General features: G+C 47.9%; 55 protein-coding genes, 1 pseudogene and 1 riboswitch (2 of these 57 only partly in view). Of the genes and pseudogenes, 40 read left to right on the top strand and 16 right to left on the bottom strand.

The features are described 5' to 3' along the window. Positions 1-1,960 carry the 3' portion of an ATP-dependent RNA helicase HrpA gene (hrpA, locus tag DEU29_RS01750; RefSeq protein WP_133538507.1) on the top strand. The gene continues 1,931 nt to the left of window position 1, outside the view, so only the last 1,960 of its 3,891 coding nucleotides appear in the window; the start codon falls outside the window, past its left edge; it ends in the stop codon at positions 1,958-1,960. 21 nt (positions 1,961-1,981) lie between these two features. On the opposite strand, the gene DEU29_RS01745 is transcribed toward hrpA, so the two are convergent. The 6 genes from DEU29_RS01745 to ubiG all read right to left on the bottom strand — a co-directional run bounded on the left by DEU29_RS01745 (position 1,982) and on the right by ubiG (position 7,896). Next, positions 1,982-2,248 carry a GrxA family glutaredoxin gene (locus tag DEU29_RS01745; RefSeq protein WP_133538506.1) on the bottom strand — a complete coding sequence of 89 codons (267 nt, stop codon included), beginning with the start codon at positions 2,246-2,248 and terminating at the stop codon, positions 1,982-1,984. 144 nt (positions 2,249-2,392) lie between these two features. Next, positions 2,393-2,656 (bottom strand): class I ribonucleotide reductase maintenance protein YfaE, encoded by a 264-nt coding sequence (yfaE, locus tag DEU29_RS01740; RefSeq protein ID WP_133538505.1) that lies wholly within the window; start codon positions 2,654-2,656, stop codon positions 2,393-2,395. Between the two features lie 12 nt (positions 2,657-2,668). Continuing rightward, entirely contained in the window at positions 2,669-3,802 is a 1,134-nt protein-coding gene (gene nrdB, locus DEU29_RS01735; RefSeq protein WP_133538504.1) for a class Ia ribonucleoside-diphosphate reductase subunit beta, read from the bottom strand. A 17-nt stretch (positions 3,803-3,819) separates the two neighbouring features. After that, a complete protein-coding gene (gene nrdA / locus DEU29_RS01730) occupies positions 3,820-6,156 on the bottom strand; it encodes a class 1a ribonucleoside-diphosphate reductase subunit alpha (protein WP_133538503.1) in 2,337 nt (778 codons plus the stop codon). 298 nt (positions 6,157-6,454) lie between these two features. Further along, on the bottom strand, positions 6,455-7,138 hold the full coding sequence (gene gph / locus DEU29_RS01725; RefSeq protein ID WP_133538502.1) for a phosphoglycolate phosphatase: 684 nt from the start codon (positions 7,136-7,138) through the stop codon (positions 6,455-6,457). Positions 7,139-7,164: 26 nt separating this feature from the next. Continuing rightward, the gene (ubiG, locus tag DEU29_RS01720) at positions 7,165-7,896 is read right to left on the bottom strand and encodes a bifunctional 2-polyprenyl-6-hydroxyphenol methylase/3-demethylubiquinol 3-O-methyltransferase UbiG (RefSeq protein WP_133538501.1); all 732 of its coding nucleotides are present in this window, start codon (positions 7,894-7,896) and stop codon (positions 7,165-7,167) included. Between the two features lie 169 nt (positions 7,897-8,065). Between ubiG and gyrA the strand changes: the two genes are divergently transcribed. The 11 genes from gyrA (at position 8,066) to DEU29_RS01665 (ending at position 19,844) form a co-directional block, all read left to right on the top strand. Next, a complete protein-coding gene (gene gyrA / locus DEU29_RS01715) occupies positions 8,066-10,714 on the top strand; it encodes a DNA topoisomerase (ATP-hydrolyzing) subunit A (protein WP_133538500.1) in 2,649 nt (882 codons plus the stop codon). Next, positions 10,707-11,792, top strand: a complete 1,086-nt coding sequence (gene serC, locus DEU29_RS01710) for a 3-phosphoserine/phosphohydroxythreonine transaminase (protein WP_133538499.1) — start codon at positions 10,707-10,709, stop codon at positions 11,790-11,792. Before gyrA ends, serC begins: the two co-directional genes overlap by 8 nt. Positions 11,793-11,817: 25 nt before the next feature. After that, a complete protein-coding gene (gene hisC / locus DEU29_RS01705; RefSeq protein WP_133538498.1) occupies positions 11,818-12,921 on the top strand; it encodes a histidinol-phosphate transaminase in 1,104 nt (367 codons plus the stop codon). Beyond that, the gene (gene aroA / locus DEU29_RS01700; RefSeq protein ID WP_133538497.1) at positions 12,921-14,231 is read left to right on the top strand and encodes a 3-phosphoshikimate 1-carboxyvinyltransferase; all 1,311 of its coding nucleotides are present in this window, start codon (positions 12,921-12,923) and stop codon (positions 14,229-14,231) included. Before hisC ends, aroA begins: the two co-directional genes overlap by 1 nt. Positions 14,232-14,319: 88 nt before the next feature. Further along, a complete protein-coding gene (cmk, locus tag DEU29_RS01695) occupies positions 14,320-15,009 on the top strand; it encodes a (d)CMP kinase (RefSeq protein WP_133538496.1) in 690 nt (229 codons plus the stop codon). A 130-nt stretch (positions 15,010-15,139) separates the two neighbouring features. Beyond that, positions 15,140-16,816, top strand: coding sequence for a 30S ribosomal protein S1 (gene rpsA, locus DEU29_RS01690; RefSeq protein ID WP_133538495.1), 1,677 nt, complete (start codon positions 15,140-15,142; stop codon positions 16,814-16,816). A 54-nt stretch (positions 16,817-16,870) separates the two neighbouring features. Continuing rightward, positions 16,871-17,155, top strand: a complete 285-nt coding sequence (locus tag DEU29_RS01685) for an integration host factor subunit beta (protein ID WP_133538494.1) — start codon at positions 16,871-16,873, stop codon at positions 17,153-17,155. A 76-nt stretch (positions 17,156-17,231) separates the two neighbouring features. After that, entirely contained in the window at positions 17,232-17,522 is a 291-nt protein-coding gene (locus DEU29_RS01680) for a lipopolysaccharide assembly protein LapA domain-containing protein (RefSeq protein ID WP_166635857.1), read from the top strand. Between the two features lie 6 nt (positions 17,523-17,528). Next, the gene (gene lapB, locus DEU29_RS01675) at positions 17,529-18,683 is read left to right on the top strand and encodes a lipopolysaccharide assembly protein LapB (protein WP_133538492.1); all 1,155 of its coding nucleotides are present in this window, start codon (positions 17,529-17,531) and stop codon (positions 18,681-18,683) included. Between the two features lie 11 nt (positions 18,684-18,694). Then, a complete protein-coding gene (gene pyrF, locus DEU29_RS01670; protein ID WP_133538491.1) occupies positions 18,695-19,393 on the top strand; it encodes an orotidine-5'-phosphate decarboxylase in 699 nt (232 codons plus the stop codon). Between the two features lie 103 nt (positions 19,394-19,496). Beyond that, complete coding sequence (locus DEU29_RS01665) at positions 19,497-19,844, top strand: ComEA family DNA-binding protein (protein ID WP_243734414.1); 348 nt, start codon at positions 19,497-19,499, stop codon at positions 19,842-19,844. 74 nt (positions 19,845-19,918) lie between these two features. Here DEU29_RS01665 and rne read toward each other — a convergent pair whose 3' ends face one another. Further along, the gene (gene rne, locus DEU29_RS01660) at positions 19,919-22,939 is read right to left on the bottom strand and encodes a ribonuclease E (protein WP_133538490.1); all 3,021 of its coding nucleotides are present in this window, start codon (positions 22,937-22,939) and stop codon (positions 19,919-19,921) included. Between the two features lie 521 nt (positions 22,940-23,460). On the opposite strand from rne, the gene rluC reads away from it, so the two are divergent. From rluC to DEU29_RS01575, 17 genes are all read left to right on the top strand, one after another. Continuing rightward, entirely contained in the window at positions 23,461-24,408 is a 948-nt protein-coding gene (gene rluC, locus DEU29_RS01655) for a 23S rRNA pseudouridine(955/2504/2580) synthase RluC (protein ID WP_133538572.1), read from the top strand. Then, positions 24,409-25,050 carry an HAD family hydrolase gene (locus DEU29_RS01650; protein WP_133538489.1) on the top strand — a complete coding sequence of 214 codons (642 nt, stop codon included), beginning with the start codon at positions 24,409-24,411 and terminating at the stop codon, positions 25,048-25,050. It abuts the gene before it with no gap. Between the two features lie 20 nt (positions 25,051-25,070). Then, a complete protein-coding gene (locus DEU29_RS01645) occupies positions 25,071-25,688 on the top strand; it encodes a Maf family protein (protein ID WP_133538488.1) in 618 nt (205 codons plus the stop codon). Between the two features lie 30 nt (positions 25,689-25,718). Next, positions 25,719-26,249 (top strand): 23S rRNA accumulation protein YceD, encoded by a 531-nt coding sequence (yceD, locus tag DEU29_RS01640; protein WP_133538487.1) that lies wholly within the window; start codon positions 25,719-25,721, stop codon positions 26,247-26,249. Positions 26,250-26,265: 16 nt separating this feature from the next. Further along, entirely contained in the window at positions 26,266-26,436 is a 171-nt protein-coding gene (gene rpmF, locus DEU29_RS01635; RefSeq protein ID WP_133538486.1) for a 50S ribosomal protein L32, read from the top strand. Positions 26,437-26,446: 10 nt separating this feature from the next. Further along, positions 26,447-27,472, top strand: coding sequence for a phosphate acyltransferase PlsX (gene plsX, locus DEU29_RS01630; protein WP_133538485.1), 1,026 nt, complete (start codon positions 26,447-26,449; stop codon positions 27,470-27,472). Positions 27,473-27,480: 8 nt separating this feature from the next. Then, positions 27,481-28,458, top strand: a complete 978-nt coding sequence (locus DEU29_RS01625) for a beta-ketoacyl-ACP synthase III (protein ID WP_133538484.1) — start codon at positions 27,481-27,483, stop codon at positions 28,456-28,458. Between the two features lie 9 nt (positions 28,459-28,467). Continuing rightward, positions 28,468-29,388: an ACP S-malonyltransferase gene (gene fabD, locus DEU29_RS01620; protein WP_133538483.1), complete on the top strand. Its 921-nt coding sequence runs from the start codon at positions 28,468-28,470 to the stop codon at positions 29,386-29,388. Between the two features lie 14 nt (positions 29,389-29,402). Beyond that, positions 29,403-30,140, top strand: coding sequence for a 3-oxoacyl-ACP reductase FabG (gene fabG, locus DEU29_RS01615; protein ID WP_133538482.1), 738 nt, complete (start codon positions 29,403-29,405; stop codon positions 30,138-30,140). A gap of 118 nt (positions 30,141-30,258) precedes the next feature. Continuing rightward, the gene (gene acpP / locus DEU29_RS01610; protein WP_133538481.1) at positions 30,259-30,498 is read left to right on the top strand and encodes an acyl carrier protein; all 240 of its coding nucleotides are present in this window, start codon (positions 30,259-30,261) and stop codon (positions 30,496-30,498) included. Between the two features lie 85 nt (positions 30,499-30,583). Further along, positions 30,584-31,360, top strand: coding sequence for an aminodeoxychorismate lyase (gene pabC, locus DEU29_RS01605; protein ID WP_133538480.1), 777 nt, complete (start codon positions 30,584-30,586; stop codon positions 31,358-31,360). After that, on the top strand, positions 31,354-32,376 hold the full coding sequence (gene mltG, locus DEU29_RS01600; protein WP_133538479.1) for an endolytic transglycosylase MltG: 1,023 nt from the start codon (positions 31,354-31,356) through the stop codon (positions 32,374-32,376). Before pabC ends, mltG begins: the two co-directional genes overlap by 7 nt. A 1-nt stretch (position 32,377) precedes the next feature. Next, complete coding sequence (tmk, locus tag DEU29_RS01595; protein WP_133538478.1) at positions 32,378-32,998, top strand: dTMP kinase; 621 nt, start codon at positions 32,378-32,380, stop codon at positions 32,996-32,998. Continuing rightward, positions 32,995-33,861 (top strand): DNA polymerase III subunit delta', encoded by an 867-nt coding sequence (locus DEU29_RS01590; RefSeq protein WP_133538477.1) that lies wholly within the window; start codon positions 32,995-32,997, stop codon positions 33,859-33,861. Before tmk ends, DEU29_RS01590 begins: the two co-directional genes overlap by 4 nt. Continuing rightward, the gene (locus DEU29_RS01585) at positions 33,839-34,189 is read left to right on the top strand and encodes a hypothetical protein (protein WP_133538476.1); all 351 of its coding nucleotides are present in this window, start codon (positions 33,839-33,841) and stop codon (positions 34,187-34,189) included. Before DEU29_RS01590 ends, DEU29_RS01585 begins: the two co-directional genes overlap by 23 nt. Before the next feature lie 11 nt (positions 34,190-34,200). After that, positions 34,201-34,992 (top strand): TatD family hydrolase, encoded by a 792-nt coding sequence (locus DEU29_RS01580; RefSeq protein WP_133538475.1) that lies wholly within the window; start codon positions 34,201-34,203, stop codon positions 34,990-34,992. 270 nt (positions 34,993-35,262) lie between these two features. Continuing rightward, positions 35,263-36,744: a bifunctional 2-methylcitrate dehydratase/aconitate hydratase gene (locus DEU29_RS01575; protein ID WP_133538474.1), complete on the top strand. Its 1,482-nt coding sequence runs from the start codon at positions 35,263-35,265 to the stop codon at positions 36,742-36,744. Positions 36,745-36,796: 52 nt separating this feature from the next. Here DEU29_RS01575 and DEU29_RS01570 read toward each other — a convergent pair whose 3' ends face one another. The 3 genes from DEU29_RS01570 to sppA are packed head-to-tail and all read right to left on the bottom strand — an operon-like array spanning position 36,797 to position 41,108. Further along, the gene (locus DEU29_RS01570) at positions 36,797-38,140 is read right to left on the bottom strand and encodes a sodium-dependent transporter (RefSeq protein WP_133538473.1); all 1,344 of its coding nucleotides are present in this window, start codon (positions 38,138-38,140) and stop codon (positions 36,797-36,799) included. Positions 38,141-38,189: 49 nt separating this feature from the next. After that, entirely contained in the window at positions 38,190-39,209 is a 1,020-nt protein-coding gene (gene ansA, locus DEU29_RS01565; RefSeq protein WP_133538472.1) for an asparaginase, read from the bottom strand. A 36-nt stretch (positions 39,210-39,245) separates the two neighbouring features. After that, the gene (gene sppA, locus DEU29_RS01560; RefSeq protein ID WP_133538471.1) at positions 39,246-41,108 is read right to left on the bottom strand and encodes a signal peptide peptidase SppA; all 1,863 of its coding nucleotides are present in this window, start codon (positions 41,106-41,108) and stop codon (positions 39,246-39,248) included. 113 nt (positions 41,109-41,221) lie between these two features. On the opposite strand from sppA, the gene DEU29_RS01555 reads away from it, so the two are divergent. Next, positions 41,222-41,413 (top strand): hypothetical protein, encoded by a 192-nt coding sequence (locus DEU29_RS01555; protein ID WP_208107591.1) that lies wholly within the window; start codon positions 41,222-41,224, stop codon positions 41,411-41,413. Between the two features lie 88 nt (positions 41,414-41,501). On the opposite strand, the gene DEU29_RS01550 is transcribed toward DEU29_RS01555, so the two are convergent. Continuing rightward, positions 41,502-41,804, bottom strand: coding sequence for a PadR family transcriptional regulator (locus tag DEU29_RS01550; protein WP_133538470.1), 303 nt, complete (start codon positions 41,802-41,804; stop codon positions 41,502-41,504). Positions 41,805-41,900: 96 nt separating this feature from the next. On the opposite strand from DEU29_RS01550, the gene DEU29_RS01545 reads away from it, so the two are divergent. The 7 genes from DEU29_RS01545 to arsJ all read left to right on the top strand — a co-directional run bounded on the left by DEU29_RS01545 (position 41,901) and on the right by arsJ (position 48,955). Further along, positions 41,901-42,377, top strand: coding sequence for a hypothetical protein (locus DEU29_RS01545; RefSeq protein ID WP_133538469.1), 477 nt, complete (start codon positions 41,901-41,903; stop codon positions 42,375-42,377). A gap of 17 nt (positions 42,378-42,394) precedes the next feature. Further along, positions 42,395-43,561: an APC family permease gene (locus DEU29_RS01540; protein ID WP_133538468.1), complete on the top strand. Its 1,167-nt coding sequence runs from the start codon at positions 42,395-42,397 to the stop codon at positions 43,559-43,561. A 654-nt stretch (positions 43,562-44,215) separates the two neighbouring features. Beyond that, positions 44,216-44,289, top strand: a riboswitch (Fluoride riboswitch). A gap of 84 nt (positions 44,290-44,373) precedes the next feature. After that, positions 44,374-44,754 (top strand): fluoride efflux transporter CrcB, encoded by a 381-nt coding sequence (gene crcB / locus DEU29_RS01530; protein ID WP_133538466.1) that lies wholly within the window; start codon positions 44,374-44,376, stop codon positions 44,752-44,754. 183 nt (positions 44,755-44,937) lie between these two features. Then, positions 44,938-45,708: a metalloregulator ArsR/SmtB family transcription factor gene (locus DEU29_RS01525; RefSeq protein ID WP_347813146.1), complete on the top strand. Its 771-nt coding sequence runs from the start codon at positions 44,938-44,940 to the stop codon at positions 45,706-45,708. Next, positions 45,695-46,735, top strand: coding sequence for an ACR3 family arsenite efflux transporter (gene arsB / locus DEU29_RS01520; RefSeq protein WP_133538464.1), 1,041 nt, complete (start codon positions 45,695-45,697; stop codon positions 46,733-46,735). The genes DEU29_RS01525 and arsB overlap by 14 nt, the downstream gene beginning before the upstream one ends. Positions 46,736-46,745: 10 nt before the next feature. After that, entirely contained in the window at positions 46,746-47,741 is a 996-nt protein-coding gene (locus DEU29_RS01515; protein WP_133538463.1) for an ArsJ-associated glyceraldehyde-3-phosphate dehydrogenase, read from the top strand. Continuing rightward, the gene (gene arsJ / locus DEU29_RS01510) at positions 47,741-48,955 is read left to right on the top strand and encodes an organoarsenical effux MFS transporter ArsJ (RefSeq protein ID WP_133538462.1); all 1,215 of its coding nucleotides are present in this window, start codon (positions 47,741-47,743) and stop codon (positions 48,953-48,955) included. Before DEU29_RS01515 ends, arsJ begins: the two co-directional genes overlap by 1 nt. A gap of 223 nt (positions 48,956-49,178) precedes the next feature. On the opposite strand, the gene DEU29_RS01505 is transcribed toward arsJ, so the two are convergent. The 3 genes and pseudogenes from DEU29_RS01505 to DEU29_RS14095 all read right to left on the bottom strand — a co-directional run. Then, a complete protein-coding gene (locus DEU29_RS01505) occupies positions 49,179-50,645 on the bottom strand; it encodes a c-type cytochrome (protein ID WP_133538461.1) in 1,467 nt (488 codons plus the stop codon). A 186-nt stretch (positions 50,646-50,831) separates the two neighbouring features. Beyond that, a complete protein-coding gene (locus DEU29_RS01500; RefSeq protein ID WP_243734435.1) occupies positions 50,832-51,479 on the bottom strand; it encodes a LysR substrate-binding domain-containing protein in 648 nt (215 codons plus the stop codon). 18 nt (positions 51,480-51,497) lie between these two features. Beyond that, positions 51,498-51,689 (bottom strand): annotated as a pseudogene (locus tag DEU29_RS14095) (LysR family transcriptional regulator); the annotation flags it as partial. A gap of 95 nt (positions 51,690-51,784) precedes the next feature. On the opposite strand from DEU29_RS14095, the gene DEU29_RS01495 reads away from it, so the two are divergent. The 3 genes from DEU29_RS01495 (at position 51,785) to DEU29_RS01485 (ending at position 53,494) form a co-directional block, all read left to right on the top strand. Then, positions 51,785-52,780, top strand: coding sequence for a YeiH family protein (locus tag DEU29_RS01495; protein ID WP_133538459.1), 996 nt, complete (start codon positions 51,785-51,787; stop codon positions 52,778-52,780). 160 nt (positions 52,781-52,940) lie between these two features. Continuing rightward, positions 52,941-53,213 carry a CopG family ribbon-helix-helix protein gene (locus DEU29_RS01490; RefSeq protein WP_133538458.1) on the top strand — a complete coding sequence of 91 codons (273 nt, stop codon included), beginning with the start codon at positions 52,941-52,943 and terminating at the stop codon, positions 53,211-53,213. Then, the gene (locus DEU29_RS01485) at positions 53,201-53,494 is read left to right on the top strand and encodes a type II toxin-antitoxin system RelE/ParE family toxin (RefSeq protein ID WP_133538457.1); all 294 of its coding nucleotides are present in this window, start codon (positions 53,201-53,203) and stop codon (positions 53,492-53,494) included. Before DEU29_RS01490 ends, DEU29_RS01485 begins: the two co-directional genes overlap by 13 nt. Here DEU29_RS01485 and DEU29_RS01480 read toward each other — a convergent pair. Together DEU29_RS01480 and DEU29_RS01475 are read right to left on the bottom strand one after the other, a co-directional pair. Continuing rightward, complete coding sequence (locus tag DEU29_RS01480) at positions 53,485-56,496, bottom strand: Tn3 family transposase (protein WP_133538456.1); 3,012 nt, start codon at positions 56,494-56,496, stop codon at positions 53,485-53,487. The two genes, DEU29_RS01485 and DEU29_RS01480, sit on opposite strands and share 10 nt — an antisense overlap. 24 nt (positions 56,497-56,520) lie before the next feature. After that, a protein-coding gene (locus DEU29_RS01475) for a site-specific integrase (protein WP_133538455.1) crosses the window boundary here: on the bottom strand, positions 56,521-57,671 show its 3' portion. It continues 94 nt past the right edge of the window; the window shows 1,151 of its 1,245 coding nt (coding positions 95-1,245); the start codon falls outside the window, past its right edge — the gene reads right to left on this strand; the stop codon is at positions 56,521-56,523.

Below are 57,671 nucleotides of genomic sequence, written 5' to 3'. Positions count from 1 at the left end.
ACAAACGCGTTTTCATATATTCCCGGGGTCGCATCTTTTTGGTAAGCCGCCTAAGTGGGTGGTGAGTGCAGAGCTGGTAGAGACATCACGTTTGTTTGCCCGGGTTAACGCGGCTATCGAGCCGGAATGGATAGAGCAGGCGGCATCACATTTAGTTAAACGTCAGTACCTGGAACCACATTTTGAAGCAAAACAAGGTTCGGTCGTTGCCGATGAGCAGGTCACCTTACTGGGGCTGATTTTAGTAGGCCGCCGCCGCGTTCAATACGGGCCGGTTGCGCCGCTTAAGGCGCGCGAGTTGTTTATTCGCGAAGCCTTAGTGCAGGGTCAAATAAAGCGCCAACTCCCTTTTATTAAGCACAATATTACACTGATTGAGAGTGTGCAGGAGCTTGAGGCCAAGTCTCGCCGGCGCGATATTCTGGTGGATGAGCAAGAGCTGTATGATGCTTACGACCGTCATGTGCCGGCAGGTATTTATACGGAAAAATTGCTGGCCGGTTGGTGGCACAAAGCCGCGAAGAAAAATCCGCAGTTACTGTTTTTTGAACGCGAAGATTTAATTGGCACCGATACCTCGCATATTACTGAACACGAATACCCTGAGTTCTGGCGTCAGGATAACCTGCGGTTGCCGCTGAGTTATCACTTTGAGCCGAATGCAGAAGATGATGGCGTCAGTGTTAATATTCAGTTGGCTATCCTCAACCAGGTTAGCGAGCAGGGTTTCGACTGGCACATTCCGGCTTTGCGCGAAGATCGTATTGCTGCGTTAATCAAGTCTTTACCTAAGCCTATTCGCCGTAACTTTGTACCGGCTCCCAATTACGCGTCGGCGGTAATGGCGGATATTGAGCCAATGCAGGGCGCGCTGCTCGATGCAATGGCAACTAAGCTACGGCGCATGAGCGGGGTAACGGTTGAACCTGAATCCTGGAACGAAGATGCGGTGCCGCCACACCTGCGCATGAACTTTAAAGTCTTTGATGGCAAAAAGCTGGTTAAGCAGGGGCGCAATTTAACCGCTTTAAAAGAACAGCTTTCCGGCCGTGTACAACAGCGTCTTGATAAATCAGCAGGCGACTCGGTAAAACGTACCGACGTTGAAGCCTGGGATTTTAATACCTTGCCCCGCGTTGTTACCGAGAAACAACAGGGCTTTGAGATTAAAGCCTACCCGGCGCTGACCCATGCCGACGGAAAATTATCGGTACAAATGTATGACACCGCAGCGGAGGCAGAGCAGAAGCACCTGCGTGGTGTACGTGAACTGGTGCTAAAGCAAGTACCGTCACCGATAAAACATCTGCAGAAATGCCTGTCGAATAAAGCCAAGTTGGCAATGTATTTTAATCCCTGGGGTAAAGTGGATGTGCTGATCCAGGATTGTATTGCCGCTGCGGTCGATGAAATTATCGCCGAGCATAAGCAGCAGGGTGAACTTATTCGTGACGAGAAAGCCTTTAATGCGGTTAAAGAGCAGGTTAGGGCGGAATTAAACGAGCGCGTGGAAGCCATCGCCGGTTCCGTTGAGCGCTGTTTGCTGCAAAGCCAGGCTATTCGTAAACAGCTAAAAGGCAAAATCCCGCTGGATCAAATCCAATCACGTGGCGACGTGCAAAAGCAATTAGATGAACTGGTATTTAAGGGCTTTGTCAGCCGCCTGGGTGCTCAGCGATTAAAAGACGTAGAGCGATACTTAAACGCGTTGCAAAAACGCTTAGAAAAACTGCCTGTGGATCCCAACAAAGACCGTTTGTTAACGTTGACGCTGGATAGCCTGGAGCAAGACTATAAGAAATTATTGAAGAAATATTCCAGCGTAGTGCCGGATGAGGTCAGTGAAATATACTGGATGCTACAGGAACTGCGTGTTTCGTTTTTTGCGCAGACACTGGGAACAAAGTATCCGGTATCTGAAAAGCGGGTAAAAAATGCAATGGAAGAAGCTCGCGCTTGATGCGCGAGCTTGTATTCTTAACTAAGCCGCGTACAGGCCCAGGTGTTCTTTAGCGTAGGCTTCAAATTCGGTAAAGCCGCCGACATGATTCTCATCGACAAAAATCTGCGGTACGGTGTGCACCGGTTTACCCACGGTTTTTTCCAGGTCAGCTTTAGTAATGCCTTCGGCTTGAATATCAACGTAGCGATAATCAAAGTCATCACGGTCTGATTTTAACTGGTCGGCAACATCTTTTGCACGAACACAAAACGGACAGCCTGGACGGCCAAAAATAACGGTAAACATAATAATCCCTCTCTCCACAACGTCGGGTATTTTAAAACTAGCGTTTAAACTTTGTGCACATTATCCATTTTTAATGCCACTTTCACAATGCATGATTGCGATTAGTCTTATCGAAAAAACAGATAGATTCGAGATAACACTACGTTAATGATCTAAATCAAGATCGCTGGTAGGCACACAGCAGCACGGTAAAATGTCGCCTTTACGAACGTACGCCAGTGGTTCATTGATATAACGGACACTGCCACTTTTTAAGGTAGAACGGCAGGCACCACAAAAGCCACTTTTACAATGGTAATGAACCTCTAGCTGATGCGCTTCAAGGGCCTCAAGTAAGGTGCCTTCAGATGCATCAACGGAGAGCTCGTGCTCTCCGTTAACTTTTACCTTAAAGATAGTTTGACTCATGGTGTGGTTAACTTATAAGTCAAAATCACCTAAGTCTGAGGCATCAACGCTACTATCAATCTGACCCACCAGGTAAGAGCTGATTTCCGCCTCTTGTGGTGCAACCTGCACGTTATCGGATACCAGGTATTTATTCATCCACGGTAGTGGGTTGGAACGCTGTTCAGGGAATGGCGCATCAAAGCCAATCGCCTGCATGCGCAAGTTAGCAATGTACTCGACGTACTGACACAACATGCTTTCGTTAAGACCAATCATAGAGCCATCTTTAAACAGATAATGCGCCCATTGTTTTTCTTGTTTAACGGCGGTCATGAAAATGTTGTACGCATCGTCGCGCAATTCTTCGGCAATTTCCTGCATTTCAGGATCGTCTTCACCGTATTGCCACAGGTTGATCATATGCTGAGTCGAGGTCAGATGAACGTTTTCGTCGCGTGCAATCAGTCGAATGATTTTGGCATTGCCTTCCATCAATTCACGCTCAGCAAAAGCAAAGGTACAAGCAAAACTAACGTAAAAACGAACCGCTTCTAGCGCGTTAACGGAGTTAATACACAGGAACAGTTTTTTCTTAAGCTCGCGCTTAGTCACGTTATGCACGGTACCGTCGATCTCAACTTCACCCTCGCCATGAGTCTGCCAAAGCTGCGTGTAAAAAATCAGGTCATCGTAGTATTGCGAAATATCGTTAGCGCGCATTTTTATCTGCTCGTTAATAACGATATCCTCAAATACTTCGCTCGGGTCACTGAATAAGTTACGCAGTATGTGCGTATACGAGCGTGAGTGAATGGTCTCGAAAAATGACCAGGTTTCTATCCAGGTCTCCAATTCAGGAATCGAAACAATAGGCAGCAGCGCGATGTTAGGGCTACGGCCTTGAATCGAGTCCAGCAGCGTCTGGTACTTTAAGTTGGAGATAAATACATGCCGTTCACTGGCGGTTAACTTGTTAAAATCAACACGGTCACGGCTCACATCGACTTCTTCCGGGCGCCAGAAAAAGCTAATTTGTTTTTCGATAAGCTTTTCGAAAATACTGTGTTTTTGCTGGTCATAGCGGGCAACGTTAACCGAATGCCCGAAAAACATTGGTTCGGTTAACGGGTTGCTTTGTTCTTGACTAAAGGTTGAATACGACACGAAACAAACTCCTTTGCTTAAATCTTACAAGCGCCACCGGCACAGTCATCGTCTTCTTCGATAATGACTTCGGCAGGGCTCTGCGCTTGTGGTTTATTGGCTTGCTTGCGACCTTCAGCAATATCTGCCTGATTATCTGCGGCGCCATCACGGGTATTGTGGTAATACAATGTTTTAACGCCCATCTTGTATGCTGTTAACAAGTCCTGTAGCAATTGCTTCATAGGTACTTTGCCGGCATCAAACTTACTCGGGTCATAGTTAGTGTTCGCCGAGATAGTCTGATCAACGAACTTTTGCATAATTCCGACTAATTGCAGGTAACCCTTGTTATCCGGGATCTGCCACAGCAGTTCGTACTTGTCTTTTAGATTTTCGTAATCCGGCACCACTTGTTTGGTTACGCCATCTTTAGAGGCTTTAACGCTGACGAAGCCGCGTGGAGGCTCAATACCATTGGTGGCATTGGAAATTTGCGATGAGGTTTCTGATGGCATCAATGCTGACAAGGTCGAGTTACGCATACCATATTGCTGAATATCTTTACGCAACTGATCCCAGTCCAGGTGCAGGGGTTCGTTACAGAATGCATCCAGATCCTTTTTATAGGTATCGGTTGGCATAATCCCCTTGGAATATGTCGTCTCGTTAAATTTAGGACATTGGCCTTTTTCTTTGGCTAAATTCATCGATGCTTTCATCAGATAAAACTGGATTGCTTCAAAGGTTTGGTGCACCAGAGAATTAGCCGAACCATCAGAGTACTTAACGCCGTGCTTAGCCAGGTAGTAGGCAAAGTTAATAACGCCGATACCCAGAGTGCGGCGATTCATGGTGGCGTTGTATGCTGCCGGTACCGGATACTCTTGATAATCGAGTAAGCTATCAAGCGCACGTACCGCCAAATCAGATAGCTCTTCAAAGTCTTCTAGCTTTTCGATCTTGCCCAGGTTAAATGCTGACAAGGTACATAGTGCTATTTCGCCTTCTTCGTCATTAACGTGGCTCAATGGCTTAGTTGGCAACGCGATTTCTAAGCACAGGTTGCTTTGGCGAATAGGTGCCACTTTAGAGTCAAACGGACTGTGCGTATTGCAGTGATCAACGTTTTGCACATAAATGCGGCCGGTGCTGGCACGTTCCTGCATGAATAAGCTGAACAACTCAATCGCTTTAATGCGTTTTTTACGAATGCTGTCGTCTTGTTCGTACTTAACATACAGACGCTCGAACTCGTCCTGATCTTCAAAGAATGCATCGTAAAGCCCCGGTACGTCGGATGGGCTGAATAAGGTGATGAAATCGTCCTTGATCAGGCGCTGGTACATAACGCGGTTAAATTGCACACCATAATCCAGGTGGCGAACTCGGTTTTCTTCGACCCCGCGGTTATTTTTTAATACCAGTAGGTTCTCGACCTCCAGATGCCACAAGGGGTAGAAGAGGGTAGCAGCGCCGCCCCGAACACCACCTTGCGAGCAGCTCTTAACCGCCGTCTGAAAGTATTTATAGAAGGGAATACAACCGGTATGGAATGCTTCGCCGTTGCGAATAGGGCTGCCTAAAGCGCGGATTCGACCCGCATTGATACCGATACCTGCGCGTTGCGATACATATTTAACGATCGCGCTGGCAGTGGCGTTAATAGAATCCAGGCTGTCGCCGGTTTCGATTAATACGCACGACGAAAACTGACGAGTTGGTGTACGAACACCCGACATAATAGGCGTCGGCAACGAAATTTTGAATGTCGAGGTGGCATCATAGAAGCGCTTAATGTAGTCCATGCGAGTTGCTTTTGGATAATTAGCAAACAAGCATGCTGCAACCAGAATATATAAGAACTGCGCACTTTCATAGATATCGCCGGTGACGCGGTTTTGCACCAGATATTTGTTTTCGAGCTGTTTTACTGCCGCGTAAGAGAAGTTCATATCACGCCAATGGTCGATAATCTCGTCCATTTGGTCGAACTCTTGTTCACTGAAGTCAGTTAACAGATGTTCGTCATAGCGATGCTCGGCCACCATTTTTTTTACGTGGTCATACAAGCGTGGCGGTTCAAACTTGCCATAGGCACGTTTACGCAAATGGAAGATAGCCAGACGCGCGGCCATGTATTGATAGTCAGGTGCTTCTTCCGAAATTAAATCAGCAGCCGCCTTGATAATCGTCTCATGAATATCTTCGGTTTTTATCCCATCATAAAACTGGATATGAGACTTAATTTCTACCTGAGAGGCTGACACATTGTGAAGGCCTTCGGCAGCCCACATGATGACACGGTGAATCTTATCGAGGTTTAATGGTTCGCGTTCACCATTACGTTTAGTGACGAATAGTTGATCGTTCATTTTAGCGCCGACTCTTATCTATTTGTTATGTTGTTGTAACCACAAGATATTGTGTAAATTCCTCACTGATTAACGAATGAACACAATATCTAGGGGTGTTGGGATATTCAGTATGCTAGAAGTAACGCACCCAACGATCAAGTCAAATTAGATGAAATTATGTGTAAATATTGGTTGCAAATTACGATAGGTTGTCGAAACGCTTAAGCCACTTGCGTTTGCGTATTTATAATTTTTTTATCTTTTAAAATTCTTTCTTAGAAAGCGATATTCTAAGCAAAACGCTTTACCTTACTAATTAAGTCGCTAAGGCGGTGATAGATAAGATATCTAATAGTTCTGCCGGTGTTTGAATAACGTAATCCGCACCCCAGCGTTGTGGCTGGTCGTCATCACTAATATAACCGTAAGCGGCCAGAACCGTCGCCATGCCGGCGTTAATACCGGCTTGAATATCACGTTCGGCATCGCCTACGTATAGACACCGGCTGGCATCTACCTGCAAGGCATTAGCCGCGTGTAGCAAGGGCTCAGGGTGCGGTTTTGCTACGTCCAGGGTATCGCCGCCCACAACGACTTCGATATGATCAAATGCGTCAAAGTAAGGGAGCAGACGTTGGGTTAGTGCTTCTGGTTTATTGGTGACGATAGCCGTTTTTATGCCTGCGCTATCGAGCGCGTTTAACAGGTTCTCGATACCATCGAACGGGCGCGTATGAACCGCGATATTATCGTTGTAATAGCTCAGGAACTGCTCCCTTAATTGAGGCAGCTTAGTTTCGTCGCCGGCAATATCCTGGTCAAAGACTAAATTCAGCAGGCCACGGGAACCATGCGAGGCAAACGGGGTAAAATGCTCTGCACTGACTTGCGGCCGTTGATGTAATCTGCACACGTGATTAAGTGCCGCACCCAGGTCAGGAGCGGTATCTAATAGTGTGCCATCGAGGTCGAACAGCACCGCGTTAACTGCGTTAGTCATGTTTGCCCTTTTAGTTTCGCTATCGTTTAAGCGCCTGGCTTAGTCAGCGCAACGATATAATTAACGTCAACGTCTTGCTGGCTTAGCTTAAAGCCCTGTAACGGATGGTAAACGATGCCATTGATTGCGTTTGCCTGCAATCCATAACGGTCGGTCATAGCCAGTAGCTCAGATGGTTTGATAAAACGCTGATGGTCGTGGGTCCCTGTGGGCACCCATTTAAGCACGTGTTCGGCAGCGAAAATACCTAACAGCCAGCTTTTAACGTTACGGTTCAGGGTAGAGAAAAACACCTTACCGCCGGGTTTAACCAAACGACTTACCGCACCAACAATCGATGCGGGATCGGGCACATGCTCGAGCATTTCCAGACACGTGACGACGTCAAATTGAGCCCTGTGTTGTTCAGCAAAGTCTTCCGCGGCAATACAGTCGTAGGGTATGTCTAACTCGCTTTCGAGCGCATGTAAGCGCGCAACTTGCAGTGATTGCTCAGCTAAGTCGATACCGCGTACCTTCGCGCCGCGTTGAGCCATTCCCTCAGTCAGTAAACCACCGCCACAGCCTATATCAACAACCTGCTTGCCAAATAGACCACCAACATGCTGTTCGATAAAGTCTAAACGCAAGGGATTGATTTTATGCAGGGGCTTAAATTCGCCTTCAGTATCCCACCAGCGTGAAGCTATCGCTGAAAACTTTTCGATTTCTGCCGGATCGACGTTTTGATTGACGTTTTTTTGGTCATTTTGAATCATTTCTATACCGGCTTAACGCCGCCTTCGGTCGGTCATTGTGCCGCATAGCATACCGCAGCAAAGGAATGTTAAAAAGAGGGTGCGATCATGCATGCGGATGGGTACAATGGCTAGATCAATATAAAAACAGAATAGTTAGCCATTTTGTTAGGGATTTAGGGACAACAGTATGAGCGATCTTGCCAGAGAAGTGTCACCCATTAATATCGAGGACGAACTCAAGAGTTCTTATCTTGATTATGCGATGAGTGTCATTGTCGGCCGTGCGTTACCGGATGTGCGCGATGGTCTAAAACCGGTTCACCGACGCGTTTTGTTCGCGATGAACGAATTGCGTAATGACTTTAACAAGCCCTATAAAAAATCAGCGCGTGTGGTCGGTGATGTTATCGGTAAATATCACCCGCACGGCGATTCGGCGGTCTACGATACGATTGTTCGTATGGCACAGCCATTTTCATTGCGTTACACCTTGGTCGATGGTCAGGGTAACTTCGGTTCAGTCGACGGCGACTCTGCTGCGGCGATGCGTTATACCGAAATTCGAATGGAAAAAATTGCGCATCAGCTGTTAGCGGACCTTGATAAAGAAACCGTTGATTTTGTTGATAACTATGACGGTACCGAGCGCATTCCTGATGTATTGCCGACACGTATTCCGAATCTTTTAGTTAATGGTTCCTCAGGTATTGCGGTTGGTATGGCCACCAATATTCCGCCGCATAACCTTAACGAAGTGATTAACGGTACCTTGGCGTTAATTGAAAACCCGGACATCACTATCGATGAGCTGATGGAATTCATTCCGGGTCCTGACTTCCCGACTGCAGCGAGTATTTCTGGTCGCTCGGGCATTATTGAAGCGTATAAAACGGGGCGCGGACGTATTCACTTGCGCGCCACGGCCGAAGTTGAAGTAGACGAGAAATCTGGCCGCGAAAGCATTATCGTAACGGAAATACCGTACCAGGTTAACAAAGCACGTTTAATTGAGAAGATCGCCGAGTTAGTCAAAGAAAAACGACTCGAGGGTATCAGCGGTCTGCGTGACGAGTCAGATAAAGACGGCATGCGCATCGTTATCGAAATTCGGCGTGGGGATGTTGCTGAAGTGGTATTGAATCACTTGTATGCCAATACCCAGATGCAGGTTGTTTTCGGCATTAACATGGTGGCGCTGGATAAAGGCCAGCCAAAACTGTTTAATCTGTATGACATGCTCAACGCATTCGTGCGTCATCGTCGCGAGGTTGTTACCCGCCGCTCGGTTTATGAGTTACGCAAAGCCCGTGAGCGTGCGCACATATTAGAAGGCCTGGCTATTGCGCTGGCTAATATCGATGAAGTTATTGAATTAATTCGTCACTCACCGACGCCGGCAGAAGCTAAGCAGGGATTAACCTCGCGCAGCTGGCAGTTGGGTCATGTGGCAGCGATGCTCGAGGGTGCTGGCGTTGATGCGGCACGTCCTGATCATTTACCGGAAGAATACGGTATTCGTGACGGCAACTATTACCTGACTGAAGAACAGGCTCAGGCCATTCTTGACTTGCGCTTGCATAAACTAACCGGTCTCGAGCACGAAAAAATTCTCGAAGAATATAAAGGCATTCTTGATCAAATCGCGGAGCTATTGCACATCTTGCGCTCCAGCGAACGGTTAATGGAAGTTATTACCGAAGAGTTGGTCGAAGTACGGGCCAACTTTGGTGACGAGCGTAAAACCGAGATAACAGCGGCGGCGCACGACATCAGTATGGAAGACCTGATTAACGAAGAAGACGTTGTGGTGACACTGTCGCACGAAGGCTATGTCAAGTATCAGCCGTTGACCGAATACGAAGCACAACGCCGTGGCGGCAAAGGCAAAGCGGCCACTAAAATGAAGGACGAAGACTTCATTGAGCGACTATGGGTAGCAAACACCCACGATACGATTTTGTGCTTCTCAACCTATGGTCGCATTTACTGGATGAAGGTTTACCAGTTGCCATTGGCAAGTCGCGCGTCTCGCGGTAAGCCGATTGTAAACTTGTTACCGCTGGAGTCGGATGAACGCATTACCGCTATTCTGCCGACCCGGGATTATCCGGAAGACAAGTTCGTCATTATGGCGACCAAAAACGGCACCGTTAAGAAAACGCCATTACCTGAATATTCGCGCCCACGTAACGGCGGCATTATTGCACTAAATTTAAATGATGGTGATGAGCTCATTGGTGTTGATATCACCGATGGCGAACAAGAAATTATGTTGTTCTCGGATGCCGGCAAAGTCGTTCGCTTTAAAGAAGATCAAGTGCGTTCGATGGGTCGTACTGCTACCGGTGTTCGTGGTATTCGGTTAGAGGATGGACAGCGGGTTGTCTCGCTGATTGTTCCGCGTACTTACGAAGAAGCCGAGGCTGCAATTCTTACGGTAACCGAAAACGGCTATGGTAAACGCACACCAGTTGGTGATTATCCGACTAAATCGCGCGCTACCAAGGGCGTGGTATCGATAAAAGTCAGTGAGCGCAACGGCATTGTAGTCGGTGCTATGGAAGTTATTGATGGCAACGAAATTATGCTGATCAGTAACAAAGGCACGCTGGTGCGCACTCGTGTTAACGAAGTGTCTACCGTGGGTCGTAACACCCAGGGTGTACGCTTAATTCGCACAGGCGATGACGAACAAGTGGTTGGTTTACAACGTATCGATGAAATTGACGAGGACGAAGTGCTGACCGAGGCTATTGACGGTGAACAGCCTAATAGCGAAGAGCATGATGCGGGAGACAGCGACGCGGAAGCCGGACAGGAAAGTGCTGATGAGTAATAGTGTTTTTAATTTCTCTGCCGGCCCTGCCATGCTCCCTAAAGTGGTCATGGAGCAGGCGCAGTCTGAGTTATTAAACTGGAATAATACCGGCGTTTCGGTGATGGAGTTTTCACACCGGGACCCGGCTTACGTAGCAATGGCTAAACAAGCAGAACACGATCTGCGCGACTTGCTAAATGTACCTGATGGCTACGAAGTGCTGTTTCTGCAAGGGGGCGGACGTGGTCAATTTTCCGCCGTACCGCAAAATATCGCCTCTAAAACATCTACGGTAGACTATCTGGACAGTGGTATTTGGTCAGGTTATGCCATACGCGAAGCGCAAAAGTATGTGGGCGCTGTAAACGTTGTCGCAGGTAACCAGGAAACCGGACAGGGCAAGGCCATTGCTCCGCGCGATCAATGGAAGCTGTCAGACAACGCTGCCTACTTTCATTATTGTCCTAATGAAACGGTTGACGGTATCGCATTGCATGATATCCCTGATGTAGATGCTCCCATTGTAGCGGATATGTCATCGAATATTTTGGCCGAACCGCTGGATGTTAGCCGCTTCGGGGTTATCTATGCCGGCGCACAAAAGAATATTGGGCCGTCCGGGTTCGCTATTGCGATTGTAAAAAAAGACCTGCTCGGTAACCCGCAACCTGAACTGAGTTCTATCATGGACTACCAGTTGCAGGCGAAAGATAACTCAATGTATAACACACCAAACACCTTTGCCTGGTATCTATCCGGGTTGGTGTTTAAATGGCTAAAAGAGCAGGGTGGCCTGACGGCGATGGGTCAAACCAATCACCAAAAAGCGAGCACCTTGTATAGCTACATCGATGGGTCAGATTTCTATCGTAATCAGGTTAACCCGGATTACCGCTCGATAATGAATATTCCTTTCCAGCTAGCGGATGAGCGCCTTGATGAGCGCTTTTTAGCCGAGGCGAAAGAAGCTGGCTTAATGGGGCTGAAGGGACACCGCTTTGTCGGTGGCATGCGAGCCAGCCTCTATAATGCGATGCCGTTGGAAGGCGTTAAGGTGCTTATCGATTTTATGGATGAGTTTGCACGTAAAGCTTAAAAAAACAATAAAGGTAATGATGACTATGGCACGTTTTGATGCAACCGCAGCAGCTAACCCGGGCGTTCGTCAGTTACAGCCTTACCAGGCCGGTAAACCGATGGACGAACTGCAACGAGAACTGGGTTTGTCACACGTGGTGAAACTGGCGTCTAATGAAAACCCGCTCGGTTTAAGTGAAAAAGTTCGCACTGCATTGCAGGGCGAGTTGTCGGACTTGATTCGTTATCCCGACGCTAATGGTTTTTACTTAAAAAGTAAGCTGGCCGAATTGCATGGCGTGGATACTCATCAAATCACCTTAGGTAATGGCTCTAACGATGTGTTAGAGATTTTAGCGCGTACCTTTGTTAACGCTGATAACGAAGTCATTTTTTCGCAACATGCCTTTGTGGTCTACCCACTGGTTACTCAGGCAATTGGCGCTAAAGCGGTAGCGGTGCCTGCCAGTGATTATGGCCACGATTTGGACGCTATGGCGGGGGCGATTACGGATCGTACTAAAATGATCTTTATCGCCAATCCGAATAACCCGACGGGCACGTTTTTATCGACTGAATCCATAAAAACCTTTCTGGATAAGGTGCCGTCGAACGTTTTGGTGGTGCTGGATGAGGCCTACTACGAGTATGTTGCAGAACATGAACGTGCGCCCTCAATTGCATGGTTGAAAGACTATCCTAACCTGGTGGTCTCACGAACCTTTTCAAAGGCCTACGGGTTAGCCGGCCTGCGAGCCGGTTACGCAGTAACTAGTGCTGAAATCGCTGATTTACTTAATCGCATTCGTCAGCCGTTTAATGTTAATTCGTTGTCATTAAAAGCTGCCGAAGTGGTATTGGATGATCATGATTATCTACAGCAGGCCATTAAGGTTAATGCGGCCGGTATGCAACAGCTGATTGAGTTTTGCCAACAGGATGGGTTCGGCTACATTCCATCGCACGGCAACTTTTTAACCATCGAAGTTGGCCCTAAAGCTGCTGATATTTATCAAAAGCTATTACATGAAGGGGTGATTGTGCGTCCTGTAGCAGGCTATGAACTACCAAATCATTTACGGGTGAGTATTGGGCTGGCGGATGAAAACCAAGCCTTCATTGATGCGATGCGCCGCATAAGCTACTAATGCAAGAACTTCCACAAACCTTGACGGTAAGCGGTCTTAAGCATTGCCGCGGCGAAGTGACACTGCCGGGTTCAAAAAGCATCGCTAACCGCGCATTGCTCATAGCCGCGCTCGCGGACAAGCCGGTTGTGCTTAAGAACTTGTTGCGCAGCGACGATACGGCGCGCATGTTAGAGGCATTAAACGCATTGGGTGTAGAGGTAGAGGAAGTTACCCCTACGCAGGTGGTTGTGCATGGCTGTAGCGGGCAGTGGACGACTGTGCCGGAGCGTTTACTGCTTGGCAATGCGGGTACAGCAATGCGCCCGTTGGTCGCGGTTTTGGCGGCAACGTTAACTGGTAAACAATCGGTTACTCTTGACGGTGACCCCCGCATGCGGGAACGACCGCTGGGTGACCTTATTGATAGTTTAGTTGAGCGTGGCGCGGCGCTTGATTGTTTGCAAAACCAGGGATATCCGCCTTTAGCCGTGAGCAGCGGTCTGCAAGCTGGTGATTTTACCATTGATGGCAGTGTTTCCAGTCAATATGTTAGTGCCTTGCTGATGGCACTACCGCTGTTAGCTGAAGACTCAACGCTAACGCTAACCGGTGACGTCGTATCACGCCCTTATATTGATCTCACCATTGCTATGGTGGGTAGTTTCGGCATTACTATCAAGCCTATTTCTGAACGACAGTACGCTATTACCGGAGGCCAGCAGTATCGGTCGCCGGGCGAATATTTTATTGAAGGAGACGCCAGCGGAGCCAGCTATTGGATGGCAGCCGCAGCTATCGCCGGTGGCCCGATAACCATACAGGGCGTCGGTCAGCACTCTATTCAGGGCGATATTGGTTTTGCTGACGTCGTACAACGCATGGGCGCAACCGTTGAGTGGGGTGAAAACTCGGTAACGGTGAGTGGTTCCGGCGCGTTACAGCCCATTGATTTTGATGGTAACCAAATTCCTGACGCGGCTATGACCATCGTACCTTTGGCGTTGTTTGCAAAAGGTCGAACGTCAATATGTAACGTGGCAAATTGGCGGGTAAAAGAGACCGACCGCCTGGCAGCTATGGCTACTGAGGCGCGCAAATTTGGTGCAACGGTAGAAGAGGGCGCGGACTACCTGATCATTGACCCGCCGGCAGTGCTTAAGCAAGCGACTGTTGATACTTACGACGACCATCGCATTGCCATGTGTTTTGCATTGCTTGGTTTTTCTGCAAATGGGGTGAACGTAAATGACCCTGGATGTTGTAAAAAAACCTACCCGCAATTTTTCAATGAGCTTTCACGCCTCTGTCATATCGATCTTTTACCTTAGCGCTGGCGTATTGAGGGTGCAAAATTTTGATAAATGCGTATAATTGCGCCGCTTAATACTGCAATTGGCAGGGCAATCAGAGGACTTTATGGCAACACCCACCCCAGTTATTACCATTGATGGACCTAGTGGTTCGGGCAAAGGAACCGTTAGTCGTATTTTGGCAGAAAAAATGGGCTGGCATCTATTGGATAGTGGCGCTATCTACCGTGTGCTGGCACTGGCAGCACTGCATCACAATTTTAGTGAGGCAGATGAAGAAAGCCTGGTTACCCTGGCCGCACACCTCGATGTTAAATTTGAAGCGCAGGAAGATGATGGTTTAACTCATATTATCCTCGAGGGTGAGGACGTGACCATGACTATCCGCACTGAAAAGGTCGGCAACATGGCCTCTAAGGTAGCGGCATTGCCACGTGTCCGCGAAGCGCTGTTACGCCGCCAGCGTGGCTTTAAAGACTTGCCTGGGCTGGTTGCCGACGGACGTGATATGGGAACCGTCGTGTTTCCCGAGGCCGATGCAAAAATCTTTCTGACAGCATCCGCGCAGGAACGCGCACAAAGGCGTTACAAGCAATTGCTCGAAAAGGGCTTTGATGCTAATATTGACCAATTAATAACCGAAATTCAAGAGCGTGACGAACGTGACACATCGCGTAGCGTGGCGCCGTTAAAACCAGCTGATGATGCGCTGTACATTGATAGTACAGAACTAAGCATCGATCAGGTGGTAGAAGATATTTTGACGTTTGCTCACAGCAAACTGTCACATGACTAGCTAGCTTGCCCGGCAAATTGGCCGGGTGGGTTATTTAGGCGTCTGCCGTAAGGATACATGCAGACTTTATTCATAACCCCGCTGACTACGGAATTTCAGTGGACGTCATTTAAAAGCGAAGATATTTAATATGTCAGAAAATTTTGCACAGCTGTTTGAAGAAAGCCTGAAGGAAGTCGAAACTCGCCCGGGCTCCATCGTAAAAGGCACCATCGTTGCTATCCAGAAAGATTTGGTATTAGTTGACGCTGGCCTTAAATCTGAAAGTGCTATCCCGGCAGAACAATTCCGTAACGCGGAAGGTGAACTGGAAGTTAGCGTTGGCGATGAAGTCGACGTAGCACTTGATGCTGTTGAAGATGGTTTCGGCGAAACGATTCTTTCACGCGAAAAAGCTAAGCGCTATGAAGCTTGGCTGCAGCTGGAAAAAGCGCACGAAGAAAACGCAACAGTTACCGGTTACATTTCTGGTAAGGTTAAGGGTGGCTTCACTGTGGACTTAGGCGGCGTTCGCGCGTTCTTGCCAGGTTCATTGGTTGACGTACGTCCAGTACGTGAAACTACACACCTTGAAAACAAAGACCTTGAATTCAAAGTTATTAAGCTTGACCAGAAGCGCAACAACGTTGTTGTTTCTCGCCGTGCTGTTATCGAGAAAGAGAACAGTGCAGAACGCGAAGAGCTGCTTGAGAACCTGCAAGAAGGTCAAGAAGTTCAAGGTATCGTTAAAAACCTTACTGACTACGGTGCGTTCGTTGATTTGGGTGGTGTTGATGGCCTATTGCACATCACTGACATGGCTTGGAAGCGTGTTAAGCACCCAAGCGAAATCGTCAATGTTGGCGACGAAATCACTGTTAAAGTATTGAAGTTTGACCGTGAGCGTACTCGCGTATCATTGGGTCTTAAGCAATTAGGCGAAGATCCATGGGCGGATATCGCTAACCGTTACCCAGAAGGTACTCGCCTAACCGGTCGTGTTACGAACTTGACTGATTACGGCTGCTTCGTCGAAATCGAAGAAGGTGTTGAAGGTCTGGTACACGTATCTGAAATGGATTGGACTAACAAAAACGTTCACCCATCTAAGGTTGTAAACCTGGACGACACGGTTGAAGTTATGGTTCTGGAAATCGACGAAGAGCGTCGTCGTATTTCTCTTGGCCTTAAACAATGCAAGCCTAACCCTTGGGAAGAGTTTGCTAAGAACCACAACAAGGGCGAGAAAGTTACTGGTAAGATCAAGTCAATCACTGACTTCGGTATCTTTATCGGCTTGGATGGCGGTATTGATGGCCTGGTTCACTTGTCAGACATCAGCTGGAACGCAACTGGCGAAGAAGCCGTTCGCGATTACAAGAAAGGCGAAGAAGTTACTGCCGTTGTAATGCAGGTTGACGCAGAACGTGAGCGCATCTCTTTAGGTATTAAGCAACTTGAAGAAGATCCGTTCAACAACTACTTGGCAGCTAACAAGAAAGGTTCTATTGTTACTGGTACCGTCACTGAAGTTGACGCGAAAGGTGCAAAAGTTGAACTGGCTGACAGCGTAGAAGGTTACGTTCGTGCTGCAGACATTTCTCGTGAACGTGTAGAAGATGCATCAACTGAATTATCTGTTGGTGACGCTATCGAAGCGCGCTTCATGGGTGTTGATCGCAAAAACCGTACTCTGAGCTTGTCTATCCGCGCGAAAGACGAAGTTGAAGAGAAAGAAGCGGTTGAGCAAGTCAACAAGCAGCAAGACAGCTCTGGCATTAACAGTGCAATGGCTGACGCGTTTAAAGCGGCTAAAACTGACGACTAAGATTGATGTAACGTGCGTCTTCGGCGCACGTTTTATTAATAAGGAGGAGGTAGCATGACCAAATCAGAACTGATTGACCGGTTAACCCTGAAGTATCAGGACTTACCTCCTACGGTCGTTGAAGCGAGTGTTAAGGATATCCTTGAGCAGATGGTTCAAAGTCTGGCTCACGGAAAACGCATCGAAATACGAGGCTTCGGCAGTTTTTCGTTGCATTATCGCGCGCCGCGTATCGGCCGTAATCCAAAGACTGGTGAAAAAGTCGAGCTGGATGCAAAATATGTCCCTCACTTTAAAGCAGGCAAGGAATTACGAGAACGCGTTGATAATTTTAGTTAATCTTTGTACTCGAATGATAAAAACGGCATGCTATACTGGCATGCCGTTTTTTTATGGGTAGCAGCTGAGGATGCACATGCTTAAAAAATTGTTAGTCGTGATCCCAATCCTGGTGATATTTTTCGTTGCATTAGCGTTTGGCGCGCAGAATGCCGGCCAGGTGCAAGTAAACTTTCTGGCGTTTAGCGCAGAGCTATCCATTGCCGCCGTTGCCGGCATTTTTATGGGCTTCGGTTTTTTAATTTCGTTAATTTTTTATTTTCTTTCGACATTACGTTGGAAGCTACGCTACCAGCGCCTGCTTAGAAAGTTTAACAAGCTGCGCCAACAGAACGAGTCAGAAGCAAAACCAGATGCCGAGGCGTAATAGCTAATGCTTGAGTTACTGTTCCTTTTATTACCTGTTGCCGCCGCTTATGGCTGGTTTATGGGGCGGAACAGTGTACGTAGTGAAGAGCGCAAAGAACAACAACGGTTTTCAAAACAGTATGCCACCGGCTTAAATCTGCTACTGTCAGATCAGCCGGACAAGGCGGTTGATTTATTTGTTGAGCTATTAGATGTAGATAGTGAAACCCTCGAAACTCACTGGACGCTGGGTAAGCTTTTTCGCCGCCGCGGCGAAGTTGAGCGTGCCATAAAGATCCACCAGAATTTAACCTCACGTCCAAATATCACCGAAAATGACCGTCTAACTGCCATGTACGAGCTCGGCAAAGATTATCTCGCTGCGGGTATTTACGACCGCGCTGAGCAAATGTTTTCCGGCTTACAACGGCATAAGTATTTTCGTGAGCGCAGCCGCAAAAATTTGTTAGAGCTGTATCAAGCAACCCATGAGTGGGATAAAGCGATAAAAACAGCACTTCGGTTAACTCGGGATGACCGACATATCGAGATAGTTGTAGCTCAGCTTTACTGTGAATTAGCGCAAATGGAGCAAGGCAGCGAAGCGGTAAAACATTATAAAAAGGCGCTTAAGCACGACGACAACTGTGTGCGGGCAAGTATTGCTTTGGGACTATTGTACCAACAAGATAATCAAACAGAGTTGGCAACAAGTTACCTGCAACGAGTTTTGCAGCAAGATAAAAGTTTTGTCAGTGAAGTATTAAAACCACTAGAAAGCATTTATAAAAAACAGGGCGATCAAACACCCTATATTGAGTTTTTACACCATTGTGTAGAAAAAAATGCGGGTACCAGTGCTACGATTGCATTGTCCGAATATATCTTCGCAACTCAGGGTGGCGATGCTGCCGAGCAGTTTATACGTAGCTCTATGGAGCAGCACCCAACCATGCGAGGCTTCCATCAGCTAATGGACTTTCATATTCGCGCAGCCGACGTGGGAAGTGCGCGTGAAAGCCTAAAAATACTGCAGCGAATGGTAGCGGAACATATCGCCCAACGACCCAAGTATAGTTGTAGGCATTGTGGATTTTCGGGGCACACCCTGTATTGGCAATGCCCAAGTTGCAAAAGCTGGAGCACAACTAAACCCATTTTTGGTATTGACGGTGAATAGGTGAAATAATAATGAGCTTACCAAGCGTTTACATTGCATTGGATTATCATAACCGAATACAAGCTGATGCTATGGTGTCACAACTTGATCCTGGCAAGGTCGGTATAAAAGTCGGTAAAGAGCTGTTTACGACAGAAGGGCCGGACTGGGTTAGTGAGCAGGTAGAAAAAGGCTTTTCTGTGTTTTTGGACTTAAAATTCCATGATATTCCTAATACCGTTGCCAAAGCCGTTACTGCTGCTGCCAAGCTGGGCGTCGACGTGGTTAACGTGCATGCCAGTGGCGGTCTAAAAATGATGCAGGCTGCCAACGCGGCATTACAGGAATTACCAACGGACAAGAGGCCCTTGCTTATTGCTGTGACGGTGCTTACATCAATGGATGAAAGTGACCTTGCGGATATTGGCATCATCGTGCCGGTACGTGAGCAGGTATTACGATTGGCAAAACTAACGCAACGTGCAGGTTTAGATGGCGTTGTCTGTTCAGCGCAGGAAGCAAAAATGTTGCACGATGAACTTGGCGCCGCGTTTAAGTTAATGACGCCGGGAATACGGCCGGCAGCAGCGCAACAGGATGATCAAAAGCGCACCTTAACGCCGCGTCAGGCGCAACAGGCCGGTGTAGACTTTATGGTGATTGGGCGTCCTGTCACTCAGGCAGACAACCCACACCAGGCCGTGCTTGAGATATTGGCTGAATTAAGTTAGCGCATTATCGTATATGGTTAGACGTTGCTATGGCTGAACTATAGTTAGTTTGCTGTTTTTCTTAATAAGACAAGCGTAAACAAACTAACGATGAGGAAGCCTTATGTTACGGAAAACTTATTTATCTGCAATTGCATCACTCGCTTTTACTGTAACTGCCAGCGGAGCAGTGAGTGCCGCTCCGTTAACCAGTGCAGCCGCACCTGAGCCCATGGCTGTTTATACTCAGGCGGCAGAAACGCCCGCAAAGGAAACACTGTTAGATATTAATACAGCCACGGCGGCGGAGTTGTCCGCAGTAATGATTGGCGTGGGTGTAAAACGGGCCGAAGAAATTATTAAGCTACGCGAGCAATTGGGCGGTTACACCGAGCTTGAGCAGTTGCTGGATGTAAAAGGCATCGGCTTAAAAACCCTAGAAAAGAACAAAGCACTCATTCGAATTAATTAATCTGCCTAACTGACTATTAAAAACCCCGCAATCCTGTTTAGGACTGCGGGGTTTTGTTTATCCGCGTTTAACTGCTATGACGCGTTAGGAGAACACTTCGCCATATCGGCATACGCCGAAGATGCCGGCTGTGTGACCGAGGTAATTTTCTGCGGTTGGGCATAGCCGTGACGCGCTGTAGCCGGTGCCACCGGGAATGGCGTAAACTCACCTTCACGAGGGCTCGGGCTAGCTTTAGTCATATCGGCAAAAGCCTTACTTTTAGCGCTGCTGGGGTAGATTGGGCTGACTACCGCGTTGGCCGCCTGGTCATTACCCGCTTCCTGCTTCTCACGTTTGCGCTTCTGTCCGGCTGCACGTTGGTGACGTGGCGACCGGCGCGAGCGGTTGCGTTCAGTCTTAGCCGGTTTTTCAGGCTCATTGTCTTCAATTGTTGGCTCAGTTTCACCAGCATTACTGTGCGTTTGAGTCTTAGGCTCAGCTGTTTCTACTTCTTCAGCCGCAGTTTCTGCCTGGGGGCTCGCGTCAGCTTCAGCGTCAGATTCAGCAGGGCGCTGCTCAGTCGCTTCTACAGACGTTGAATCAGCCTTAGCTTCCGGCTGCTCTGCAGTGGCAGGTTCAGGTGTCGAAGGCTCAGATTCAGGCTGCTGCACGGGTTCCTGTTCAGCCTGCTGTTGCTCAGGAGCTGGCTGTTGCTCCGCCTGAACTAACTCGGCTGCCGCTTGTAAACGTGGGTCATTCACTTTAGAAGCCAATACTTTCGGAGACGGCTCGCGGGGCTCGCGTGCTTGCTCCACAGCTGAATTCTCTTGTGCAGGTTTATCGTTAGCGACAGACTCTGGTTTAGCCGAGGTGTCAGCCGCAGGTTTAGCGTCCTGCTTTTTCTCAGTCTTAGCCGCTACCGACGATTCAGTCGCAGCGCTGTCGGTTGCTGCGCCTTTAACACGAACAGAGCGTTCCAGGTTCTTTTGTGAACGACGTTTTTTCGGTGTCCGCGGCTGTTCCTGCTCATTAGCCGGAGCTGGCTTTTGCTCGCGCTCGACTTTTTCTGCTTCCTGCGCAGCTGTTTGATTGTTCTGCTCTTGCTCAGGTTTACGATTTTGGTTGCGATTGCGACCACGTCCGCGACGGTTATTATTACTGCGACGCGAGTTATTCGAGCGCGAATCACCTGAACGATTGTCCTGGCGATCATCCTGACGCTCTTCTTGCGCTTTGTTGTCTGTCTTCGAGTCGTCAGTTGCTTTACGATTGTCATTACGCGGGCGCTGACGCGAACGGCGATTGCCACCGCGCTGATTGCGGCCACCACGGTTATTGTTATTGCGCTGTCCGCGATTATTGCGGTCGTTGTTCTGGCTTTGCTGTTGTTGCTCATCGTCGCTGGCGAACAAGCTGGCCAACCACTTACCTAACCGCGCAAACAATGAGGGACCAGAAGCCGCTGTTGCTGCCGGAGTTGGAGCTGCTGCAGCCGGTGCTGGCGGTGGTGCAGCTGCAGGCGCCTGCAGACCCTTCAACGCCGGTTCTTCTAACTGTTGACGATCTTTGGTTAGTGTTATTGCTACTGATTCGTCCTTTTCCTGTTTATTTACCAACTGGAAGCTGGCAGCTTCAGGGACTTCGTCATCACGAATGCGGATGACTTCAAAGTGCGGTGTATCCAAATGATGATTGGGAATAATAACCGCTTTAACGTTGTGACGTTCTTCAACTTTGTTAACCGCTGACCGTTTTTCGTTTAATAAGTAAGTCGCCACAGGTACCGGCACTTGAGCCTGCACTTGTACGGTATTGTCTTTTATCGCTTCTTCTTCGATTAAGCGCAGAATCGACAAAGCCAACGATTCGCTGGAACGAATAGTGCCCTGGCCATCACAGCGGGGGCAAACACTGTTGGCTGATTCGCCCAGTGAAGGACGCAGTCGTTGCCGCGACATTTCCAGCAAACCAAAGCGGGAAATTCGTGCCACCTGAATACGTGCCCGATCCTGAGCCAGGCTGTCACGCAACCGGTTTTCTACTTCGCGTTGATGACGGGCAGGGGTCATATCGATAAAGTCAATGACTACCAAACCGCCTAAATCCCGCAAACGTAACTGGCGTGCAATCTCTTCAGCCGCTTCCAGGTTGGTTTGTAACGCAGTTTCCTCGATATCACCGCCTTTGGTAGCGCGTGATGAGTTAATATCTATCGAGGTCAATGCTTCGGTCGGATCTATAACAATAGAACCGCCTGATGGCAGCCGAACTTCACGCTGGAATGCAGACTCTATCTGGCTCTCAATTTGGTAATGGCTGAACAGCGGTACATCGCCGTCATAAAGCTTAACCCGATTAACAAAGTCAGGACGGATCAACTGAATATGATTGCGGACTTGTTCGAAAACTTTTTTACTGTCTATCAGTACTTCGCCGATGTCACGGCGTAAGTAATCACGCAGCGCTCGGAAGATAACGTTGCTTTCCTGATGGATTAAAAACGGAGCAGGGCGGTCACTAGCTGCATCACTGATGGCAGACCAATGATGCAGTAGAACATTTAAATCCCACTCCAGTTCTTCTTTTGATTTGCCCACACCGGCAGTACGAACAATAAGCCCCATTTCTTTGGGCACGTTAAGTTCACTCAAGGCCTCTTTTAACGCTGAGCGCTCATCGCCCTCGATGCGACGCGAGATACCGCCAGCGCGAGGGTTGTTTGGCATCAATACCAAATAACTACCGGCAAGAGAGATGAAGGTCGTTAAGGCTGCGCCTTTTTGGCCGCGTTCTTCTTTGTCAATTTGGACAATGACTTCCTGGCCTTCTTTTACAACATCTTTAATGTTGGGACGACCCTGGAACGTGTAACCCTCGGGGAAGTAGGTTTTTGCAATTTCTTTTAAGGGGAGGAATCCGTGTCGCTCGGCGCCGTAATCGACGAAAGCAGCTTCTAGACTTGGCTCGATGCGAGTAATTTTGCCTTTATATATGTTGGCTTTTTTCTGCTCGTGGCCGGGACTCTCAATATCGAGATCATATAAGCGTTGGCCGTCTACCAGCGCTACACGCAGCTCTTCTAACTGCGTGGCATTAATTAACATTCTTTTCATTACTGTGACTCAATCTTGCTACGCCACAGCATGACGCGCTGTTAAAGCAGCACTAATGCACTATCGTTAAATTGTTTGTTTGCAGCGTTACAATGCTGCGTTACCCGTCATTAATTCAATAACGTGTAACAAAAATTGGCTTGACTGTGCTTGGTAACTCAGCGCTTTCGCTTAACGTTACGCGTCATGCTGTCGCTATTAGGTTAATCAGCAACTGAACCTGCATTCTGCCTCTTTACGTTATCAGCTCCGTGCATTCCTCATCTCGACGCTACATTACACAACACGTGTAGTTGGTCGTATGAGGACGTGGAGGACTCCGGCAAAATGTGTCAATTGCGCGAAACTCAAATTATATGTGTCGCTTTCACCTGTGGGGCGGCCAGCTCATCTGGCACTTTTTATACCTTCTTGTCCCGTCACAGGATATTTTTTGACACTTCATTATTTCACATAAACAACCCCTAATACAAGCGACAATTTGCATGCATGTTGTTGAGCTTAGTGATAAAATCCGCGCCATGAAAATGATTCAGCATGAAGTTACCTTTCATCGGGTAAGCCAGGACGAAACCGGACAGCGCATCGATAACTTTCTTATGACGAAACTTAAGGGAGTGCCGAAGTCGTTGGTGTACCGTATTGTCCGTAAAGGCGAGGTTCGGGTTAACAAGAAGCGGATTAAACCCGATTACAAGTTACAACCCGACGATACCATCCGTATTCCACCGGTTAAGCTGTCGGAACGTCCTGAGTTACCGTCGGCGAAACTGGAACAAGTGCAGGCACTGGCGGACGCCATTATCTATGAAGATGATCACTTGATGGTGGTTAACAAGCCTTCAGGTATTGCGGTGCACGGTGGTTCAGGGCTTAAATTCGGACTAATCGAAGCATTGCGGGCGTTGCGACCTAACGATAAAAATCTGGAACTGGTACACCGTTTGGATCGGGATACCAGTGGCCTATTAATGGTGGCCAAAAAGCGCTCGGTACTTAAAGCACTGCATGAACAGTTAAGAGAAAAATCGGTCAACAAGCAATACTTAGCCCTGGTTAGAGGGCAATGGCAGAAAAGTTGCCGTCAGGTAGAAGCACCGTTACAAAAAAATACGCTGCAGTCAGGTGAGCGTATGGTTCGGGTTGATGCCGAAGGCAAGCCGTCGTTGACTCGTTTTAGAATCCAGCAACGTTATCAACAGGCAACCCTGGTGGAAGCCTCTCCGGTAACCGGCCGCACCCATCAAATTCGAGTGCATGCCTTACATGCCGGTCACCCGATTGCTGGCGATCCCAAATACGGCGACCGCGAGTTTGATGAACAGATGCAGCAGCTGGGCTTGCGGCGGTTGTTTTTGCATGCCTGGCAGCTGACGTTTACGCATCCAAAAACCGAACGGCAATGTCACTTCGAAGCGCCACTTGAGCCCGCATTGAGCGACTTACTAACACGATTAACGGCGATATAAATGCAGTCACGTTTAGTTATTTTTGATTGGGACGGCACGCTGATGGACTCGATTGACCGCATCGTGTCGTCTATGCAGGTTACGGCAAAGCATATGCGTCTACCAGTGCCGGAGGTACAGGCCGTTAAAGATATTATCGGACTGAGTCTGGAACCTGCGATTGAGCGTTTGTTCGGGGTGTTACCCAGTAGTCAGTATGATGCGTTTTTAGCCCGCTACCGTGACGAGTATGTCGATTTAAATGTAACCCCAACGCCATTATTTCCAACTGCGCTTGCAGTGCTTGAAGAGTTGAAAAGGCGTCAGCACATTATTGCTGTGGCAACGGGTAAGGCAAGGAAGGGGCTTGACCGTGTGTGGCGTGAGGTTGCCATGAGTGACTTTTTTGACGCCTCGCGCTGCGCTGACGAAACACGCGGCAAACCGCACCCGCAGATGTTGCACGAATTAATGGAGCAACTGCAATTTGAGCCGCACCAGACGGTAATGGTCGGTGACTCTGAACACGACATGAGAATGGCTAAAGCGGCAGGGACCTATGCTATCGGTGTTGACTTTGGTGTGCATGATGCAGCCAGGCTAACAGCTGCCGGGGCGGATATTGTGATTAGCGATTTGAATCAGTTACCAACTCTTATTTAAACGAACGCTGAAGAGATATTATGAGTAAGCGAACCTTAGTACTGGGCTCATCGTCCCCGTTTAGACGGGCTATTCTGGATAAACTACATTTAGATTATCAGGTCGCAAAACCTGAAATCGACGAAACGCCGCTCGCCGATGAAGCGCCGCAGACGCTCGTCGCCAGATTGGCAGAGCAAAAGGCGCGTGCGGTGGCCAAGCAAAACCCCGATTTTGCGAACGCGATCATTATTGGTTCGGACCAGGTCGCTGTGTGTGACGGTGACATTTTAGGCAAGCCTCACAGCACTGCAAAAGCGGTGGCACAATTACAGCGTTTTGTCGGTAAAACCGTCGTTTTTTTAACCGGGCTTTGTGTATATGATGCCCGGACCGATAAGGCAGATGTTATTTGTGTGCCTTTTTCGGTGAAATTCCGTAATGATTTAACAACTGCTGAATTACAGCAGTATGTTGAGCTGGAGCAACCGCTGAATTGTGCGGGTAGCTTTAAAAGCGAAGGATTAGGTATTAGCTTGTTCGATTCGCTCATAGGTGATGACCCTAACACCCTGATTGGATTGCCCTGTATTGAATTGCTGAGGATGTTACGTAAGCACCAGATTAACCCGCTGGCTGGCGATAATTCGCTTGCCTAGACCCAACGACTAAGGTAGACTGCGCCCGCTATGCAAAAGGTAAGAATTCCCGTAACGGTTGATCCCGTTAAAAGTGCGAATAAAAAGCAAACGTTTGATGGTTTAGTTCCGGTAAAAACGCTGTCGCGTTTTCAAAGCTTACTGGCGGAAGTCAGTGAACATGATCCGGACGTTAACGTCGAGTTTGGTATTGACGAACAAGGTGTAAGTTATTTCGCCGGTTCGGCAAAAACTGCAGTCAAGTTAACCTGTCAGCGTTGTAATGAGCCTTTTGCGGTTGATATCTCGGCGCAATTTGCGTATGCTCCTGTTTCTTCTAAGCAGAGCTCAGACGAATTACCTGAACGCTACGAAGCGGTCGAAGTAAATGAGTTTGGCGAGATTAACCTGCACGGTTTAGTCGAAGATGAATTAATTCTGGCGATGCCTTTGGTGGCCAAGCATGACCCTAAAGATTGTCAGGTAGATCGCGACGCGATGACGTGGGGCGAAATCGAAGAGCCGTCAGAAGATGACTCGGAGAACCCGTTTTCGGTGTTGCAAGAATTAAAGCGTAAATAACTAGGAGATAGCGTAAATGGCTGTTCAAAAAAGCAAGAAAAGTCGTTCAAGACGCGACATGCGTCGTTCACACGATGCAATCAGCGGCCCTACACTGTCGGTTGATTCTACCTCTGGTGAGACACATCGTCGCCACCACGTAACAGCTGACGGTTTTTACAAAGGTCGTAAGGTCGTTAATAAGTAATTTCCAGGCCATGCCTGAAATTAAATTAGCGATTGATGCAATGGGGGGCGATAACGGCCCCTCTATTGTAATTGACGCATTGTGCCAATTAATCAATGAGGGCACACCTCATCACTTCCTCGTCGTGGGTCAACACGATAGCGTAACGCCGTTACTTTCCCAATATAATCTTGACGAACATCCCCAAGTCACCTTCGTGCACGCCGAACAAGTCGTCGAAATGGACGAGAAACCAGGCCAGGCACTACGTGCTAAACCTCACTCATCGATGAGTATCGCGCTGGAACTGCTGGCGAAAGGCGAAGCTGATGGCGTAGTCAGTGGCGGAAACACTGGCGCATTAATGGCCAAGGCCTATTTTCAGCTAAAAACATTGCCCGGGGTACTTCGTCCTGCGTTAATGGCGGCGTTACCCAATCAATTGGGTGGCCGATCTTATCTTCTTGATTTAGGTGCTAACGCAAGCTGCGATTCAGAAACGTTATTTCAATTTGGCGTAATGGGTAGTGTTGCCGCGCAAATATTGGAAGATATCAGTAGTCCAAACGTTTCTTTACTGAACATGGGTGAGGAAGAAATTAAAGGTAACGACGTGGTTAAAAATGCCGCGTTGCGGTTGGCTAGCTCCGAACATGTCAATTACACCGGTTTTGTCGAAGGCAATCATTTGTTTAGTGGTAAAGCCGATGTCATCGTGTGTGACGGGTTTGTTGGCAATATTGCACTTAAAAGTTGTGAAGGCCTGGCAACATTGATTGTCGATCAGCTTAAGTCCGCGTTAATGTCTCACTGGATGTACCGCTTATTCTTTCGTTTTTTACAAAAACGCACACAAAAATCCTGGGATCGGTTGAAGCCCGACCACTATAACGGTGCGAGTTTGATAGGATTGCGCGGTGTGGTTATTAAAAGCCATGGTAGTGCCAATGCAAAAGCATTCGGTAGTGCAATAAGGCAAGCGATAACAGAAGCACAAGCACAACTCCCCGAGCGGATAAAAGATCGGGTTGAGTCGGTCCTGTTAGAACAACATTAAGCACAGTTATGAGCTATTCAACTATCGCAGGCACAGGTCACTATTTACCTGAGCAACGCCTGACGAACGATGATTTATCACAGCGAGTCGACACCTCAGACGCGTGGATTACAGAACGAACAGGAATAAAAGAGCGACGCATCGCAAACGCAGATGAAAGTGCCGCAACCTTAGGTTTTGAGGCGGCAAAACGTGCGCTAGATGCCGCTGGTTGCAGTGCCACTGAGGTGGACATGATCGTCGTCGCGACAACCTCTGCTGAGCACGCATTCCCAAGTGCAGCCTGTGAAATTCAGCAAATGTTGGGAGTGAGTTCGATTCCGGCATTTGACGTTGGTGCCGCTTGCTCAGGCTTTATTTATGCACTCAGTGTTGCTGACCAATTCATACGTACGGGTCAGCATCAAAAGATTTTAGTCATAGGCACCGATGTATTAGCGCGACTCTGTGATCCGGATGACCGAAACACCGTGGTATTATTTGGTGATGGTGCCGGGGCGGTGTTACTGGAAGCTGGTGAAAGCGCAGGTATTATTTCAACTCACCTTTATAGCGCTGGTGAATATGGCCATTTACTGGGCGCTAAACAACCGGTTCGAACTACGCGCGGTATAAGTGCTGAGGGAACGCCGGAAAGCAGCTGGATGTATATGAAAGGAAACGAAGTTTTTCGGGTTGCGGTGGCAAAACTTAGTGAGTTAGTGACTAAAACCTTGCAGGCTAACCAGATGACTTCAGCCGATTTAGACTGGCTGATTCCGCATCAGGCAAACTTACGTATTATTAAGGCGACGGCAAAAAAATTATCCATGCCGATGGAGCAGGTTGTAGTAACCCTGGATAAAACCGGCAACACCTCTGCAGCGTCAGTGCCCATTGCGTTAGACTGGGCGGTACGTGATGGTCGCGTAAAACGTGGACAAACCTTATTATTAGAAGCTTTCGGTGGCGGTTTTGCCTGGGGCTCCGCACTGGTTAAGTATTAAGAGGGCAATATGACAACAACAGCATTATTATTTCCGGGGCAAGGCTCACAGACCGTTGGTATGTTAGCCGATGTCGCCGCTCAGTACCCGCAGATTCAAGCCACTTTTGACGAGGCGAGTAAGGTGTTGGGGTATGATTTATGGGAATTAGTTCAGAATGGCCCCGAAGAGCAGCTCAATGATACCCGCAAAACACAGCCGGCACTATTAACGGCCAGTGTCGCGCTATTTCGTGTCGCAAAAGAAAACGGTTTAGGCGATGTAAACGCCATGGCGGGTCACAGTTTGGGCGAATACTCGGCATTAGTTTGTGCCGGCGTCATTAACTTTGCTGACGCCGTACGTTTGGTTGCCTTACGCGGCGAGGCCATGCAGGGAGCTGTAGCGCCCGGTGTTGGCGCAATGGCAGCGGTGATCGGCTTAGACGATGATCAAATTGCTGAAATTTGCCAACAACAGGCAGAAGACGAGGTGGTTACACCGGTCAATTATAATTCCCCCGGTCAGGTGGTGATTGCCGGCCATAAAGACGCCGTTGCCCGCGCCGCTGAAGCATTAAAGGCGGCCGGAGCCAAACGCGTGTTACCGTTACCGGTAAGCGTCCCGTCACATTGTGAACTCATGAAGCCGGCGGCCGAGCAATTGCGTGCTGCGTTAAAAAACGTCGATTTTAATACACCGACTGTGGCAGTTATTAATAATGTCGATGTCAGTGCCAACAGCGATGAAGAAGCGATTAAAGATGCGTTGGTAAGGCAGTTGTACTATCCGGTACGCTGGACCGAAACAATTGAAAAGCTAGCCACCATGGATATTGAAGCAGCCTACGAGATCGGACCGGGCAAGGTTCTGACCGGGCTTAATAAACGCATAACCAAAGCATTTGGCTGTACAGCACTTAACAGTCCGGATGCGTTTGAACAATTATAACGGGAGATAAATTTATGCAATCTCTAGCAGAACAGGTGGCGCTGGTCACCGGCGCAAGCCGCGGCATTGGTAAAGCCATTGCTGAGTCATTAGTTGCTCAGGGTGCTTTTGTTATTGGCACCGCAACTTCTGAACAAGGGGCTAGTGCGATTAGTGATTATTTAGGCGAAAAGGGTAAAGGTATTGCGCTCAACGTGACCGATGCTGAGCAGACAGCCGAAACCGTGAAGGGACTGGAAAAAGAGTTTGGCAAAATTGATATTCTGGTCAACAACGCTGGTATCACCCGTGATAATTTAATGATGCGAATGAAGGATGATGAGTGGGATTCAGTGATTAATACCAATTTGTCAGCTGTTTTCCGAGTTTGTAAAACCGTGATTCGCGGCATGATGAAACGTCGCAATGGGCGCATCATAAACATCAGCTCGGTGGTCGGAACCACGGGCAATCCGGGCCAGGTTAACTATTGTGCGGCAAAAGCCGGGTTGGTGGGTTTTAGTAAGTCCCTTGCAAAAGAAGTGGCGGCGCGCGGCATTACCGTCAACTGCGTTGCGCCGGGCTTTATTGATACCGATATGACGAAATCCTTGACTGATGATCAGAAACAAGCGATTTTTGCCAATATTCCAACAGAACGTCTGGGCAAACCCGAAGAAGTCGCAGCAGCAGTTGCCTTTTTGGCTTCGCCCGGGGCAGCTTATATTACCGGTGAAACAATTCATGTAAACGGCGGAATGGCAATGGTTTAACCCTCAAGGGGTACGACCTGTTTATTTTAAGCTAATTTTTACTTTATTATTGTGGCTGCATTCACTACACTACAGCCAAATTTGACACTCGTGACGACTATTGAAGGATTTTAATATCATGAGCACTATCGAAGAACGCGTAAAGAAAATCATCATCGAGCAGTTGGGCGTTAAAGAAGAAGAAGTTAAACCAGAAGCTTCTTTTGAAAACGACCTGGGCGCTGACTCACTGGATACTGTTGAACTAGTGATGGCACTGGAAGAAGAATTTGAAACAGAAATTCCAGATGAAGAAGCTGAGAAAATTAAAACTGTTCAAGCAGCTATTGATTACGTATCGGCTCACTCTGACGATTAATCGTCAACCGCTACGTTTTTTGGCGAAAGGCAGTCCTTAGGGCTGCCTTTTTTGTTTGTGGAGCGACATGCGCTGACGATAAATCATGATTTTTTGCAACGGAAAACAACATCACCAGCCGCTGGATCGTGGCTTACAGTTTGGCGATGGCCATTTTACAACTCTGCGTTTGCATAATGGTAAGCCTCTATGGTGGGATTACCATTGGCAGCGGTTAGTAATAGCTAGCCAACGCTTGGCACTGCCGGTGCCTGAGCGGCAACAAGTTGAGGCCTGGTTGGCAGACTTGACCGCAGGCCAGCCAGACGGCGTGGCAAAAATTATCGTTACCCGCGGATTTGGTGGTCGTGGATATATGCCTCCGGCGGCGGTAGAGTCAAATACCTATATGCAAGTTAGTCCGTTACCGCCGGTTGCAGCAACTATCAACACGGTTGCCGTGGCTGAGCTACAACTGGCACGTCAGCCGGTATTAGCCGGCTTAAAAACACTGAACCGGTTGGAGCAGGTGTTGCTTGCCCGGGAACGTGAAGAGAAGGGCGTTGATGACCTTTTGGTACTCGATCATCACAATGCGTTGACCGAGTGCTGCCAGGGTAATATCTTTTGGCGCAGTAGTGACCAGTGGTTTACGCCGTCATTACAACAGGCCGGGGTAGCAGGCGTTGCGCGACAAGTCATAATCGACCAGCAATGGCTGGGAAGGGTAAACCAGGGCGTGTTTACACTTGAGGATTTATACCAGGCAGATCAAGCATTTGTTTGCAATAGTGTGCGTGGAGCCGTGCCAATTAAACAATTAAATGGTAAAGTTTTGAGTACTGATTTACCTGAGCTGTTAAAGCAATTGACTGCATGCTAAAAAAACTCATCATTAGTGTCGTTGTGTTAGTCATTACCGTGGCTATTGCCGGGCTGGCAGTGCGCAGTATGGCTCTTGCATACCTTGAAAAGCCCTTAGCCAACTCGACACACGAACAAATGTTACTGCAAGTAAAGCGAGGCGATACAGCCCGCTCGATTAGTGCCAGAGTTAATCAGCATTTTGCTCGCACCAGTAACACCCTCGATTATCGTTTAGCACAATTTTTTATTGGCGTTGATCGCATACAAGCAGGGCTTTATGAAATATCTCCTGCTGACTCCTGGCAGCAATTCTGGCAAAAACTAGCGCGTGGCGACGAAAAGCAGTTTAAGGTGACATTAATCGAAGGACTGCGTTTTAGTGAGTGGCTGCAGCAGCTTAAACAGCAGCCTTATTTGAGTGCTGAACTAACAACTGACAGTTTGTCTGAACAACTACCTTTTTTGCAGGACTACCCCAGCCCGGAGGGTTTGTTTTTACCCGAAACATACAGCTACCGCGCGCACACCAGTGATCTTGAGTTACTAACCCAGGCGCACGAAGCACTTGAAAGAGAACTTGACGATGCGTGGCGCGCTCGTAACCGCGAGTGTCCGGTATCAACCCCTTATGAGTTGCTGATACTGGCTTCTATCATCGAAAAAGAAACAGGTATCGACGGTGAGCGGGAAACCGTAGCCAGTGTATTTTGTAACAGGCTCAATAACGGCATGCGGCTGCAGTCAGACCCGACAACGATCTATGGAATTGATGATTTTGATGGCAATTTAACGCGTCAGCACCTGCGTACGAAAACGCCTTATAACACATATCGCATCGACGGTTTACCGCCAACACCCATTGCCATGGTATCGGCCGAATCATTAGCTGCGGCGGCTCAGCCGGCACAAACGGACTACTTTTATTTTGTTGCGGACAATAGCGGCGGTCATGTTTTCTCTAAAACGCTTGAGGAGCATAACCGAGCGGTTTATAAGTATCAGATCAAGCCGCATCAGCAGGACAAGGAATAATATGAACGGCAAGTTTATTGTTATAGAGGGCCTTGAAGGAGCCGGTAAAAGTACGGCTATTGCAAGTATCGTGAGCCATCTGCAGGCCAAGGGCATAAGGGCAGAAACTGTTCGAGAACCCGGTGGCACACCGATGGCTGAAGCGTTGAGAGACTTAGTAAAGAAGCAGTGGCAGGAACAAGTGAGTGCAATGACAGAGTTATTGCTCATGTATGCCAGCCGCGTTCAGCTTGTCGATAACGTGATTAAACCGGCACTGGATAAAGGTCGCTGGGTCATCGGCGACCGCCATGACTTGTCGTCACAGGCCTATCAGGGTGGCGGCCGACAATTGGGTAGTGAAAAACTACAGCAACTAAAGCAGCTTACGCTGGGTGAGTTTAAGCCGGATCTTACTCTGTATCTGGATATCGATGCTGAGGCCGGCCTGGAGCGCGCAAAGGGGCGGGGCGAACTGGATCGTATCGAACAAGAAGATCTAGCGTTTTTTGAACGCACCCGGGCGCGTTACCAGCAACTGGTGGCTGCAGACCCTTCAATAGTCGCTATCGATGCCTCGCAACCCATGCAACAGGTGCACAAAGATATACTCCGCGCTATCGAAGAGAAATTATTTGTATGAGTTATCCCTGGTTACGTGAGCCTTGGCTTCGTCTTATCGACAGTGCTAAACAGCAACGTTTAGCACACGCATATTATTTGCGGCATGCGCCGGAACAGGGTAGTGACCAGTTCTTGCAGACATTGGCCAATTTTTTGTTGTGCCAGCAGCCCGATAAAAGCGCCTGCGGGCAGTGTAAATCATGCAAGCTATACCAGGCCGGCAGTCATCCTGATTTTTGGCATATCGACGCGCGGGAAGAAACCAGTATTGGCATCGACGAAGTGCGTAAACTGCAAAATAAACTGCTACAGACTGCAAACCAGGGCGGTGCCAGAGTTGCCATAATAACACCCGCAGATAAACTGACTGAGCAGGCCAGTAACGCCATACTAAAGGTGTTGGAAGAGCCACCCGCTAATATGTTTTGGCTAATTTCGGTACAGCAGCCCGAACAGCTGCTACCAACGTTACGAAGCCGCATGCAATGGATTAATTTGCAATTACCTGCGCTAGCCGGCAACGACGATCACGAGTCAGCCAACAGTTTATTAAGCACCTTGTTTGCCGGGGCCCTGCCGCCGGTTATCAAAGACAAGAGCAAAGCTACTGAATGGCTTGACATAACAGAACGCTTGTTACTTGATCTGTCAGCGGCGACACAAAGCATCGCCAGTGCGCGCTTTAATTACACCGAGTTACAACCGCGCTATAGGGATCTGACAAACCAGCATAACCTGCATACAGAGCGACTGCTTAAAGCTGTCGATGAATGCCGACAATTGCGTCAGCGCTATCGTCAGTCAAAAGGATTAAATTTACCGCTATTGTTAAGTCTTTGTTGGCAACAATGGACTTATCATGGCTTCAATACCACAACTTAGCCATCGTTTTAATGATGCTCTGGAGCTTGCTCAAAGCACCTTAGCCCGGTTCGAACAACTATTAATTTTTGTCCCCCTGCCGGCAACCGTCGATATACCGCCGCTGCATAGTACAATCCATATCGATATTAATTTGCCGGATAGTGGCGAATATAATCCGAATATCACTGCTAGTGTTACGTGCATGTTGCGCCAACCGGGCGGCAGCTGTTGGATTGGGCTGGCTATTGTCGACGATCAGGATACCGACATTGAGCAACGAATACGGCGCCTGACACACACGTTAAGCCATGAATATGGTAGACTGATCGCAAAAATATATGCTTAGCAGGAGTTTTAATGTACGTCGATTCGCATTGTCATTTAGATAAAATAGATCCGCAAAAAATTGGCCTGGAACTACCTCAGATTATCGAAAATGCGCGTAATAATGACGTGCAGCACATGCTGTGTGTCTGTGTAACCTTAGAAGACTACGCTGCCATGCAGGCCGCCGTAGCGGAATATGCTGATGTCTCGGTTTCGTGCGGCGTACATCCGTTGTACGTCCAAGACAGTCAGACCCCCGTTGATGAAGTCGCATCGTCCTTGCGGCAGCTGGCTAGCGATAGTCGAGTCGTCGCTATCGGTGAAACTGGCCTCGACTATTTCTATCATCCCGAAAGCAAACAGCTGCAGCAACAGAACTTCGCCGCCCATATTGAGGTAGCACAAGAGCTGGACAAACCGCTGATCATTCATACCCGCGATGCACGTGAAGATACTATTAGCTTACTAAAAGAGGGCGGCGCTGAGAAATCGGGCGGGGTACTGCACTGCTTTACAGAGTCTTTGGAGATGGCAAAGCAAGCTATCGATGAACTGGATTTCTATATCTCGATATCGGGTATCGCGTCGTTTGCTAACGCTAAATCGTTACGCGAGGTAGTCAAGGCGTTGCCGTTGGAACGGTTACTTATCGAAACGGACAGCCCATGGCTCGCGCCAGTGCCGCATCGGGGCAAACAAAACCAACCTGCCTATGTGGTAGACGTTGCAAAATGCGTCGCTGATGTTAAAGGACTGACGCTTAATGAGGTTGCAGAAACCACAACGTCCAACTTTTATAAGCTGTTTAAAGACGTTGCGTAAGCTGTGGATAAGCTGGGCATAGGGGTAATAAAGCGTTTATAATTTATTAACTTAAAAATTTTAAAAAAAATTATGTATTTCTCTAAAATTTGGCTAGACTAAAAATTAACCGCTTTTTTTAGAGTTAGCGCACGGCTCATCCCATGAGCCATTCCCCTATACCCGGAACAATCTGGATTGGTTCCGGGTTTTTTTTATCTGTCGATCGCTTCCTGTCGATTCTGCGTAGCTATACTAACAACAGTTATTCCAATCGTTCGAGAGGATACTATGACTATTGCAGAGCGGACAGACCGTCCTGATTATGATGCAGAGATACAGCGTATAGCCGATTACGTGATTAACTATCAGGTCACCTCGGAACAAGCGTGGGAAACCGCGCGACATTGCCTGGCTGACACCATCGGCTGCGGCATTCTGGCATTACGTTTTCCGGAATGTACCAAACATTTAGGGCCGCTTGTTGCCAATACGCAGGTGCCGAACGGAGCGCGTGTGCCCGGCACGTCGTATTGCCTGGATCCGGTTAAAGCGGCATGGGATATCGGTTGTATTGTACGTTGGCTTGATTTTAACGACACCTGGCTGGCAGCCGAGTGGGGTCACCCATCGGACAACTTAGGTGCGATTCTGGCGCTAGCTGATTTCATCTCGCAACAGCGCGTCGCAAGAGGGGATAAACCGCTTACCATTAAGGATGTACTGGAAGGGATGATTAAGGCTCATGAGATACAGGGAAACCTGGCCCTAGAGAATAGCTTTAATCGAGTCGGCCTGGATCACGTTGTGCTGGTTAAAGTAGCCTCTACCGCCGTCGCTACCTGGCTGTGGGGAGGTAACCGTGAGCAGGTGATGGCAGCTGTTTCGCAAGCCTGGGTTGATGGACAGTCACTACGGACCTATCGGCATGCGCCAAATGCGGGCTCACGCAAATCATGGGCCGCTGGTGATGCAACCTCTCGTGCAGTGCGCCTGGCGGATATTAGCCTGCGCGGAGAAATGGGCATCCCCGGTGCACTGAGCGCACCGCAATGGGGCTTTTATGATGTGCTGTTCAGTAAAACAAATAAAGATCAGCAAATTAAGCCAGAATCCGAACAAAAATTTTCATTTCAACGAGAGTACGGCAGCTACGTGATGGAAAACATTTTGTTTAAGCTGTCATTTCCTGCTGAGTTTCATGCCCAAACGGCGTGCGAAGCTGCGGTTACATTACACCCGCAGGTTAAGGATAAACTAGACCAGATTGAACGTATCGAAATAACAACCCACGAGTCCGCCATTCGTATTATCTCTAAGCAGGGAGAGCTGGCTAACCCCGCTGATCGCGATCACTGTTTACAGTATATGACGGCAGTACCGTTGATCTTCGGTGAGCTGACCGCTGATCACTATGAAGATGAGTTCCACCAGGCTAATCCGTTAATCGATACATTGCGTGAAAAAATGGTTGTCAGTGAAGACAAACGTTACAGCGAGGAGTACCACCAACCGGACAAACGCTCTATCGCTAATGCGGTACAAGTGTTTTTTAATGATGGCAGCGCAACCGATAAGGTTGAGGTTGAATATCCAATCGGGCATCGCCGTCGCCGTGAAGAGGGCTTCAAGGTGCTGGAGCAGAAGTTTGAAAACAATCTTCGTACGCGTTTTGCGCGTCAGCGGGTGGAGCAGATTATGCGTTTGTATCGCGACCCTCAGCAACTGGTTAACACGCCGGTTAACCAGTTTATGGACTTATTGGTCACCTGAGTAACGTAACCACACTTGATTTGGCGTGGTACCTATCAGCTTAACTGCTGAGTTAACCGCGCCAGATCACCAGCAGTATTAACACCGGGCAAATAAACTTGACGTACCATGGCCAGATTTTCCAGAACAGGCTCTGACTAATTTGCGGTGAACCTTGTTGCAGTGCTTTAAGCAAACGATGCTGGCGTAGCACCCAGGTCAACATAACACCAAAGATGAGCGCCATTATCGGCTGCATATAGACCGTACTTAGGGTAATCACAAAGCTGAATAAGGTCTCAAAGTGGTAAATGATAATGGTTGAAAGTATAGTCACTACAAATGCTACCAACCACACGCCGCTATGGCGGTTGCAGGCCGTTTCTTCACGTAACGCATTAACCGGTGCTTCCAGCATGGAGATGGACGAGGTAATAGCGGCAATGACCATCAGCAGGAAAAAGCCGATAGCCACGAACGGGCCGACACTGCCCAGCGTATCAAACATCGCCGGTAGAACCGTGAACACCAGGGTATCAGCAGATAGTAGCGAGCCGTCATCAGCATATATAGCCACGCCATTGTTCTGAGCTACGAACATAGCCGGCAGAATTAAAAGGCCTGCTAAGAAAGCGACAGAAGTGTCTATGCCCGCCACCCAGGCTGCAGTTTTTGGAATATTTTCTTTCTCAGACAGGTACGCGCCATAAGTCATCATTACGCAGACACCGAGTGACAATGAGAAAAACGCCTGGCCCATGGCTCGCACAATCAAGTTGGGATCGGAAATCGCTGAAAAGTCCGGCACTAAATACATTTTTAATCCGTCAATCGCACCATCCAGCGTCAGGATGTAAGCAGCCATGGCAATCAGCAAAACAAATAACAATGGCATTAACCGCCGTGACCACCGTTCGATACCATCGTTGACGCCGGAGCGCACGACGTAGATGGTTAACAGCATAAAGAACAACATCGTAATCAGGTTGCGCTCTAACGAAAACGTCAATAGCCATTCTGCGGTACTTGCCAGCCCCAAAAGCTCCATTAAAGGCGCCAGCATGTAGGCAATTAACCAGCCCGATACGATCGCATAAAAGCTAAGAATGAGACTTAACACGACCAGTCCGACAATACCGCTTAACAGACCAAAGCCACGCCAAAAAGGGCGCTCTGACATATTTCGCAACGCTTCGATGGGGTTCTGCCGACGAATACGACCAATAGTTATCTCTGCTACCAACATGGGATAGGCCAGCAGCGCTATCATAATAAGATAAACAAGCAGAAAAGCACCGCCGCCGTTACTGGCAGCTTGTGTTGGAAAACCCCAAATATTGCCAACTCCGACGGCGGAACCGGCAGCGGCTAAAATAAACCCTAAGCGTGAAGCAAAAGCGGGTGAACGTGTTGTCATAAGGTTGTCATTATCTTTATTATTATAAATTATCGATTGTCTAACGATTTTACGCGGTGGTCAGTTCGCCGCGCAAGTTATCGGTTAAACGTTCCGCAATAACTTCGTTGGACAGATCTTGCGAAAGTAAATAGTGTAATTTGGTTAATGCCGCTTCAATCGTCATGTCTGAGCCTGAAACAACGCCGATTTCGGCCAACGCATTACCGGTAGCATAGCCACCCATGTTAACGCGGCCGCGGAAACATTGGGTACAATTTACAATCGTAATACCTTGTTCGATACCGCGTTTAAAGCTCGCCAGCAAGGCAGGATCCTGAGGTGCATTGCCGACCCCGTAACTTTGGATAATCATTGCTTTAACGGGTTGTTGTAACAGATTATCAATCAATTGGGCCGAAATACCGGGGTAAAGCATTACTACGCCAATCGGCTGCGGTGTCATTTCGACCACGTGTAACTCGTTGTCTTTTACTTCACGCAGTTTACCTGCATTCAGGCTAATCTGAATACCAGCCTCGAGTAAAGACGGGTAGTTAGGCGAGGCAAACGCATTAAAACCATTAGCGTCGGCTTTGGTTGAGCGATTGCCACGAAACAGCGTGTTGTTAAAAAACAGGCCAACTTCATGAATAGGGTAGTTTGCGGCAATATACAGAGCATTGAGTAGGTTTGTCTGACCATCGCTGCGCAGCGCTGACAAAGGAATTTGCGAACCGGTTACGATGACAGGTTTAGCCAAGTTTTGCAGCATAAAAGACAATGCCGATGCGGTATAGGCCATGGTATCGGTGCCGTGCAAAATAACGAAACCATCATAGTCGTTATAGTTGGCTTCGATATCACGGGCTATGGTCACCCAGTCCGATGGGGTCATATCCGACGAGTCCATCAACGGCTGATATTCATGAATCTGAAATTCGGGCATTTCTTCGCGATAGAATTCAGGCATGCGCTCGACGCATTGGCTCAGGTGTCCCGCGACCGGAACATACCCCTGAGCTGATTTTTGCATACCAATAGTACCGCCAGTGTAGGCGACGTAGATTCTTTTACGCTTTACGGCCATCAAATATCCAAAATTGAGTAGGTGATGGCCGTTATTTTATCGCGGTTGAACGCAGAGTGCACAGTAGGAATAGATATTTTTAGGATCGTTAAAGTTCTGCAATGCTTTACTTTGCTGCAATACCGTATTAACCGTACCCATTAGCCAGTGCTGTGGCTCTGGTGAAGAACTGCTTAACAGCGCACCAACGGTAGCATCGCCCATGAGTTCAGCAAAGAACTGCTGTTGCGGACTCAGCGATTGTTTTACCGTATTCACTTCGTAACTTTCTAAACCGGCAGCTTCTGCGGCGGCTGTCACGGCATCGTCGAAATTGCCCAAAAAGTCGACTAAGCCACGCTGCTGTGCCTGAGTTCCGGTCCAGATACGACCTTGTGCGACAGCATCGACTTGATCCTTGGTCATGTCACGCGCATTGGCAACAACCTCAAGGAAATAATCATAGAATTGCTCGGTGGAGCGCTGAAGTAAATCTTTTTGCGCGTCAGTAATGCCTTCCAGCGCATTAATTGACGGCAGCTCCGTGGTACTAAACGAATCACTATAGATACCGAGTGCTTCTGCGCTATCCTCAGCTGTCACCATTAGACCAAATACGCCGATAGAGCCGGTAATGGTGCTGGGCGCGGCCCAAATTTGATCCGCGTCCGCGGCTATCCAGTAACCACCAGAAGCAGCAACACTGCTCATAGAGGCGATGACCGGAAGGCCTTGAGCTTTAGCCTGTAACACTTCCTGGCGGATAATTTCTGAAGCAAAGCCGCTACCACCGGGGCTATCGATACGCAACACGATAGCTTTGGTGTTCTCGTCTTCGCGCGCTTTGCGAATGAGTTCAGCGGTACTGTCACCACCAATCATTCCCGCTTGGCGGCTACCATTGACGATTTGCCCACGTGCCACGACAACCGCTACCTGCGGTTTATCCTTACCCGGCATTGAAGCAGACTGTTCACCATTACCTTCGCGAACATAGTTAGCAAAAGCGACATGGCGATAGGTGTCTTTGTCTACGTCAAGCCCTGCTAAATTGATCAGCTCGTTACGCACCTCGGCGCGAGTTTTTAATGCATCAACGAAATTGACATCCAATGCCATTCTAGCCATATTGGCATCGGCAGCTTCAAATGCAGCCATGTAAGGGTCGAGTTTACCGTCAATAACGGCATTATCGATATCGCGCTGGTTGACCACCGTTTGTTTAAATTGCTGCCACAATTCATCGTATAAAAATGCATTCGCTTCGCGTGCTTCGTCAGACATACTATTACGAATAAATGGCTCAACGGCAGATTTATAAGAGCCGACTTTAAATACATGTGGCTTTAGTTTGAGCTTAGTCAGCATGTCATTAAAGTAGATGCCACCATATTCAAAGCCGTCAAACGCGACTGAACCCAGTGGATTCAGGTAAACCGTATCCGCGTGTGATGCCAGGAAATATTGATATTGCGCATAGTAATCGGCAGCAGCGATGACTGGTTTATTAGTAGTTTTAAACTCTTCCAGCGCTGTAGCAACCCGTTGTAATTTATTGATACCGCTGGGGAACAGACCCGAAACATCAAGAAAAACAGCACCAATACGCTCGTCAGTCTTGGCTTTTTCAAGCGCATCAACGACATCACTCAGGAGCACTTCAGGAACAGGATCCTCTGCGCCAAAAGCTTTATTGAAAAACTGATCAACAGGGTCGATATAGGTTTTTTCTTCAACCAGAATACCCTGCGGGTTAAGTACCAAAATGCCGTTATCCGGTACCTCTACAGGATCTTCCTCTTGCATAAGTACGGCGATAAAACCGATTAACAACGCAAAAAAGACAATATTGAGTAAAATAACCCGAATAGCGTTGATAAAACGCCACAAATACCGGAACATTGAGCCTAGAAACCGCATAACATCTCGCTTTTTACTATTTATTATGTTTTAGCTTATACAATCCATCTTATCAGTACCATCGTAATAATGTAACGAAGCGTGACAAATGTATAAGAATTTTAAGGACTGACATGGACGCATTAGAATTACTGACAACGCGCTCTTCGATGCCGCGTTTAATTGAGCCTGCGCCAACGCCGCAACAGCTGCAAATGATCCGAAAAGCAGCCATTCGGGTGCCTGATCACATGAACTTGTCGCCGTTTCGGTTCGTCGAGTTCCTTGGCCGCGACCGCCAGCTATTGGCTGATATTGAGGGTTAGCCGGGATCTGTACAGGATTCGCCAGAATACAGTTATATCATTGAAATATATAACTTTAATCAAGGGCGGTAATCTCTTGTCGATTTATTTAGGGCGCTAACAGCTCGCCAAACAACTCACGTGCCTTCTCTTTAGCTAAGCTAAGTGCTCGTCGTCCATCTGCAGTACTGCGATAGTATTTGCGTATTTTTCCATTGACCTCACGCTTTTCGCTCACTAGGTATCCATTCACTTCCATCTTATGGAGTATTGGATAGATAGTTCCTGGACTGAGTTTATATCCGTGATTACCGAGCTCTTCAATCATCCCTGTGCCGAATATGTCCTCATGGGCGGCATGATGCAATATATGTAACTTAATAAAACCAGAAAACAAATCTCTATCTTGCATTATATCCTCGGCAATACTATTGTTATCGAAAATCGATATCGAAAATCGATATTAAATTATTAAAAACGCCAAACCTTTATTATTCAAGGAGAGAGCATGAGAAATTTATCACGCCCTTTGCTTGTGGCTTATGCACTAATGTTTAGTACGGTGAGTTTAGCACAAGCAGAAAACCCGAAAGGCTGGATTTTAAATGCGGAGTCTAATGAAGAACGTTTTCAACTTATTCAAGGTTATTTACGTGGCTTTGACCAACCCATGTGGGAAGTTGGAGAGCGGTACGAAAAGGTTTATGAAGCTTTGACGCGAGAGAATTATAAACTTGCCGGTTATCACTGGCGAAAAATAAAGACCACCATCCAAAATGGATACTTAAAGCGCCCTAAACGTCAGCCTAATGCGGATAGCATTTTCTTCAATGGTACTTGGAAAAGCGTAAAAGAAGCGTTTGACAGCGCTGATAAAAAGAAGGCATGGAAAGCCTTCGAAGAAGGAAAAGGTGCATGCATGGCCTGCCATCGAGCCGAAGGCGTCGGCTATATGAACGATCAATCGTTATTTGAACTTAAGTAAAACGAGGAGTTACTGACGTGTCGAACAAGTTAGTTAGGGAAACAGGTTTATCTGGCGCACTTGTCATCGGGCTGGGTTCAATCATTGGTACAGGTGCCTATGTAAGCGTGGGACTGAGTGCTGAAATTGCTGGCTCAGGTATAGTGTTCGCAATCTTAATAGCCGCGGCGACGGCATTAATGAACGGTCTATCATCGGCACAGCTTGCCGCTGCTCACCCCGTCAGCGGTGGAACGTACGAATACGGCTACCAGTTCTTGAATCCGTTAAGTGGCCGTATTGCCGGCATACTTTTTGTCGTAGCTAAAAGCGCATCTGCAGCGACCGCAGCGCTCGCGGTTGCCTGGTATATCAGTCTAAGTATCAGCGTGCCCTTCTGGGTCGTTAACTTTATCGCTGTCGGTCTTTTGCTCATGTTCACGGTCCTTGTGTTAGCTGGTGTACGTCGGACGAACTGGCTCAATTCATTATTGGTCTTAGTAAGCTTGCTGGGTTTAGTAACATTTATTGCTGCGGGCTTTAGCGAGCGTGACGCACAAGAAATAGTCGTGAGCGTATCGTCACCACTATCACTATTTCATGCGGCTGCTTTGATGTTTGTTGCTTTCACAGGGTACGGGCGAATTGCGACCATGGGTGAGGAAATCAGAGCGCCTCGTCAAAATATCCCCAAGGCCGTGATTATTACGCTTGCCTTTATTAGTGCGATTTATATTTCGGTTGGCCTGACGATCTTGCATTTGGGTGGGATCTCATCTTTTGAACAAAGTAACTTCAATATCGCGCACCTAATCGCTGACTCAAATTGGCGCTGGGTCGTGATTATTGGAGGCGTGGTCGCAATGAGCAGCGTTGTTTTAAATCTAATACTAGGCGTATCAAGGGTTATTCTTGCCATGGCTCGTCGAGGCGACTTACCTAATCGGATAGCGGTGTTGAGTAGTGACCGTAAGTCTGCACCAACTGCTACATGGATAACGTTCGTTGTAATGTCATTGATCGCGACGCTTGGCGGTGTTAAAACCGCTTGGACATTGAGTGCGTTCACGGTATTGATATATTACGGAATAACCAATATCGCGGCATTGAAAGTCCCTCCAGCACAGCGGTTCATACCTAAATGGGTCTCTATTCTTGGGCTCTTGAGTTGCTTCGGACTCGTGCTTTTAGCCGCAATCGCTTGACTGGAAATCTTATAGCCGACCGACGGGCTCTTTGCGATCGGCACTTGCAAAGTTAATATCGTCACTTCCTGAGCCCTCCCTGCGTTTAGATAAAGCAGTGATGTGGAAATCGGGTCTCAACGTTTGCCGATCTATATCGAGTATATAGTCACTAAAACGATTAATGTGTGCAGTCCGGTAAGGCGATAGCCTGGAGACAATGTCGGCAGTAATTTCGGTACGGTCTTCTGACCGCTGGGCGTCCACTGTCCGTTTGATATACTTGCAGCGCTTATCACAATCTTCAATGGCGACGTTGATAACTGGGCTGTTGGCTATATGCACGATAAATAATGGAGAATTTAGCCGGGTCACACAATGACATGTATACTGTTGGTAACAGATCAGATTGTAACGTTTTTCATGCTTTCTAAATATACTTGTTTGGCATTATTTTTTGGTGGATTTATTGCCATCTCGGCGATTTCCGCGATGAATTCTTTACATGGTTGGCCGAGTGAAGTTACTGGAGTTTGAAGTCCAACCTAACGAAAACGTACGCTAAGGACGACACCACGGCATTGTAGAAATGGCACTGATAATGTGCTCGATGCATGTTGTCTTGGTGGCAATAGTCAACGGCATTGTCCGGGTTGCCAACGTTCGGTATGATAGCTGTGACTAGGAGATGACATACCTCCTTTAACCGCCACTGCATATTCGCAGTAGCTGATGATGCCTACGCGGGTAACCCAGTTCGAGCGCGTAGGTTATTGCCCTTTCGCCAGTCCGGGTATTCATTCCATGTAATACTTCAGGTCGGGATCGCACTAATGTACTCAATCCTTGCAATCTGCGCCGGAGCCTCGGCCGGTGCCTTATTCCCCTGGTTGCTTGGCCTACAACTCAATGCCATGTCTTCCACCATACCTCTAGGCACCCTTGCCGCAAATCTGTTGGGTGGCTTTTTTATCGGCATGGCTTTGAATTTTTTCAGCACACAGGCTGCGGTGGCAACGGAGTGGCGGCTGATAGTCATTACCGGGTTTCTCGGTGGATTTACCACGTTCTCAACATTTTCCGCTGAGGTCGTCACGTTACTGCAACAGAGGCGGTTTGCCTTAGCAATCGGTGCCGTATCCATCCACATGCTGGGCTCACTGCTCATGACGATCTTGGGTATGTTAACACTCGGCTGGATTCGTAATGTGTAATGTGTTTTGGTTGACGGCGGTCGCGGCCCGGGAATCGCTGCCTAGCACTCGATTTTTAGGAGAAACCGAATGAAAGGCCGTTATCTTCCACGTTTATAGCTTCAATATTGAGCGTGTATTAAGGAGTCTTAGTTGGGGTTGTAAGAATAAAATATTCGATCTATCATATATATGTAGATTCATATGTATGGAGCTGAGATGATAAGCAATTCATCAATATCGGTTTTGTTTCTTTGTACAGCGAATTCTGCCCGTTCGTTAATGGCTGAATCGATTTTTCGCCAGTTTGCCGGGGCCGACTTTGCGGTTGCCAGTGCCGGCACTGAGCCTACCCAACCTGAGCCAGCTGCTTTAGCAGCCCTAAAGCAGCTGGGCGTCGCAACTGAGGGACTGCGTTCAAAAGCAATTAGTGACATTGAGTTCAATAACTACGACTACGTGATCAGCCTCTGTGATCGCGCCCGTACAGAGTGTCAGACGCTGTGCGGTGACCAGCATTTCATTGCCTGGGACTTTCCTGATCCGGTAACCAGCAAAAAAACCGATGCATTTAGAAAAACGGCGCATGAATTAAGTGAGCGTATAAAGATGCTGTTACTTATTTTACGCAAGAAAAGTGACCGCCCGCAGCTGTTTGATGCACCTCACGAGTTCTTCAAAATTATGGCTGACCCACTGCGACTACAAATGATTTTGATGTTGCAACACTATGGCGAATTATGTGTTTGTCAGTTTGTCGATGCCACCGAGATGTCGCAACCTAAGGTTTCGCGGCATCTAGCGCAATTGCGAGAATACGGGCTGCTGGCCGATCGAAAAAATCAGCGCTGGGTGTACTATCGAATTAATCCTGCCTTGCAGGACTGGATGGCAACTATCATTAAAACCACAGCAACTTACCACGCGTCGTTAATTCCTCAACAGGTTAAGGATGTCGATAATGGGTGTGTTTGAACGTTTCTTATCCGTCTGGGTGGCCTTGGCAATTATTGCAGGAACGCTACTAGGCAATGTATTCCCGTCAATTTTTGAAGTCATGTCAGGTATCGAGTTTGCACAAGTTAACCTGATAATAGCGGTACTAATATGGCTGATGATTTATCCGGTTATGGTGCAGGTAAATTTCGAGTCAATTACACAAATAGCCAAAGAGCCCAAAGGACTTATTCTAACGGTCGCCATTAACTGGTTGGTAAAACCCTTTACTATGGCGCTGGTTGGTTGGCTGTTTTTCAAGGGAGTTTTTGCCGATTTTATCCATCCCGAAACTGCCAATGAGTATCTGGCGGGTGTGATTTTACTGGGGGTTGCGCCCTGTACAGCCATGGTGTTTATCTGGAGCCAGCTGACCAAAGGCGATGCCAGTTATACACTGGTACAAGTGTCGGTCAACGATGTCATTATGATTTTCGCCTTCGCTCCCATTGCGGCGCTGCTACTTGGCATTACCGACATTGTCGTACCCTGGCAAACTCTGCTGTTAAGTGTTGCCCTATACGTCGTTGCGCCCCTTGTTGCCGGGTTGTTAACGCGCAAAAAGCTTAAACGCAAAGCCACGAGGCAGCAGCATAATGTCGAATCGGCACTACAGGCCTTTGATGCTCGCTTGAAGCCTTGGTCCATTGTCGGGTTACTGCTCACCGTGGTGTTGTTGTTTGGCTTTCAGGCAGAAGTGTTACTAACGCGTCCCTTAGACATCGCCATGATAGCAACGCCGTTGCTGATACAAACTTATGGCATTTTTGCCGTTACGTTTCTCATTGCGTTGTTGATTAAATTACCTCACCGCATCGCGGCACCAGCCTGTTTAATTGGTACCTCGAACTTCTTCGAGCTGGCTGTTGCCGTAGCCATTTCTCTGTTTGGACTGCAATCCGGCGCCGCATTAGCCACAGTGGTGGGGGTGTTAGTCGAAGTGCCGGTGATGCTCTCGTTAGTTTGGTTTGCTAACCGCACACGCCACTGGTTCAGTCAAAATTAAGGAGTCATTTATGACGATTAAAGTTGGAATTAATGGGTTAGGACGTATTGGACGTTTAGCGTTACGTGCGGCGTGGGATAATCCTGAACTGACGGTTGTTCAGGTCAATGATCCCGGTGCCGATGCGGCTACATTTGCGCACTTGCTGAATTTTGACTCTGTGCATGGTCGCTGGGGCTATGAGGCCGAGGGCACAGAACATGCTATTCAAATTGGTGATGAACGCATTGTATTCAGTCAGCACAAAGCCATTGCAGAAACTGATTGGAGCGGGTGTGACGTGGTGTTAGAAGCTTCCGGTAAAATGAAAACCGTAAAGGTGCTCAATGACTATCTGGCACAGGGTGTAAAACGTGTCGTCGTATCGGCACCGGTTAAAGAATCCGGTGCTTTAAACATAGTCATGGGCGTTAACGATCATCTCTATGACCCGAACAAGCATCAAATCGTCACAGCCGCCTCCTGCACCACTAACTGTCTGGCTCCGGTGGTGAAAGTGTTACAGGACAAAATAGGCATCAAACACGCATCGATCACGACCATTCATGACTTAACCAATACCCAGAGTATTTTGGATACACCGCACAAGGATTTACGCCGGGCGCGCGCCTGTGGCATGAGCTTAATCCCAACGTCCACTGGCTCAGCGACAGCTATTGTCGAAATCTTCCCGGAACTTAAGGACAAAATTGACGGCCACGCTGTGCGTGTACCGCTTGCCAATGCATCATTAACTGACTGTGCCTTTGAGGTCGAGAATGCGACATCGGTTGATGAAATTAATGGCTGGCTGCGAGATGCCGCAGAGGGTTATTTGGCGGGCATTCTTGGTTACGAAGAGCGTCCGTTGGTATCCATCGATTATAAAACTGACCCGCGCTCGAGTATTGTTGATGCGATGTCGACCAAGGTTATTAATGGCACGCATGTAAAAATTTATGCGTGGTACGACAACGAGTGGGGCTATGCTAACCGGGCGGTCGAACTGGTCAAGAAGGTCGGCTAATGCTCAGTAATCTATCGCCTGCGATCCGCCAGTACCTCATTGTTACAGGCAATTATTGGGCGTTTACCCTGACTGACGGTGCACTACGTATGCTGGTGGTGCTGCACTTCCACCAGCTCGGTTACAGTGCGCTGGAAGTGGCAATGTTGTTCTTGTTCTACGAGTTTTTCGGCATTGTCACTAACCTCTTTGGTGGTTGGCTAGGCGCCCGTTGGGGTTTAAACCGCACGATGAACATTGGGCTGGGCATCCAAATTGTGGCGCTCGCCATGCTGCTGGTGCCGGCGTCAATGCTCACCGTCATTTGGGTCATGGCAGCTCAGGCATTATCCGGTATTGCTAAAGATCTCAATAAAATGAGCGCCAAAAGCACGATTAAGTTACTGGTACCAGACGACCAGCAAAGTCAGCTGTATAAGTGGGTTGCGATACTCACCGGATCGAAAAACACACTAAAAGGCGTTGGTTTCTTTCTCGGTGGTTTGTTGCTAACGTTAATCGGCTTTCAGGGCGCAGTGTTGGCGATGGCAGTCATGCTGTTCGTGGTTTGGGTCGCCAGTTTGGTTTTCCTGAACAAGGAATCGGGCAAGGCAAAGTTCAAGCCGAAATTTAGCTACATGTTGTCCAAAAGCCGCCCGATTAATATTTTATCGGGCGCACGCTTTCTACTCTTCGGCGCTCGCGATGTCTGGTTTGTGGTGGCGTTACCCGTATTTTTGGCCAGCCAACTGGACTGGAATCAGTGGCAAATCGGCAGCTTTTTAGCCCTGTGGGTTATTGGCTACGGGGTTGTGCAGAGCATTGCGCCAAAGCTCACCAGAAGTAGCAAGGAAGTTCCTAAAACTCAAACCGTAATATGGAATGCATTATTGACCCTGAGTCCGCTTGCGCTAGGGCTGGCACTATGGCAAAACTTACCGGTTGCCCAGAGCATTATGATTGGCTTGGGACTGTTTGGCATTCTATTTGCCATTAATTCATCGTTGCACAGCTATCTTATCGTCTCATACTCACGCGCCGATGGTGTGTCTTTGGACGTTGGTTTTTACTACATGGCCAATGCCGCAGGACGTCTCTTGGGCACCATTTTATCCGGCTGGGTGTATCAGCAATGGGGACTCATTGCGTGTTTAATGATATCAACGTTGTTGTTGCTATTATCCACTGCCGCTATCAGTAAGCTACCCGAACGAAATATGGGGAGGAATTCTTAGATAATTGAGAGTCTACTCGCTTAGTCTAGGCTCAGCCATCAGTAACTTAAGATGATAATCGGGGAGCAGCCCAGTAAGGCGATAGCTGGGCAATAATGTCGGCAAATTGACTTTTTCCTTGAACTAACACAATTTTATCGATGAAATTTCAATTATATGACAGATCCAAACTCATCGGTCTTGTGGATTTTTTTCGTGGGGAGCCGTCACCCCCCCCCCCAAATCACGGGTTTCCTTGCACAGCTATCCAAAATGGGAAACGACCATTTATTGGCTGCTCTCGCACTACGGTTAAGGTTGTGCTGTCGATAATCGTGATCTTGTTTTCGCCAGTTACTGATACAAAAATAAATCGACCATCAGCGCTTGCTCTCACACCATGTGGTCCCGCACCAACTTCTATCGTATTAACCAGTTTAAGTTTCTCTGTATCAATTATCGATATAATAGAATCTGAAATTGCCCCAGTTACTACTAAGTGGCTATTTGGAATTACGTCAATCCCTCCATGTCCTGTACCGACTTTGAATACTTTAAGCATTTTCTCTGATGCGATATCTAATACACCAACCTTTCCTGTAAAATCTCTAAGCCACAACCTTTTATCATCTCGGCTTATATCAATGTTATGCGGTGTTTTTATACCAGGTGTCGATATCTCATTTTCTTTTATTAAGTGTTGCATATTAATGACAGCAATAGCCCCCGCTCCCTGCAGAGTAACGAAAGCCTTGCTCCCATCAGCGTTGAAAACTGTGTTGTGAGGCTCCTTGCCAACTTTTATTTGTTTTATAACCGTCATTTTTTCCATATCAATCACTGTTACAGAATGCTTTTTAGGAACAACCGCAAACCCTAGTTTTCCATTTGGTGAAATTTTAACACCTTGTGCTATATCTCCTGCTGCCAGATTGGCCAAGATTTTACCAGAACCAGTATCAACTATATAAACTTGACCTGTCTTAAAACCCGAGACTAATAGACGACTTCCATCGGGCGTGATCGCATCATAATGTGCGCCTTTCACTCCCTCCCATACTTGTAGTGATGGGAGTCTTTCTATTTGGCTACTGTTTTGAGCTGCTATGTAGATGGGTGATGACAGCGCTTCATCTAACGTTAGTGCATCGGATTTATCAGAAACTTTATTAGCGGGGTTCGGTGGTTTTTGCCCGATCATACTTAATCGTAGCCTGTAAACATCAGTTCCTGATATGTCTTCGTTTGCTATTGCGTTGATTTCATTAGCAGTATACGGCAAGAACGGTTTTTGAAGTTGGTTATCATTTCCAAACGACGTGACAATAAAATTTAACACATCGGCAATTTGCTGATCGCTTAATGCTCCTTTCCAAGCCGGCATGTTACCACTGTAGTCTATGCCATTTACCTCAATCGAGCCAGTCAATCCATAATTGACAACTTTGACTAAATATTGTCTTCCTGTGATACCTGTTTCTAAATTAAACATTTCGACAGCATGACCCTTTTGGGGAGGAAATGAACCCGGAACACCTGATCCATCCATTTGATGACAGGCTGCGCAATAACTTTTATAAACTTGCGCTCCGTCGTCGAAATTTTGACTATTATCTTGCTCAGCATGCGTTACATTTGCCTGCAAACCCAACAGAATGGCAATGGCAATGGCTAACGGCTTCAAAAAAATAGTCGGTTTTTGGTAGCACATTTTTTTATTCCTTAATGATGCAAACGTGGTTACTACTCAAATGAATGATATAGTCGAGAGAACGCCATTAAAAAGGATTCTCAGTTGAGTAACACTTCTCGAGAAGTATATGCCAAACTGAAGCGTTCTACTTCCATAATGCAGTTATTCAGATTGCTTATAGCTAGATTTGTAGTAATTACCAGACTAAACTATTCTGTCGATCCAAGCCAACTCGGAGTGCCGCTCCTTATGCTTCACAATAAACAAAGAGCGATAACAATTGTTATTTATAGGTATCTCCTTTACCAGAGCGGCCTCCAATAGAAGAGGTGTCGTGATCCGAGGAACATAAGCGATACCGACACCTGATGCCACAGAATGGATGATGCTTTCATTGGTATTGAATTGTGTCACATCTTTTGGTTCGATGACTAATTCAGCCCATAGTTGTTCGGTATATTTTCGCGTTGCAGAGCCTCGTTCCCGGATCAGCCAAGGCGCAGTTTGCAGTGACTCAAATTCGTTGTCTGATGGCGCGATAAGCACGAGACTATCTTTTTTAAAGCATCGGCTCTTCAATGCACTATGGTGATTTGGACCTTCCACTAGGGCAATATCGTCACGAAATGTTTGTACACGGTCTAAAGCCTCATCAGTGTTACCGATAAAAACGTTGATTTGGCAGCATGGATAGCGTTGCTTGATGTCCCGAATATAACGGGGCAGCCAATAATTTCCAACGGTCTGACTCGCGCCAATGTTCAGCACTGTCGGCTCCGTTTGCTGTCGCTGTTTAAAATACATTTGAGTGCTTTTTTCAAGCGCTAAGATATCTTGCGCTCTTTGCTTCAACCAGACTCCTTCTGATGTCAACAAGATAGTTTTGTCTGTACTCTTTCTGCCCGGCGCTCGCTGAAGTAGACGAGTATTCAGTTGATGCTCTAACCCCTTTAGACTTAACGAGACGGCTGCAGCCGTCATATTCAATTGCTCACTGGCTGACGCCAGGCTATTAGACTCTGCGACCACCGAAAAAATGTATAGTTGCCTCAAATTAATCATAAATAATACTTATCTTTATCGATTAATAATTTGTTTTATTCAATATTATTTGAAATATAATTTTAATACTAGGAAAAAATAATGATGAGGATCGCATGAAAAATATAATTCCCGGGCTACTCGCATCAATGGGCATAGCCGCCACTGTATTATGGGGAAAGCATCAAGTTTTCTTTTTAGAAACGATATCTCCGCTTCTAATAAGTATTGCGTTAGGCATAGTGATAAGCCACGCTTTACCCAACGTTTGGAAATCTCGGTTAACGTCTGGGTTGAACGTAGCAAAAGGCACTATCTTGCGAACTGCGATCGTCTTATACGGCTTTAATATTACGTTTCAAGCGTTTGCCGATATTGGATTATATGGTGTACTCAGTGCGGTCATCATGGTAGCAACGATTCTATGTGTAGGTGTGTGGCTCGGAAGACGACTGTTTGGTTTGGATACCGAGCAATCCTTATTGGTTGCAGCTGGAAGTGCCATTTGTGGTGCGGCAGCTGTCGCCGCATTCGAACCGATCATTAATGCAAAGCCGCACAAAGTTTTGACAGCCATTAGCACAGTGGTCGTCTTTGGCACACTATCAATGCTTCTGCTTCCAATGTTGTTGGAATTAGCGCCGTTGACGCATCACCAGTATGGTCTTTGGGCTGGCGTATCCATTCATGAGGTCGCTCAAGTGGTTGTTGCAGGAGATGCAATAAGTGAATCAGCAGCACATATTGCTGTTTTAGAAAAGATGTTCCGCGTCGTATTGCTGGTCCCCGTACTACTGATTGTTGCTATCTGGTCAAAGTCTCGTTTTCAAGGCTCGAACGTATCTGCTGTTGAGAAACGGATAACGGTTCCTTGGTTCGCGTTTTTATTCATTGGCGTCATTGTAATTAATTCGCTTGAAATATTACCGTCATCATTCATCGATATTTTATCAAGCGTGGCAACGTATTTGCTATGTGTGGCGATGGCTGCTTTGGGTATGCTTACTCACATTAGTGTAATCAAACAAGGAGGTCTTCAAGCGTTTGGTTTGGCGGCCATATTATTTGTGCTATTGCTTGTTGTAGGATTTGGAGTAGCAACATTTGGGTGACATCGCATAACGAAAATATAGGCGCCTTATATACGCGATAGCGGTAGCGGGCCATTGACACAAGTAAATGGATTTGTTATTGCTCAAATTTACTGGTTAGCTCGATATTTTTGGTATAGTATTAAAAAGTATTACCCAGTATTACTTCGAGAGGTCAGAAATGGCAACATCCGTAAAACTCAATGACGATATGAAAAAACGCGTGCAGCACCTAGCCGATGCTCGTCATCGCTCAGCGCATTGGATCATGCGGCAGGCGATCCAGGATTATGTTGAACGTGAAGAAAAACGTGAAGTGTTTAAGCAAGATGCGCGTCGTGCCTGGGAAGAATACCAACGTAATGGTTTGCATTTGACGGCAGCGGAAGCCGATGAATGGTTAGCCAAACTTGAATTGGGTGACAATGCTGAGTTGCCGACGTGTCACAAGTAATTTGGTCCCCGGCCGCTTTAGCGGATGTGCAACGTCTGCATGATTTTTTGCGAGATAAAGATCCGATAGTGGCCCGTGAGGCCGTCAAAAGCATTCGCCAGAACGTCCTTATTTTGGCTGGCCAACCCGAAATTGGCCGCCCGCTGGATGATATGCCCATTGAATTCAGAGAATGGCTCATTGATTTTGGCCAAAGCGGTTATGTCGCACTCTACCGTTACGATGGCGTTAAAGCGATCATCCTTGCAGTGCGACATCAAAAGCAAGTTGGCTATTCGTGATCTTTTGGCTTAGTCAGTACCTCAATACGATAATCCGGGCGCAGTGCTTGCCGACTCATATCCAGTATGTAATCACCAAAACGATTAATGTGTGCGGTCCGGTAAGGCGATAGCCCGGCAATAATGTCCGCAGTAATTTCTGTACCGTCCTCCATGAGCTGCTTCAGAATTCGCGTCATACGCTCCGTGTTGTAGAGTACGACCATGTTGGCCACCAGATGATTGTATTTCACTATTTTGCTCTGCTCATGACGAATGTTTTGCGCGATCACACCGTCACCACCGAAGAACAACCATTTTATAAAACCATTAAACTCTTCGGATTTGTTGGTCTCGGACTGTATAACTTGCCGTAAGTCGACATTATCAATGTAATTCAGGAGAAACAGCGTTCGGACCACTTTACCCAGCTCGCGGAAGGCAAAGTACAGTTTATTCTTCCGACTGTATGTGCCGAGCCGGCGTAACAACGATGATGCAGGCATCCGTCCCAGTTTGATGGATAAAATGATTTTCAGCATGTCGGGAAGCAGCTGCTCAATCAACGCAAAATCAATGCTACCGGAGAACAGTTGATCGATGTGCTCATAGCGGCAGGTTTTGTCGGGGCGAAATAAATTTAAATCATGGATGTTTCGGATCCGCGGCATCAATTGAATACCCAACAAGTACGAGAGTCCGAAAACTGGATAACTTTGCGACTGAGTATCGCCATGTAAAAATTCTGGCTGGATCTCGGATTGGTTCTTCAGCAGACCATCAATTAAGTAGTTGCCCTCGTAAGCTCCGCAGGACAGGAAGTGACTGTATAACGCGATGTAGGTATCGGATACGTGGTAATAGCCGATTCCCCCGTAGCCACCATAGCGAATATGGTACTCGGACATCAGGTTCTGCTCATAGAGCTCCCACTTCGTTCCGTCCACTGATGCGTGTTGTCCGCTGCCCCAGAACCTCGGCAGATCGAATTGATTGTAGGCATTGATGACGTTGGCAATGGCTTTATCCAGACGAACATCCGTCACTTGCTTTAAGTTCAACCAGGCAACCTGCTTCGGGCTGATCCCCTTGATAGAGCGCGCTGTTTGTGTGGGGCCTAAGTTGCATCCGTAACAAAACAGTGTGGTAACGAAACGTCTGGCCGGATCGTCCACTTTACTTTGTTGGCCGGACAAAGGATAAAATAGGTCGCTGAGGTTTAACCAACGTTCGCTGTCCACCAGGATGTCGACGATACTGGTCGGCTCCAGTTGCTGACTGATGGCATCGTCCACGCGTTGAATGGCCGCTCCGGGTCGCTGTGTTGATAATCGCTTTAAACTGATCCGGCCCTCTTTGATCTGAGCGTAGGTATTCTCCGGAAAACGCTCATCCACTCGCTGTGCCAGACGCTCCAGCTTAGATTTCAAATGCTGAATGAGTTCGCCGGGTTTCTCCAGCGGTAATTCGACCTGCTGCGCATAGCGTGGTAATTCACGGGCGTAGGTCGCATCATCAACCAGCCCCTCGCGATAGTCCTTGTATTGCTCACTGTTGACCACATACAGATCCACAGACGCCAGTTCCTGTTTAATGTGGAGCAAAATACACAGCTCCAGATATTTGCGGTGAAATGTAATAAAATCGTCTTCCCGCTTCGGTGGCCCCAGTACCAGCTTTTGCCAAGCGGTCGATAACCATTTACTGCCTTTGATACCATCAAAGGCATCCAGTACATAGCGCTTATCAATGTGCTCCTGACGGACATCGCGCAACGATAACAAGCAACGTATCAGACGTTCGGTGGTTTTGTCGCTGGAGGTGCTGCGTAACGTCAGTATGGACAGGCAATTGAATAACAGCGACCGCTTAGTACGATAGGGTCGCAAAAGAAAGGGGTAGTAATTATTGCCGGAGTAAGCCAAGTGCTCATCGCATTTTGCCACCAGCGCTTCTTTATCCGGGCCCGCGCGGTCATCGAGACGTTTAAGGCGCTCTGCGGCGCTGCCGGGCGTATCCATTTCCAGTAGCATATCGCGCAGGGTACCAATCAGCTCGTTCGTCTGTGCCTGTTGCTGCAAGATGTAACTTTGCAAGTTGTCTTGGGCCTGTCTCTCCAGCCCTCGTATAAGCTTAATAAATAGCTCAGCTACATCATCCAGCGCCTGCCCGTGTTGACTGCGGATCAAGATCACGGCCAGCGCGTATCGTTTGTTGGGCCTTAAGTCGCGCATTTCTTTGGCGTCTAATGCCCGGGCTTCCAACATAAATTGCCGGTACTTGGCGGTAGGTAATGACAAAGTTGGCATTTGGGTTTCCAGCGCCCGCAGCCATTTCACGTGATGTAAATAACTCCGGATGGCTTTGTTGGTGGGCTTTTTAGGCTCTCGTTTAAGTCGTTGCCAGTCACTATAGGTACCTGAGGAGGCTTGCGTCGATAGCAACTGATCTAACTGCTTTTTGGCCGCGGTGTTCAGTTTTATCGTTATCCCCGTATACAACTGATCATTCACCTGATGACGACTCTGCTGTGCCTGTCGCTCAAGGACACTGAGCCCGGGTAACTCAAAACGGTGATGAACCAGCTCTTCGAGCATCACGTTGACAATGTCGGTAACGGCTTCTTTCGTAAACGCGGCGGTTTCGGCAATCTGACGTAACCAGTCATGCTCATGTTGGGTAAACCGTCGGATCCCATGATGTTGGCGGATCTGGGTAATGTGGCGTTGCCGGGTACCCGAGCGCTGGTAATTAGCCCACTGCTTAGAAGTGGGCTTTACGTGAATGTCGGCGACTTTTCGGATGTGCTCAATGATGGGGCTGGGTGCCTCCGAGGGTGACAGAAAGTAACCGAGTCGTTGTACCAGTTTCAGTTGCACCAGGAACCCTAAACGGGCGATGGGCTGTGAAATGCTCGCCGCCCATTGGCGTTCATTTTCCGTCGGGTGATACCGGGTCGATAAGATGGCGTAGGTAAAGTGCGCCTCCAGCTTCGGATATGCGGTTTGCTGTCGTTGTGTCATGGAACGGTATCGCCTGTCATTGTGTTATTCCCATTGGCGCTGCGTTTCCGGCTCGCGGATCATCGCTTCCAGATAATAACGCTCGTCACTGGCAATGCTATGCAGCCGATCCAGTAGCTCTTCGACCACCGTATCGAGCTCCGATTGATGCCCGGGTGCCAACTGTAATCGATAACCATGCGGCTCTATCTGCTCCACGTTCTCACTGAAGGCCTTTAAGCCGAACCGCTCGAGACGTTTTTGAACGGTTCGCTCTGCTCGTGTTTTGTGATCAAGTTTTAATAAGCGCAGTTCAACTGTAAGTACAATGGGAGTGGCTTCGGTCAGTCTCATATTCTGGTGCACAATTTCAGCATTGGATGGCATGGTTTCAAAGGGAGTAGAGGCCTCCAAATACCGCACGGCTGACTGAATATCACGCCACCCGACATACTCCATCAACTCATTCAGCGACCAACCTTGCTGGGTCGCCCAGTTGGCAAATCCGCGTCGCAGAGAATGGCTGCTGTACTGCTCGGCCTCTAACACACCCGCTTCTTTTAGGCGTTGCCGTAATACGGGTAAGACACTTGTCGGACTCAAGGGCAACGAAGCCATTTGCCCCCATCGATTGATCCCCCGAAACACAGGGCCTTCAGTGATCTCCGCATCGTTTAACCAATCCTGATAGGCTTGAACTGGACAGAGTTTCGACAACGCCGGTGTACGGTAGGCCTGACCCTGATTGTTTCTGTCGGATTTACTGCGGGGTAAGTAGATCGACAAGCCTTCACCCGGCGCCAAATCAATGTTCTCTATACGTAATCGGACGATCTCATCACTGCGGAAACCTCGCCAAAATCCAATGAGCAGCAGCGCTTTATCCCGGCTGGCCCGGAGAGCCGTGGCATTGATGGTTGATACTGCCTGGCGACAACGGTCTAACCAATCACAGGTTTGCTCCAGGGCTTCGAGTTGCATGGGCCGAGCCTGCTTAACACGAGCCGGATGCAATTCGCGGATCCCTTTTAACACCTTACGAACCAACGGCGACTTGGTGGGATCGACAAATCCCTGAGACTGATGCCATTGTCCCAGCGCGGCCAGCCGTAACTTCAGCGTATTGTGCGCCAACACACCGGCATGATCCGACAGATATCGGGCGATTTGGTCGCTCGTCGCCGGCAGCCGACCAC

Origin of the sequence: Idiomarina aquatica (assembly GCF_004362895.1) — a bacterium.
Classification (GTDB): Bacteria; Pseudomonadota; Gammaproteobacteria; order Enterobacterales; family Alteromonadaceae; genus Idiomarina.
Note: the sequence above shows the minus strand (reverse complement) of the source record. Positions and strands in the feature narration are given on the sequence as shown.

What these genes read in the sequence shown, in the direction of transcription:
- DEU29_RS01505 (WP_133538461.1), bottom strand. Translation starts at nt 50,645, where the DNA reads ATGTGCTACCAAAAACCGACTATTTTTTTGAAGCCGTTAGCCATTGCC.
- plsX (WP_133538485.1), top strand. Translation starts at nt 26,447, where the DNA reads ATGCCTGAAATTAAATTAGCGATTGATGCAATGGGGGGCGATAACGGC.
- crcB (WP_133538466.1), top strand. Translation starts at nt 44,374, where the DNA reads ATGTACTCAATCCTTGCAATCTGCGCCGGAGCCTCGGCCGGTGCCTTA.
- fabD (WP_133538483.1), top strand. Translation starts at nt 28,468, where the DNA reads ATGACAACAACAGCATTATTATTTCCGGGGCAAGGCTCACAGACCGTT.
- mltG (WP_133538479.1), top strand. Translation starts at nt 31,354, where the DNA reads ATGCTAAAAAAACTCATCATTAGTGTCGTTGTGTTAGTCATTACCGTG.
- pabC (WP_133538480.1), top strand. Translation starts at nt 30,584, where the DNA reads ATGATTTTTTGCAACGGAAAACAACATCACCAGCCGCTGGATCGTGGC.
- DEU29_RS01490 (WP_133538458.1), top strand. Translation starts at nt 52,941, where the DNA reads ATGGCAACATCCGTAAAACTCAATGACGATATGAAAAAACGCGTGCAG.
- rpmF (WP_133538486.1), top strand. Translation starts at nt 26,266, where the DNA reads ATGGCTGTTCAAAAAAGCAAGAAAAGTCGTTCAAGACGCGACATGCGT.
- DEU29_RS01550 (WP_133538470.1), bottom strand. Translation starts at nt 41,804, where the DNA reads ATGCAAGATAGAGATTTGTTTTCTGGTTTTATTAAGTTACATATATTG.
- lapB (WP_133538492.1), top strand. Translation starts at nt 17,529, where the DNA reads ATGCTTGAGTTACTGTTCCTTTTATTACCTGTTGCCGCCGCTTATGGC.
- fabG (WP_133538482.1), top strand. Translation starts at nt 29,403, where the DNA reads ATGCAATCTCTAGCAGAACAGGTGGCGCTGGTCACCGGCGCAAGCCGC.
- DEU29_RS01515 (WP_133538463.1), top strand. Translation starts at nt 46,746, where the DNA reads ATGACGATTAAAGTTGGAATTAATGGGTTAGGACGTATTGGACGTTTA.
- DEU29_RS01650 (WP_133538489.1), top strand. Translation starts at nt 24,409, where the DNA reads ATGCAGTCACGTTTAGTTATTTTTGATTGGGACGGCACGCTGATGGAC.
- arsJ (WP_133538462.1), top strand. Translation starts at nt 47,741, where the DNA reads ATGCTCAGTAATCTATCGCCTGCGATCCGCCAGTACCTCATTGTTACA.
- nrdA (WP_133538503.1), bottom strand. Translation starts at nt 6,156, where the DNA reads ATGAACGATCAACTATTCGTCACTAAACGTAATGGTGAACGCGAACCA.
- rpsA (WP_133538495.1), top strand. Translation starts at nt 15,140, where the DNA reads ATGTCAGAAAATTTTGCACAGCTGTTTGAAGAAAGCCTGAAGGAAGTC.
- DEU29_RS01525 (WP_347813146.1), top strand. Translation starts at nt 44,938, where the DNA reads ATGTATGGAGCTGAGATGATAAGCAATTCATCAATATCGGTTTTGTTT.
- ansA (WP_133538472.1), bottom strand. Translation starts at nt 39,209, where the DNA reads ATGGCCGTAAAGCGTAAAAGAATCTACGTCGCCTACACTGGCGGTACT.
- DEU29_RS01645 (WP_133538488.1), top strand. Translation starts at nt 25,071, where the DNA reads ATGAGTAAGCGAACCTTAGTACTGGGCTCATCGTCCCCGTTTAGACGG.
- yfaE (WP_133538505.1), bottom strand. Translation starts at nt 2,656, where the DNA reads ATGAGTCAAACTATCTTTAAGGTAAAAGTTAACGGAGAGCACGAGCTC.
- DEU29_RS01495 (WP_133538459.1), top strand. Translation starts at nt 51,785, where the DNA reads ATGAAAAATATAATTCCCGGGCTACTCGCATCAATGGGCATAGCCGCC.
- DEU29_RS01555 (WP_208107591.1), top strand. Translation starts at nt 41,222, where the DNA reads ATGGACGCATTAGAATTACTGACAACGCGCTCTTCGATGCCGCGTTTA.
- pyrF (WP_133538491.1), top strand. Translation starts at nt 18,695, where the DNA reads ATGAGCTTACCAAGCGTTTACATTGCATTGGATTATCATAACCGAATA.
- tmk (WP_133538478.1), top strand. Translation starts at nt 32,378, where the DNA reads ATGAACGGCAAGTTTATTGTTATAGAGGGCCTTGAAGGAGCCGGTAAA.
- hisC (WP_133538498.1), top strand. Translation starts at nt 11,818, where the DNA reads ATGGCACGTTTTGATGCAACCGCAGCAGCTAACCCGGGCGTTCGTCAG.
- DEU29_RS01575 (WP_133538474.1), top strand. Translation starts at nt 35,263, where the DNA reads ATGACTATTGCAGAGCGGACAGACCGTCCTGATTATGATGCAGAGATA.
- DEU29_RS01745 (WP_133538506.1), bottom strand. Translation starts at nt 2,248, where the DNA reads ATGTTTACCGTTATTTTTGGCCGTCCAGGCTGTCCGTTTTGTGTTCGT.
- acpP (WP_133538481.1), top strand. Translation starts at nt 30,259, where the DNA reads ATGAGCACTATCGAAGAACGCGTAAAGAAAATCATCATCGAGCAGTTG.
- DEU29_RS01585 (WP_133538476.1), top strand. Translation starts at nt 33,839, where the DNA reads ATGGCTTCAATACCACAACTTAGCCATCGTTTTAATGATGCTCTGGAG.
- ubiG (WP_133538501.1), bottom strand. Translation starts at nt 7,896, where the DNA reads ATGATTCAAAATGACCAAAAAAACGTCAATCAAAACGTCGATCCGGCA.
- DEU29_RS01680 (WP_166635857.1), top strand. Translation starts at nt 17,232, where the DNA reads ATGCTTAAAAAATTGTTAGTCGTGATCCCAATCCTGGTGATATTTTTC.
- arsB (WP_133538464.1), top strand. Translation starts at nt 45,695, where the DNA reads ATGGGTGTGTTTGAACGTTTCTTATCCGTCTGGGTGGCCTTGGCAATT.
- yceD (WP_133538487.1), top strand. Translation starts at nt 25,719, where the DNA reads ATGCAAAAGGTAAGAATTCCCGTAACGGTTGATCCCGTTAAAAGTGCG.
- gyrA (WP_133538500.1), top strand. Translation starts at nt 8,066, where the DNA reads ATGAGCGATCTTGCCAGAGAAGTGTCACCCATTAATATCGAGGACGAA.
- sppA (WP_133538471.1), bottom strand. Translation starts at nt 41,108, where the DNA reads ATGCGGTTTCTAGGCTCAATGTTCCGGTATTTGTGGCGTTTTATCAAC.
- DEU29_RS01665 (WP_243734414.1), top strand. Translation starts at nt 19,497, where the DNA reads ATGTTACGGAAAACTTATTTATCTGCAATTGCATCACTCGCTTTTACT.
- DEU29_RS01480 (WP_133538456.1), bottom strand. Translation starts at nt 56,496, where the DNA reads ATGACACAACGACAGCAAACCGCATATCCGAAGCTGGAGGCGCACTTT.
- rne (WP_133538490.1), bottom strand. Translation starts at nt 22,939, where the DNA reads ATGAAAAGAATGTTAATTAATGCCACGCAGTTAGAAGAGCTGCGTGTA.
- serC (WP_133538499.1), top strand. Translation starts at nt 10,707, where the DNA reads ATGAGTAATAGTGTTTTTAATTTCTCTGCCGGCCCTGCCATGCTCCCT.
- DEU29_RS01685 (WP_133538494.1), top strand. Translation starts at nt 16,871, where the DNA reads ATGACCAAATCAGAACTGATTGACCGGTTAACCCTGAAGTATCAGGAC.
- DEU29_RS01545 (WP_133538469.1), top strand. Translation starts at nt 41,901, where the DNA reads ATGAGAAATTTATCACGCCCTTTGCTTGTGGCTTATGCACTAATGTTT.
- cmk (WP_133538496.1), top strand. Translation starts at nt 14,320, where the DNA reads ATGGCAACACCCACCCCAGTTATTACCATTGATGGACCTAGTGGTTCG.
- DEU29_RS01625 (WP_133538484.1), top strand. Translation starts at nt 27,481, where the DNA reads ATGAGCTATTCAACTATCGCAGGCACAGGTCACTATTTACCTGAGCAA.
- rluC (WP_133538572.1), top strand. Translation starts at nt 23,461, where the DNA reads ATGAAAATGATTCAGCATGAAGTTACCTTTCATCGGGTAAGCCAGGAC.
- gph (WP_133538502.1), bottom strand. Translation starts at nt 7,138, where the DNA reads ATGACTAACGCAGTTAACGCGGTGCTGTTCGACCTCGATGGCACACTA.
- DEU29_RS01570 (WP_133538473.1), bottom strand. Translation starts at nt 38,140, where the DNA reads ATGACAACACGTTCACCCGCTTTTGCTTCACGCTTAGGGTTTATTTTA.
- aroA (WP_133538497.1), top strand. Translation starts at nt 12,921, where the DNA reads ATGCAAGAACTTCCACAAACCTTGACGGTAAGCGGTCTTAAGCATTGC.
- DEU29_RS01590 (WP_133538477.1), top strand. Translation starts at nt 32,995, where the DNA reads ATGAGTTATCCCTGGTTACGTGAGCCTTGGCTTCGTCTTATCGACAGT.
- DEU29_RS01580 (WP_133538475.1), top strand. Translation starts at nt 34,201, where the DNA reads ATGTACGTCGATTCGCATTGTCATTTAGATAAAATAGATCCGCAAAAA.